The following is a 51,363-nucleotide window of genomic DNA, read 5'->3' as shown; positions in this document are numbered from 1 at the left end:
GAGCGGGTCTCACGGGACGCATCATTGAGCGTGGATTTGATTTCGAGTTGTGAGCGCTCAACAGCTCCCAGTTTGTCGTTAATCGAGGTAATTTCGACACGCATCTTTTCGTCCGATTGTTCGAGCAACGCAATGCGTTCCCCATGGTTCTGCACGGTCTGGATGATGGAATCCATGTTGTCGGCTCCTTCCAAGCGATGACCCCCTACTGCGTTTAGTCTGTGTCTGGATGTCGGTTCATGATGAAGCCCGTAGGCAAAAGAAAAACGCCCGGTCAGGGGCGTTAGGGTTTACTTCCGTAATCTGAATGTAGAGGATGCCACTTTCACGAACTCGATGACGACTTCGTTGTTGTTATTACTCGCTCCAACCACGAAAGAGCCCCCTGGCACGGTGATGTTCGTCCCAGTTGTGATAGTTAATTTTGCCGTATTTGAAAAGACTGCTACACCGAAGCGCGATCCATCAGGCAAACTTTGAACACCTGATAGTGTGGCATCTGAAGAACCGGATAGTACGTAAATTACTCCATCCTCTACCGCCAGGTTCGATTGCGTTAAACCGATTGTCGTAAAGTCTACACGTTTCCAACCAAAACGTGCGCCGAGATTCAGTTTTTCAGATAACTTTTTTAAACTCGGTTGCTTTGGCTTGAAATTATTCAATGCTTCGACAAACTCGAATTCGATCATCATGTCCCCTTCTCCGTACTTCGCATCCCACTTTGTATTATTCGGTACTCCAACGATAGTCGAACCACTCGCGATTGTAATGCTCGCATCCGAGTTTGAGCCGATGTGGAAATAAAAACGCTTCGCTTTCGATGGGTTTTTGAATCCCGAAATCGTCACTTGCTCGGAACCGCTGACGGTGTATACCACATTGTCTAAAACTTCTAATTCCGAAACGATGTTGTTCGTCGCAAGTGAAGATAATGGGATATACAAATCGTAGGTGTTCGGTGAGGAAATGGTATTCGCAGTTCTATATTTCATTAAAACTTGTTTTGCCTCTACCTGTGAAATAACGAATGCACTACCGTGGCGTATGCGTTCTTTCGCTTTCAACATCTTTCTTTCAGACCAGTTGATCAAATCAGTACTTGTAGTGAAGTAGGTAATTCCTCTATCGTTTTTATACCCGTCAGCATACAAATAAAATTTGCCGTTGAAACGAACTGCAGAAAGTCCCTCCGTTTCTTGTATCGGCGAAATGTTGTCGGATAATTTTGTATACACGCCATTCACAGAGGTACTTCGCCATTGTTCGATTTTTTTATCGTTTTCGTCTTTCACAAACACGTAGTAAAAATCATTATCGCGAATTAGACACGGATCAATCTTATTCGTGTCTTCTAACGTCATAGGTGTAGCATTTTCGAATATCATGCTTTCGGCGTTCAGCATTTTTGTTATATACGGACGGAACGAAGGAATGGTCGTTCCGGATATATCGACATCTGTACCTATTTGCTTAGATAGCAACACATAGAAATTATCTCCATCGACGAAAATTTCCGGTGCCCAAATCCTTGTCGAAGAAGAACCTCCTAGTCCAACACTCAGCGTCTTTGTTGTCCAGTTCACCAAATCCTCTGAATGAGATAATACGAAATCATGAGGGTTGTATCCTGTATGCGCCATGTAAAAGCGCCCTTTAAAAAACGCGATTGATGGATCGCGTTGGTTGTTAAACTTAGCGCTATTCGTATTTAAGCGAATGATGTTTTCGCCGTCACTCGATAGATATAATGAATTCGAAAAATCAGAAGTGCTTTTGAAAAATGAAAACAATAAAATTTCATTGTTGTTTTTTTCAAGTCGCGTCACTTCATTTTTTAATATCTCATCGATCGTTTCACCTAACCTTTTAAAGTCACGGTGTGCTTTAAAGCTATCACTTCCGTCCGGAACAGGAAATCCATAATTAAGCGTTAGCCCCATTGTCCATCTCCTCCATTTGTTTTAAGACATATGGTTGTAAACGAGCCGGCACTTCATTGATGGTCCGCATCCCCGCTTGGATGGATCGTACGTAAGCATTTACTGCCAATTGGTCGAGTCGTGATAATGGTGGTAGCTCTGTCATTTCTTCCATGTTCATTCGCCTCCTAAAATGATCTCATAGATGCTCAACAAAAATTCATTCGTCTCGATACTCGATTCCTGTAAAGCGAGGTTCGATTTGTATAATGCCAAGTTCATTTCCGATAGTTCTACGTTCTGATCCTGTAGCGCCTTGATCTGCTCGTCGCGTAACTCCTTCGCCGTCTTCGGCTTCGGTTTGTTCTCTTCTGCGAGTCCGTGCGTGAACAGGGCGTCGAAGTTCTCCTGCACGTACCCAATCAGGTTGTCGCGGTCGACGATCGTCACTTCGACCTCGTCCCATTCGTAATATTGCCGTTCGAGTTCGTTCTCGTCGTCTGCCTTGAGTACGACGTTCTGGCGAAGGCGCACGAACGCCTCACCTGTCGCATCGATGAAACGGATCCACACCGGTTCTGGTGACAATGTACTTCGGACCTTCATTCCGACACTTCCTTTCACTTAATACGCAAGTCGTGCGCTCACTCTCGGGTATTGCCCGACAGAGAACCATGTATTCGCGGTATTCATTCGGAATATACCGGCCGCGAAGTTGTCAGACCCGTCGCCTCCGACATGAATACTTGCACTCGCAGAATAGGTTCCGTAGTCATACAATCCTGAATTCGATGTCCCTTCGATCGATTTCGGCAAGAAACCAGCTTCTACTGAATCGAAGATATCTGAAATCTGACCTACAGTATCTCCGCCAAAACCCGTCTGTACTGTCGTCGTGTAGCCTTGTCCTGTGTTGTTAAATGCGCGATTACCAATTAAATAAGCGTTCCCTGAAGTAATAAATACTCCGTCGACGTAGCGGCTCATCGCCCCAAAGACATCTTCGATACCGCGATAGCTGACCACTGTATCGGCTCGCGTATACCGTTCTGCGACTGTCTTCCCGTAGGTACTGTTTCCATATGTCGCCGTCGCTCCGACGCGCAACACCGCCCCGTCGACGCCCCCGTAAGGATTATTAGTATCTCCGATTCCGATGGCTGCTTGCGAATTGAAATTCGCATACTCCACGAGGTAGAGCAATTGAACTGCACTGACGAGATGAAAATCTTCGATGCCCCACCCAGGACCATGAGATTGCGCCATTTCTCGGAACGTCCCGATATCGGTGTGATTGAGAGCAATGACGTTCGAATAAGAGAACAGCTTACTCCCTACTTTCGTACCTAAGAACGCACCGATATAACGTTTTTCAACCTCGTCTGCTTTACCCGTTCCGCGATCTCGGTAAAACGCGGGGTGAATGATGAAGCCCGCTGCCGGACCGTTCGCGATCCAGAATTCGAACCCTGTCGCAGTGGGTACCTTCTTGAACCAGAACTTTGGAATCTCGACCATGACGTTTCCTTTCGTCCCGTCATGCGCGAACGTTGGGTCCCCTTGGTAGGAAGTAACCGTTCCATCACTAACTAAGTTACAACGACGCATGCCTGCCCATGGGAGAACGTTCGAGAAATCGCTCGTTTTGATTCCTTCGTTCGTTGAGACGTTCCGTCCTATCGCATCACCCAAACGCAACACTTGACCGGTCGCTTTGTTCCAAGACAACCCGAATGTCATGACCGCTTGCGGAGTTGCTTTAACACGGTTATCGGGGTTCCCGTTCGAATTTTGTGATGTATCAATCGGGAAAAACTGATAATAGTACTGCGTGCCATTGACGAGTCCGTTATCGACGTAGCCATTCGTTTTATATTGATCCCTTACAGCGGAAGTCACGACTGTCGTTCCGTCGTTCGCGCTCGTTGGGTAACTTCCGATTTTTCGGACGACGCGTGTCACATACCAGTCACTGTCGGTGGGATCCGTCCATTTCAACGTCACGGACCCACTCGACGTGTCTGCTGCAATCCCTGAGACATTTCCGGGAGGTGTTCGGTCGATGTTCGATTGCACGTTGCGCCACTTATCAATCAACGCATCGAATTTTAAAGTGTCGTTGTCCTGCGGGTTGACCGACAATACTTCCTTGTCACCAATCTTATAGGCAGGTAACTGCGCGGTAGAAATCTTCCCATTAACATCCAGTCCCGGATATCCGTTCGGCTTATTTTTGTTGGTCTTCGGTTCCATCTTGGCGAGTTCGTCAGTCAACACTTTATCCGTTTCGTCCGCCAGTCGATTGATATCCCGCACGACGTCCGCTGGCATCGCGTCGTCAATTTTCGTTAGTTGATAATTGGATGTCTTCGTCATGTCTTGTCCTCCTTGTTCGATAGTTGTTGATATGTCAACCCTGTCGCTTCAAGCACATCATACGTGCTGTACATCGCTTCTGCTTCGTCGTACGTGTCGTAGTCGAGCTTACGGACGAGTAGTTGCTTGTAGGTGAGGTGAGTTGCTTTCAGTTCCGCATAGTCATCGAAGTAGTTCTTGACCGTGTGATACGTCGTGAACTTGAACTTGTAGACGATCGCGTAGTAGGCAGGGATGTTCTTCGCGAGGACGAGCTGGACGTCTTCAATCCGTTCCGGAATCCCGTAGGTGTCGCGGAACTCGATCGTATAGATGAATTGGTCATAGTCGATCGTGATGTCGACGAGACCACCCGTGAACACCCCTGCGAGTGCTTCTAAGTCCTCGATGGTCAATGCCTTCCCGCCTCGCATCGTCGCCCGTAAGCGCGAACGTCGTGCGTCGAGAGAACGGGCAATACCGTCTCGCAGTCCGTAGAAGTCTTCCTTGAGCGACAACCCCCAGTCCGTCGCCGTCTCGATGAGCAGTTCCGAATAGAGGTAGCGGTCGATTGTCTCCTGTTGCTTGCTGAGGGCATACGCCCCCGCGAGGAAGATGCTGTTCATGTCGAGGTGCTCGCGCCAGTAGTCCGCGCTCATGTCGAGGAACTCCTGCTGCATCTCGTAAGCCAGTGGCGTAATCGTCATGTCAGCGTCACCGCCCCGAGCGTCGCGATCTCCTTGACGCCTGGCGTGATGTTCGCCGTCCCGCCGTTGACGAGCAGGTTCTCGACGTCGATCATGCCCGGCTGGTCAATCAAGAGGTTGAACAGTTGCGCATAGCGGATGACCTCCCCGCTGAACGCGAGGGCGGCTAAGTAGTCTTGTAGTGCCTGTTCGAACGCGACCTTGACGTCGCTGAAAACGGCGTCCGCCTCGATCGTGATGTTCGCTTCGATCGAGATCGGTAACGGATTCGGGGCAAACACGAAGTTTTTCGCGATCAGGGCCCCTTTCGCGCTGACCTTTGCTTGCGCTTCTGCGACCTGTTCGAGCGTCGGCATGCCTTCTTTCGAGGCGACGAGCACCGTGACGCTACCCGGTGACGGATCCGCGCGGAAGACCTTCGCCTTCGTGATCCCGACCGCTTCAAGCGCCCATGCTTCATAATCATCGGTGTTACCTGCGCCTGAGCGGTTCCGGGCGACAAGACGCATGCGGCTTCTCAGGTCATCGTCGGATTCTTGGTCAACACCTTGCGTCGTTGCTTCTTCGTTCGTTACCTTGACGATGTCGCGGAAATCCCCGTCTACCGTATTGATGGCCCCACGCACCGGGTTATAGACAATCCCGACCTCGCTCGCCGTGGCGGTCGTCGTGACCTCACCGGGAATCAAGTAGTCGGGATCGGGTTGTACTTCCGGTGGTACGATCACAGCGTCCGCATCGAGTACGTACTGGAGTCCACCTTCCGTATATAAAAACGTCCCTTGTGGCACCGTCACCGCACTCATCGCGGATAGGGTCACAGGGACGATGGCTTTGACGCCGGGCTTCCGTCCGTCCGTCAGGACATCTTTTGCATGTTCATCGAGATAGGCACCGTAGGACAGTTGCGGGATTGCCGCGCGGATGCCGTAGCCGATGTCGTTCGAGAGTGCCGCTGCCGTCGTTGCTGCAGGACGGGTCGCGTCCCAAATCGGTTCCCCGATCTCGACGCTCGCTTGGGCATCGTTTTCCTTGACGACCTGCAACATCTCGTCGTGAATGTCGTCGACCGCCCGCATCGGGGTGACGAGCGACAAGTCAATATCAAATTCCGATTCCATCTATACTCACCTCTTCCGTCGTTCCGTTATTCGGCGTGATGTAAAAGCTGAATGCTACCTTGTCCCCGTCGAGGGTGACGTTGCCGACCGAGATCGACTCGACGTCCGGTAGTTCGGTCACCGCCAGTTCACAGTAGGCTTGGATCTCATTCTCGATGTCCTCGACGGACGGGAATGCCCGGTTGACGAGCGTGTAGAGGTACGAGCCGTAGAAGTCAGTCTCGATGTCGTCGAGCGTCGTGATCTTCGGATAGACGTCGACCTGTCCGCGTGCCGTCACCATGTATTTCGCTGTCCGGTGCACCGTCGCCATGTCGCCGTCGACCTTGCCACCGAAGCGTCCCGAGCGCCAGTCCATCGCCCATGTCGCGGTCCGGAGCTCACTACCGATGTCCTGATTCGCGACGACGTTGTTCTCATTGTTCTCGTCATCGATCCCGAGCAACAGCTCGTCGAAGACGTCATAGGTCTCTGCCATGTCACACCTCCTTAGAAGTCAAAGAATTTTTCAGGGTCTAGTTTGTTCGTCAAGCCTCGCGCCCATACGGGGTCACATACTTCGAAATGCAAGTGTGCTTGCGTTGATGTGCCTGTATTTCCGACAACGCCAATCTGTTCTCCAACTTTTACGTACGCACCTGCTTTGTGTGGTGATCTCGAATTCATGTGAGCGTAGACGAATTGTTTTTCTCCACCGCCTAAATTTCCTTGCGCGATGATCCACCAGCCATAACTTTCGGAATAATCATTCAACATGATTACCATGTTTGTGACCGCTTTGAGCGGCGTCCCAAGTGGTGCTAATAAATCGATACCTGCATGGGTAGGCTTGCCACCTGAATAAAAAGTAACCGACTTGAAGCGATACGCGCCGACTTTATATTTCCCTTTGTCAATCGGAAGGACGGCACCTTTGACACCGACGGGTTTCTCATCCCCGAACTCACTGTTCGCAGGTGGTGCATACTCTGGTTCCGGCGTCTCGTCGTACTTCGATAGCGTCAGGTTCATCTTGTGCCCGTACTGATCAATCGTGTGACGATGATCCTTGATGTACCACGTACCCTTTGCTGTTGCAATCGTCGTATCGAACTCGACCTTACGCCCAGCGATTCCGGCAACATGCCCCATCATCGAGACAGTGACGCTTCGCTCTTCGCTCAACAGCGTCTTCTGCAATTTTTCGATCTCCGCGTTCATTTCTTCGATGGAAGCGAATTTCCCGGACATTTCTTTGACGATGACACCGATTTTAGACCCGAGTCGGATGTTATCAACACTCGGAAACGTCGTTTTACTCTCGCTTTTCTTTGCTTTGCCACCAGACGGAATCTTGTCAGGGTTCGTGATGAGGGAATGGGGATCGCCACCGAAACCTGCATACAGTGTTTCCGCAAGCTTCTTATAGGCAAGCGCTTCTGCTGTTTGAAGGTACCCGAACCAGAAATGTGCCATCTCTCCGACACTCATCTTGACGCCTCTGTTTTTGGCAGCATTGCCTTTTTCGTTCAAGAAGATGTCCGCCGCCTTTTTCGTGTTGTATTCTGCCGTACGAAGTCGGTTCGCATCGACAGGTGTGTCGACTGCTCCTGGGATGATTTGAAACAACCCGATAGCTTGCCCGTAACGGGTAGGTGGACCGATTGCCAGTTCATTCCCGCCAGACTCGATCGTCATGATGACTTTTAGAAATAACGGATCGATGCCCTTCTCTTTTCCGACTTTTACCATCAAGTCATTCCATTTATCAGTTCCTGCAATGGAACTACCTAGACCTTCTCTACTTCCGATTGTGTCTGGTCCTTTGTAATCCGCGACCGTTCGCATCGTGCTGGACGTGTCTGACGTACCTGTCGCTTTCGCGCCCGATTCAATCTCTGCCGTGTAGTTGATGGCTGTATAGGCGTTCTGTGCATCCGTTGTCGTTCGCACCTCGCTTGCTGTCCCACGGGTTATGACAACGCCTTGCGTCGCACCTCGTTCCCGCAGTTCGAGCTTGCCGGCGTTCGCGCGGATATAGTACCGCTTTTTCGTCGCCGCTCGCTCCATGCCCATGACCGTCTGGAGGATGCTCTGACGCGTCTCTCCGACGAACTCCAAACCAAAGTATTTCTTCTTCGTCTTCGCGACGTAGCCGACCTTCTGACCCAGTTCCTCGACCATGCGCCGGAATAGCTTCTCGAGCGTGATCTCTTGCGAGACGACGGTCGCCTCACTCCGGTACAGGTAATAGGCGTTATCGTGACACGTCAGGGAAACACTGCTGTCGCCGTTACGTTCACACTTGAAGACGCGTCCCTCGAACAATAGCTTGCTCGAATCGGTATAGACGCGGATCCGCTCGCCCGTGTCGTATGGCACGCCTGCTGACGCGCTGATGACGAGCGTCGCCGTCTGGTAGAACTTATCGACGCCCCCCGCGATGTCGCACGAAACGACGTACGGGGTGATCGTGTAGCGTTTCTTATTCTTGCGATGGTAGTAGTAGACGCTCATGACAGTCGCACCACCACGTAATAGCGATTGATCGTGCGGTCATGCTGCATCAGCACCCGTTCGCCTTCCTTGACCTTTTTGACGATGTCCGCGTTCCAGCGCGCACCTTTGATGCTCTCGCTCGAACCGTCCGGTTTCACTTGGAGCGGACTAAGTCCCGTCACCGTGCCTTCGAGCAACCGCACGGGCGGCTTCGGCATCTGCTGTATCAACTGTTCCATGATATCCTCGACCCAACCCATTCGATCCCTCCTACTTCACTGTTTTCGTCTTGACCTTCGGCTTGCGTTCCTGATGGATCTGCATCGTGTAGACGATGTCGTGTGTCCCTGCCTCGTAGCCCCACTCGAAGTTCCGAATGTTGCCCCAGATGGCGCGTTTCATCGCCGGAATCTTGACGAGCAGACGACTTTCGTTCTCCTGCCGGTCCTCGAACCATTTCGCGAGCGTGACCGGGTTCTCGTACCCTGTCTGTGAGAACTCGTACTTGTGACCAGGGAAGAACGACTGGATCGGGAACGAAATCGAACTGAGTGCGCCCGTACGGGTATGCGTCCGGCGGTCGATCGTGCCGATGTCCTCGTAGTTACGGGAACGCGAAAAAGGCAACGACTCAGGAAGAATGGGAATCTTCTTCGTCATCACCTTGTTGACCTTGACCTTCTTGTTCTTGTAGACATAGACGGTGACGTACTTGCCGTTCACCTTCTTCTTCTCCGCGACCTTGACACGTTTCGTTTGCGTGCCGGTATAGTGGAGCTCGAAATAGATATCGATCGTGCTTTTGCTCATTGTTTCGCCCCCGCTAAGATGAATTCACGCGCGATTTGACGACCAATGGTGTCGATGTCTGACTCATTTCGGACGATGAACTCGTTGCCCGTGATCATTACCGATACCCCTTGATGTTGTACGGTGCTTGAGTTATTGACCGTGCTCGTGTTCTCACTACGCGTCATGATGCGCTCGCCTTCATGCAATGTGGCAAGATAGCCATCGTATGGGACGTAATCCAAACCATTTGCATGACTGCCGTCTGGTTTCTTCGGTTCACTCGGGAAGCCTTCGAGCATCCACGGGATCAACCCACGACCGCCCTTTGCGCCTTCCGGAAGCCACCAAGCGCCCTCGTCAATCTGCTTTTGAATGCCGCCTTCTTGACCGATGCCAGTCCACTTACTCATCTTGTCGCCCCACTTGTCAGTGTTCTCCATAAATTCGGTGATCTCGCGAATCTTATCAGCGACAACTGTTAGGACATCTCCGAAATTCTTAAATGTCTCTTGTGGTTTGGATAAATCCCCACCAGTTAGTATGGTCAACATCTCTGTAAATCCTTCTCCGGTAGCAGATAAAAGGTCAACAACTCCATCGAATGTATCTTCTGACCACTGCTGGATGTCTTTCCACGTGATGTCGACCCCTTCTCCGAGACCAAAAACATCTTTCAAGACGCCGCGGAACCGATCACTCATGGCTTGCGTAAAATTGTTCATCCCTGTCTGATCATCAAACAAACCGTTCATTTCTTTAGCAGCTGGGCGAAGCTCTTCGAGCATCCCTTTCCCCATCGTGGCGAAGACGCCTTGTGTATTCGATTTCAGCTTTTCCCATTGACCCGTCGTCGATTCATTGATCTTCTTGACGTATTCGTCCGTGAATCCTTGTTCGCCGAGCAACCGGTCGACGGCTTCAAGGTTCGCCAGCCAGTCATTTGTCGAACTGACGCCTGCGGCGGATAACGTCGCGCGGGACATATTGAAACGTTCCGCGATGGACGTCATATCGCCCGTCATGACCTCACTGATGGCGGTCTTCGCACCTTCCATACCCCCGCCCATCGCTTCAGACGGGTTCTTCGTCGCGAGACGTTCGGTGATGGCGACCCCTTTTGCGATTTGCTCCGGGTCCTTCGTGCTGTTGAGGAACATCTGCGCCGTGTCCATGAACGGTTGATCCGCGAACATCGATTCCATACCCGCCGCTTTTGTTTGGTCATAGATCTGTTTGCCGAGTTCAGGACTGCCACTCAAGCCTTCGATACTCATCTGCGTCATCTCTGCCGTCATCGCGGGTTTGATCATATGGTCGACGACACCTTTTGCTGCCATACCTGCAAGTGCAACACCTGCAAGTCCTGCCGCTGTCGTGATGCCACCTAAAACGCCGACGATACCACCGAGTCCTGTGGCGAGTCGCCCGACCGCGTTCGATCCTTCCGAACCGATTCGTGTTAATCCAGCACCCATGCGGGATAAAAAGCTACCTGAACGGTCAATCTCGCTGTTCGTGTCCCGGAGTGTATCCTTCGTCTTGAGGAAACGTCCATTGGCGTCACGTAATCGTCCGTTGATGTCGCGGTAAGCGCCTTCTAATTGTTTCGCTTCTTTAACAGCCTCGTCTGTCTCCTTCGTCAGCTCGCTCAAGCTACGGGAAGTGCTTTTTGCATGCTTTTCGATTTCACTCAAGCGGTTCGATGCCATGTCTTTTGCATCAAACACGACCGTGTACCGTTTTTCTGCCATCTACGTCACACTCCCCTCTCTTCTTCTAGTTGAACGGCTAACGAATTGTACGCATACCGCTTCTGTCCGTCTGTCCAATTGTATGTTTCATGTGGAGGGATGCCGTGCAGGCGGAACATGTGATGGACCCAGAAGTCTTCCGTCACCGGTTCCCCTGGTTTCCGTCGCATACCGTCTGGCCGCAACCCTCGCATTAGTTTTTTAGTTCTTCATCCTCTTGTTCAAGCTTTTGCTTCGAGATGAAGCCGAGACACTCCATTGCTGCTGTTTGAATCGCTTTTTCTTCCGCATAGGTGATGACCTGTTTCACCGCTTCGACTGGATCGAATGTCGTATCAAGGTCGAGCGCTTCGTAGAGTTCCCCGTTGAAGACGAGCTCCTCGTTATGGTCATGCAGACTTCGAACGACGACGAGGGCATCGATGCGGTCACTCCGTACCTTTGCCGACACAGGGATTTCTTTATCCCCACGTTTGATAGGGCGTGATGCCTCTTCGAGTAGATCCTTGTATTTTTCTGAGTTGAGTTTGACGTAGAACGGCGTATCCGCGAGACCTTTCAGTTCGACCTCAATCTTCGTCTCTTCTTCCTTGCGTTTCAGTAGCTTTGCGATCAATGCTTGGTTTGCCATATCGTTTCCTCCTCATGATTAAGTAAAAACAGAGAGCGGTCGCCCGCCCTCCGTCATCGGTTGTCGCCGTTCTTGATCTTCGCGGCTGTCGCGACGAAGGCGTATTCCTTCTTGACGGTCTCACCGACCTGCCAGTTCGCGAGGTCGCCCGTCGTCAGCTTGATGTTCTGGATGCTGTAGGAGAAGCGTTCACCAGATTCCCCGTCTTCGAGTTCCGCGAGAATGTCGAGACGATCCTGACCACGGAACTTCGAACCGCTAAGGAGCATCTTCTGGAGATACTGCGAGTACTCGAATGCACCGATCGTACCGGTGATCTTCGTCTCTTTATGTTTGTATTGCGTGATTTTCTTACGCGGTAAGCGGACGTCGTCGTAGACGTGCTCAATCTTGACGTTGAGTCGGTCGATGTACGTGACCGCCGTCCCGCTCGCCCAGTAGACCATCATGCCCGTGCCGGACATCGTTTTGTCGCCTGTTACTGCCATGCTTACGCACCTCCTGTAGCTGCTGTCGTCGGTACGCTACCGACTTGGAAGTCGATGTAGAAACGTTCCGCTGCGTCGATGAAATAGCCTCGGATCAACAAGAAGATTTGATCCCCGACCGATGGATAGTCTGGATGGAGCGTGACTGCCGTCCCTGGTGCGAGGACTCCCTCGTCGATGAGCGAGTCGATGAACGTATCGAGCGCTGACGTGAGGATTTCTTGACCTGGTAGGTCGTTGTTGATCTTGCCGATGAACTCGCTCTCGATGGCTTCGTTGATTGACGTCTGGAATACCGCTGCGTTGTAGGCAATACGGAGCTTCCCGTTCGCGTGGTGTGGTTTGCTCGGGTTTGTGCCTTCGATGACCTTGCTCGACGTGATAGCAGCGTCTAGGACGACCTCCTGCCCGTTGTGGATCGGTACCGCGATGCCTGCTTCAAACAAGTCTTCACGCTCTGCCTTCGTCAAGCGGCGTTCGACGTCCGAGAGGAAGCCGATGATTTTGCGCGTGAGCGATCCTTGCGCCATCCCTTTGCCACCTTGCGCCCCAGCGAGCCATGCCGCGAGTTCACCCGGTGAGATGACGTTTCCGTCTTGGTCGACGCCACCCATGCCAAGATACATCAGGTCGCCGTGTTTGCCTGCTGCATACGCGCTCTTGATGGCTGTGTTGTCTGCGAGTCCTGCTGGACCCCCGATGACCCCGACGTAGTTCTTGCCGTCGAGTTCGTTGCGGATGCGCCATGCTTTCAAATCTTCCGCGTCTCCTGCCGCTAAATCACGACCGAGCGTGAAGACATCGAAGTAATACGGGTCGAGCTTCGCAAGACCACTCTCGAGTTCTTCTGCGTCATTCAAGACGTAGGCGACGACTTGGCGTGCCCCACCTTCGAAAGCGCGTTTTGCGAACTTGTAGTTCGATACACCGAGGGCGACGAGTGCCTCCCCGACGTTGCGAAGCGTGAGCACCTTGCCCTTGCTCGCTGACAAGCCATTCGTGACCATGCCGATGACGCCGCGCTGTCCTGGACGGATGGCGGCTTCCTGCATCTTCTCGATGACCATGTACAGACCCGGTAAGACTTGATCCGGACCGTTTTTGTCCCAATATGCCATGTACGTGCTCCTTTCCTATTCCAAAAAAGTAGCGATCCGGTTGACCACCGGACCGCGTGAGATGATATGTGGCGTATCCTCCATCCACGACACCGTCAAGGTGACCGCCCCTACCGCATCGACCGGGTTCTCGATCGCGCGGATGTTCGCGTCCTGTAGCTCGAACTTGCCGATGATGGCGTTGTTCGCGGCATACAGTGGGATGTGGTTCCGTCGTTGCTCTAAGGCGAGCAGGACCTTCTCGGCGTCCGCAAGTGCCGTCGTCCGCTTCGGGGCGAAGAACGTCACCGTCGCTAGGACGAGGCGTCGTGAGATGCCTGTCGCATGCGGGAGAGCGCGCGAGATAGGCGGAGACAAGAACAGGCAACGCTCGGTGAACGTCGCCGGAACTTGGTCCGTGTAAAATTTCGTGATGCCCGATTCCGCGCGGCAGAAGGCGAGGAACGCGCTTTGTTTCTGAATCGCCATGTTCAGCCTCCTAACCGGCGTTTGATCGTGCCGTCGATGCGTTTCATGATGCCGACCGCCATGTATTGCTCGGCGATCGATTGGGCGATGTCGAAGAAGTGCGTCGGCTCGACGAACGATTTGCGTCCGACGGTCCAGTGCCCCTCGTTGACGAAAATCGCATACGGATTTCCGGTTCCGGCTTCGACCTCATAGCCACCCTTGCGTTTCTCGAAAATGTTGAAGCTGTTACCCAGTGAAAAGCTGTTCAACATGTCGCGGGTGTCGACGAGTTGTTGCCGGACGATTTCCTTACGGGTCTCCGCTAAGAGTTCCGCCCCGACCGCTTCCATGATCAGAGGGATTTCTTGGTCGAAGTCCTTGCGGATCCGGTCCATGTCCCGTGCAAAGTCGTCGAAGCCATTCATAGCGGCGCCTCCCGTTTGAGCGGGCACTCGATATGATGCTGCTTGACCTTGTACGGCTTGCCGGCGATGTAGACTGACCCATCGATCACGACCTTGTCCCCTTCCAGGAGGTCAGCCGTAATCTTGAAATGCGCGAGGTCATCCGAAGACGAGACCCGCATGCTGTCGGTCTGGATGAGCGTCCCGCGCCCTCTGACGAGGTAACAGGGTACGTTCACAGCGTCCGGTGTGCTCGGATATGAAAAAGCGTCCTCTGACGGGAGACCGTAGCCCCCGCCCGAAGACGTCTTGTCGAGATGATAGATGTTGGCGCGGTCGGAGAGTAACTTGTCGTAACTCATAGGTACCGCATCCTGACTTTCGGTGTTTCGGTGACGACCGCCTTGACGAACGGGTCGAGCAGGGCATTGATCTCCGGTTTCCCGCGCAAGCCTGCACTATCCGCCATCTGGTAGCTGTAGTCGCCGATCTTCTCGCTCTTGTACCCCTTGACCGCACTCTCATCAAGCGCCGACAGGGCGTAGTATTCCGCGAGCTTCTTTGCTGCTAACTTGACGCGCATCGGAACCGTCGGATACTGCACGGGCGGGAACTCATGCCCGACGTAGGAGAAGATATCCGCCTCCGCTTGGATGATGTCATCCTGTAGCTGGGCGTCACTCCGTGCCTTGACCGCATCGAAGCTGGTGTAGCTCTTTAGTTCTTGGACGGTGATGACGGGCATCAGACCCCTCCTTCCTGCGTCGCGAGGATGGCGTCGACGAGTTGCGCCTTCGTCATGCTCGAACGTCCGGAGATGTTCATGTCGGTTGCAATCGCATAGATTTCATCCCGTGTCATTGCCTCTAGCTGTTCACGATTGTAAACAGGCTCCTCACTCATGAGAGCGAAAGGAGCCGGGTCAGGGTGTGACGTCAGCGTCGATGTAAACGAGCGCTTTCGGTGTGCGGATAACGAAGTCCACGCTCGAGAGGACGAAGTGGTATGTCGCTTGCTTCGCCATCGCTTCAGGACCTTCGCCAGTACGTGAGTACTGCACGTCGAAACCAGTGACGACCGTCAAGTTTTCGAGTGGCGTGAAGAGGACTGTATCTTCGACGATGTGATCAACGACTTCGATGTCGTAACCGTGGATCTTCGCAAGGCGTCCTTCGACGAGGACGACGTCAGCAAGTGCTGTTTCGCGTGCGATGACTTCTGCTTGGAGTGCAGCGTGTGTCAGACGACCCATGATCCAGACGAAACGACCAGCACGAAGTTGTTCCGCTGCGACTTTCGTCGGTACTGCTTGGAGATCCGCGAGTTTGACCGCTCCTGTGACGTCGTGTTTGATCGTATCAGCGCTCGTACGTGCAAGTTTGAGGAATCCGTCATCTAACTTGATGAAAGCGTCTGTCGAAGACTTGTCACCGTTGAATGCGAGGTCTTGTAGGTCTGCACCGAACTGCTGCTGGATCATCGAAGCGATGATGTCCTCGACGTTCTGACCACGTGAGCGTGCTGTGTAGTAGACGTTGTCGTTCTCGAACCACGCGTCTGTGTAGACAGGAACGAGCGAGAACGGTACTGAACGTTCTTCTGCGTGATCTGTGCCGTCTGGTGTCGTAAGGATGCCTTTATGCTCTTTCAAGCGGCGTTTCTTGACGCCGAGCATCTCAATCGCACCGTTTGAAGATTTAGCAGCGTAATAGTTCAATTTTTTCAGCGTATCGCCTGAAGCGACGACGTCTTGCATGAAGGCACGTCCGTCATCCGCTGGGAGTGTGACGTTGTTCGACTTTTTGATATTGTCCATCTGTTTTTGGAGCATTTCAGTAGTGTTCAATGGGTTCATCCTCTCTCTTATCCAAAGTGACTTGCGTATGAAGCTTTATCTGGGACTTCTGCCTTCTCGACGGCTTCGTGAGAAGCTGGGAGCGGTCGGACAGATAGCTGTTTTTCGAGTTCTGCAATCTTCGCCTGCGCTTTCTCTAGTTCAGAGGCTTCTGATTCCGCTTGCTGTTGCGCTTCTTCACCTTCTGGCTCTGCCTCTGGTTCAGCTTTTGGCTCCGCTTCCGGTTCTGCTTGCTTCGTCAGAAGCGCCTCAACCGATTTGAGAAGGTTCGCGTTGTTCTCCGCGAGTAACTTTTCGATTTGTTCCTGTGTCATGTCTGTCACCTCCTCTCCCTGTTCGTCCGGTAGAATCCCCATATCCTTGAGGACTTCCGTGACGGAATCCTTGATCTTGGCGAGGAACGACTTGCCGTCCTCCGCCTTCTCGATGACCTCACCCATGCCCGCAAGGGAGAATCCAGTGAACTCCCCCTTCTGGATGCCGGACCAGACCTCGTCCGCGACCTTGACCGCCATGACCCATGTGCCTTTGGTGACGGTCTCGCCACCGAGCTCGAAGTCTGCCGGTGCGATGTAGGACTCGATGACATCCCCGACCTGCGAGGTGAAGTCGTGTTGCTTATCGATTTGGCGATAATCCTTGAGGAAAATGTGCGCCGCCTTCTCGATCTCTTCCGCCGTCATGTAGTCGTCGTGTGCGTCCTTGACGAGCGGTTCATAGACGATGCCGTAGGCAATCTGTTGCGACGCATCCTGCTTGAGGATGTTCATGTCGCGGGAAACGTTTGGCTGTTCCTCACTCTTGGTCAACAAAAAAGACCGCTTGTTCGCAGCCTTGTCGACGATGGAGACGTGAGAAACGACGAGATTCTTGATTTCACGTGGCATAGGAGCCCTCCTATTCAAATTGTGCGATGACGCCCTGACGGATCGCGTTCTTCTCTTCAGCCGATAAGCCGAGGATGTTCGGATCTACGACGGGCGTCGTCGTGCAGTGACAGTTGATGCGTTGTTTCGCGGATAAGGACGTGTCGCGCGGATAGCGTGCCAGTTCGCCCTCGACGTCGAAGAAGTCATTCAGCCCCTTCTGCGTGCCGCTGAGTGCGACGTGAGAAGCACGGGGCTTGTTCTTGCGCCCTCCGCTGTGTAACCACTCGACGCCCGTGACAGCGGGTGATTGCCGGTAGGCTTCGTCGTCCCCGACACTGGCAGCAGTGAGCGTCTCCGTGATGGCGATGCGGCGTGCCCGTGCGCGGTCGAAGTCCGGTTCATCCTTCAGCGCTTGAATGACGTCATGGACGCTTCCACGCTGTTCTAGGGTGCTCGCGATGACTTGCGTCACCTTGTTCGCCGTGTTCTGGTCGAGCACGCGCCCCAGCTCGTCGCTGTAGGCTTGCATGAAGCGGATGCGGCTCGGACTGATCGCTTGGAAGACGACGTCTTTATCGATGCGTGCCATCGTCGTGCTAGCGATGTGAGACGCGACCTCTTGCAGGTGTGGCATCAAGGCGAGCGAGACAGCGGGTGCCATCGTCGTACTCGCTAGGACGCCCGGCAGTCCCATCTGGAACGCAAAGCCCATCGTCTGACCGACTTCCTCGTAGAAGAGGTTGATCGCGGTGATGTAATCCTTCCGGTGCTCCCGCAGGAGCTTTGCCAAGACCGCTTCGAGTCCGTTGATCCGTTCGATGAGGTATTCGACTTCCGGGAAGTCCTTCAGCAGACCGCGCAGTTCATCGTCGTCCGCCTTCGTGATGAAGGAGATGTCACACATCGCCCTCACCCTTCCAACCACCGACGACATCGTTCAGCTCAGTGAGCTCGTCACGTACGTCTTTGAGCACGTCCTTGATGACACCGCCCTCTGCCTTGGCTAAGGCTTCTCCCGTCGCTTGTGCGAGTTCCTGTGTAGGAGAAGGGACAGCGTCACCCGAAGGGAGGTCGTATTTCTCGTCAGCTAGCGGTTCAAGTTCCTTGCCGAGCAATGGACCGATGACCGCACGCTTCTCGTTGACGGAGAGCGATGCCCCTGCCTTATCGAGCGTTGCGATGATCAGTGCGCCATCCGTGAGCTCTGGTGCCCCGAGTGCGACCTTGACATGTTTGAAGCCGTAGGACGGGAGCAACAAGCGATTGAATAGCATCTCGATCTCGACGCGTTCCGGTTGGAAGACCTGTTCCTCTGCGATGCGGCGCGCTTCCTCGACCGTGGCGCGGTTGTAGTCGCTCGATAAGCCGACATAGACTGGAGGCAAGCGGAAGACGGACAACAGCTTGTCCCGTGCCTTGTCGTCGTATTCGAGGAACAAGGCGTCCTTCTGGAGCATGTCGGTCATCGATTTGAGTTCGACCTTCGCCCCTTGCTTACTCTCCCCCGTCGGATCGTCGTCAATCCCGTCGACTTCGATGACGAGGAACTTGTGCTGGGCGTTCTCGTTGCCGATGTCGTTCGCATACTGCGTCAGTTGCGCTTCACTGGCTTCGGATAACTCCCCGCCCGAGATGATGAGCGCACCAGGTAGGTGACGCCCTTGCGTGAAGTAGCGGTAATTGAGTTCCTCTGCCTTGCGCGCCCCTGCGAGTGAAGGAACATGCCCAATCCAGCGCGGAACACCGTAATCGGCGTCTCCGAGCTTCCAGTGCACGATCTCCGTTGCCGTTCCCGGCTGTCCTTCAGATAAGTAGTCACCCGTCAGGCGGTCCATCGGTCGCGGGTCGTTGAATTGTTTGAAGAATTGCTTCTGCCCGCGTCGGAAACGTCGGAATGCCCGTTGAGCGGTCTTCTTGACGCCCATCCGTTCAATCGTCACCTCGACGGGAGCGCCCGGCTTGCTGACCTCCATGTCGTCGGGATTGACGCGGACCAGTTCGATGACTTCGCCCTTGTTGTCCCGCAACACTTCGATGAACGCCTCTCCGATGGTTTCGCGGTCGTTGACGAGCTGCTTGAAGATCTTCGTCAGTGGTTCGTCGAACCCCATCCAGTCGAGCGTCTCCTGCAACCTGTTCCATTCCGCTTCCTTCGCGGTATCGTTCGACGTCTCTTCGACGTATTCAGGCAAGAACCCGTACCCTGCGATGTTGTGGGCATAGGCGTCGATCGCTTGTCGTAGGATGGTCGATTGTTCCACCATCAAGCGGAGCGACTTGCGGTCATACGGTGCGCTCACCCACGCCCCGCTCTCTGACTCCGTGAGGAGTGACTTGACGACGGGCAGGGTCACGCTATCCGCGCTCTTGATCAAATGTGCTTTCATCTATCCACCTCCTAGAAACTCAATTTTCTTCCCTCACGCCGCTTCTTCGGCTTGACGTGGAGATACTCGACGGCATACCTAAGCGCATCCATCAAGTGGTTGTAATCGTCAATCGGTTTATTGATGGACTCGCCACTTAAGCGGTCCTTGTCCCAAACATAGTTATTGATCTCGATGATGAAGTTCGTACAGCGGGGATGGATGATGATCTCGTACTCCTGCAGGCGGGTGATCCCGTGCATGACGCTGTCCTTGCCCTTGCGTGCCCCTGTGACGCGGGTGATGCCGGAGCGACGTAATTCCTCAATCGTCTTCGGCTCCGCGCTGTCCGCGACGATATGGCGCTTGTGGACCTGCTTGTACTTGAGCATCGAGGCAATCTCGCTGTTGAGCATGCCCGTCTGGTAGTGCTCGTCACAGACGTATAGCTTCTTGTTCTCCTCATCAATCTGGATGTCGATGAACGCGGTCGGATCGGTCGCAAAACCGAAGTCGAGCCCGGCATAGTTCGGTAGGTCATCCCGTCGGTTGAATTCCTCGACGCGGAACCGTTCGAATACCAGTCCGTCGGCAATCCCCCACTCGCCATCGCAGACGATCTTCGCCCGACGCGGGTTCGTGTGGTACAAGTCCTCGTACCGCGCTCTATCCACCTCATCGAGCCATTCATTGACGCGGAACGTCGTCGTGGTGGCGAACGTGTTGCTCCGTCGTGTCTCCTCATCGAAGAACACCTTCTTGAGCCAGTGTCGCTCGCTCCACGGGTTGAACGTGATCGTGACCTGCTTGAAGAAGTCGTCCGCCTCATGACTACCCCGAATCGATTCGACGACCGTCGAGAACTTGTGCTCCGTCTCGATCTCGAACGCTTCCTCGAACCATGCCCAACACAGCATGCCGTGTTCGACGGTGATCGACGTGATCTTGAGCGGGTCGTCCAGTCCACGGAATAGAATCTTCTGCCCCGTCGGCTTATAGGTCAGTTCCGGCAAGGACTCGTTCGTCTTCCACAGGTGTTTGACGCCAAGCCGCGCGATCGCCCACTTCAAGTCGGTGTACGTCGATTGCTTCAGCGTGTTCGAGAAGCGACGCACGACGAGCAGGTTCGCCCACGGGTGTTTCATGATCCGTTCGACAAAGTTGATGGCAGCGGTCTTCGATTTCTTCGACCCCCGTGACCCCTTGACGACGCGGTAGAACGATTTATCATGCCAGAAGCGGTTGTACCCGCCTCCGATTAAATCTTTGATGCTGACGACTGGACCCTCAATCATCCTCGGGCACATCCTCGACGAACGTCGGTGTAGTGATTTCAAGTTCCTGCTTCTCAACAGGCTTGAAGCCAGTACGATCCAGAATGTCCGAAGCGGCGTTGTACCGTACCAGTTCACTTTTCGCGTTCAATAGTTCCTTCATCGTTCGTAGTGCCGGAGCCGCCAAATCACCTAAGTATTGACGTTCTTCTTGGAAGCGGACTTCGTCGAAATCGCTCTGGTTTTTCCACTTCGAGATGGTCGTTTCGTTAACGCCAATTTCTTTGGCGATTTCCTTCTGGCTCATGCTAGTGCGAACCATTAGCCTGACAGCCTTTATCATGTTTTCAGTAGCCAAAGTCATCACCTCCAAAATTGGCATTTATCTGCCTTCATTTCATTGCATATTGGCTCACTTCGTCCTCGCTGAATAAGTTCAACCGGAAGATTTCACGTTTGAATCGGTCCTTGAAACGAAGGAGCATTTTAGCCGCCTGCTTCTTGTCGCTCTCGTACTCCGGAATCAAATACAGATAGATGGCGTTGAGCATCGTCGCTCTGACCATCTGCATCGTATCCGTGACATCTAGCTCCTTCTGATTCTCCGCATCAACGAATCGCAAGAACTTGTTTTGCTTCTCTGTCAGTTCGATCTCCAACTTAGGCGTGACGATTACCCCTTCACCACCTAACGTCTGGTTATATCCTTTACCGAACGTTTCGAGCTTCTGAATCCACGCGATTTCCTTCTGCATCAAATCTTCTTTCGTTACGGCTGTATCGATTTTTTGAACAGTGAAATTCTCCACACCATTCTTCCGAATCGCTTTTCCGATGTAGGTATCTGCTTTACAGTGTTCCGCGAATCTCTTTTCAAGTGAACGCCCTGTAACTCCGACATATTGCTTGCCATTGACGTTGTTGGTGATGCAATAAACAATTCCTTGTAGCTCCATAGTGCGTTCCCCCTCTCTCTTATGCTCTGCATCCAACTGACAACATCCGCTCGATGCAAGGCACAAAAAAAGACGCCGGTTAGGGCGCCTTACGTTACTTTGTCATATTCTTTTACTAGAAACGCGGTAGATACTTCAAGGGTTCCTATTACGGTGTCTATTTTAGCCATTGTACCGTCTTTGGTAACAGCTATCACCTTAACGTTTAGAGCATGCTCGTATCCTTTTCGTTTATACTCTTCGCCTTCTTTCGGCAATGCTTTTAACCCTACGTTTTCTAACCATGTATCAAAATTCATGCTTCTTCCTCCCTTACCTCACTCCGGGCGGTTCGCCCCTGTCTAACGTCAACCGGTACAACATGTGACTCTCGTTCTTCGTACGCCCATCGCAATCCTCAATGCAGATAATCGCTGTCTCGCTGAACAGCGTCTTGATCACACCACTACGGTTCGGCAAGGATTTATACGTCGTCTTCACGCGGTCATGCAGTTTCAGTTTCGACAAGTGCCTTCTCTCCCTTCGTGTACTCCAAGCAACGGGCGGTACCCACTGGTTGCAGGACACGAAAAAACCGCCTGGCACCTCTGCAGACGGTTGCTATTTCCCTTACGCTAGGAAAGGTTGTTCGGACAAACGCTCGCAATCCATATAACTGCGGCAACAGTACTACTACATACATTGCTCTGGCTTATCCTGCAAACAACGCACGACCACTCCGCCCGACTGGATCGTCTTCCTTATGTGTGTGGCTGCGTCATGCGCTGTTGGCAAGAGGCGATGGTCGAATCACGCAAGGAGTGGATGATCCGGGTCTCGCCTGTTGGTGTGACGTCCTACATGAAAGGAGGGACATGTAAACTATCACAGTACAAGCATATCGCAGAAAAGCGTACCACTTGTACCCGTTTTAGTTCCCTTTTAGTACCCCTCAAAAAAGACGCCCCGAAGGACGCCTGCTTATTCTTTCTTTTTTAGGCACATTTCTATTTCGCTTAGTTCTTCCGCGGTGAAATCAAACTCCGTCTTCAACCGTTCTACATAGCTTCGTGTCAATGGTTGCACTCCACTTTCGATTGCCGACAGTTCCGATAGTCTGATTCCGATTCGGTCTGTCATATCCTTCATAATCATGTCTTTCCTAATCCGATACTTCCGCATGACACGCATGAAGTTTGTAATCATCGTCTACTCTCCCTGTCGTAACCTACACCGAAAAAATGTTCCATTCTTTCTTCTTTCATTTTCTTCACACGTTGTTCGTAATGTTCGTTCATTTCCTGGACCTTCTGATTAAATTCCTGCCGTCGTTCTTCCCACTCACGATCCGATTCTTCCACTGCTTTGTTGAAAGCCTTCCGTTGTAAAATAAATAAGGTAGCCACGAATGCCAGCATGACGATGAGGGCGATGCCGATGCCACATGCGATAATAAGCAAAGTATTCATTCTGTCTCACCTCGTTTCGTTGGCGTGCCCGTTAAAATGTCTATTAATCTCTTTTGTGATTCAATGATCTCGTCGTAACTTTTCTCCCACCTTGCTACACTCCGCCGTAATACTTCGTTTTCGTTTAACAAAATGCGAATATGTGCATTATCTAGATTGAGACGGTTAGGTGTATCACACAAAGGGCATTCGATGACGTGATCCTTTCGTGATGATTCATACTTGGATGCATTATCGATTTTTTGTTGCAATTCCTCTTTATTCATTTCCATTCTCCTCTTTTCTTGTATTCTTCCCGAACCATATTGTAGGATCTCGCACTTAGCAATCTACCTGCCTTACGACTGCGTTTGCGGCATTTGTAGAAGCGCTGCCGTTTCGCTTGGTCTACCATTTTCCAATACATGACCCATTGCAGAGACATGAAATCACTCAAAAATCCTTCTGGCAACATGTTCCGCTTGTTTCCTCTTTGCTTCTTGAACCTCATTCTTTCCCCTCCTCGAAAAACACATCCACCTCTGCAGGTGTATACGGACCTCATTTCACCGTGTAGCCTTTGACTTTAATCAATTCCAATCTCCCTTTATCAACCTTGGCTTTGATGTGGATTTCCATTTCTGGATTTAATCTTTGTAATTGTCGTATCATACTTTTTTCTTGTTTCGGACACGTTACTGGCACTCGGGCATTATCGTCGATGATGTAAATAAGATTGTTGTAGTCATAGTCTTGATCCTCTTTGTAGCGGATACTCATAACTTGATACGTTTCGTACTTCGTCGTAACACCTCGGAAACGTTCTTTGAAGTGATGGAAAGGATTCAGTCTATCCGACATAATTAATTCTGCTATTTCATTGGCAATCATCCAAACGATCCCGATACCCATACAAGCAGTGATTGCAATTAAAATAAACCCGATTACAATTTCAAACCATTCTGTCATTCTGCTTCCTCCATTCCAATAAATCCATGTCGTTTCATGGCATTTTGCACCTTGCGTATCGAGCACCCGAAGTCTTTCGCGATCCGTTCATACGACCAGCCCCAGTTGTAGCGAAGATGATAGAGGTAGAAGAACGGGATCTCGTCCCGGTTCCCTCTATTCGGTTTGCTCACCGTTCCACTGATTGCCTTCCGCCATGCCCCGTATAGCCCGTGATGCTTCATGTAGCGGATGACGGTTGCCTCTCCGACGTGCAAGTGCCGTGCGATCTGCTCGACGTGTACGCCCTTCTGACGCATCTGGATCGCTTCCGTGCATTCGGTATGGGTCAAGGTCATGCGTTGCTTCCATGTACTCATGCCACCCCTCCTAGTAATTCGCGATCATCTTAAACACCGGATAGATCTGTTGCGGGACCACCGCGTTCCCTAACGCGATCAATCGATCTCGGTCCACCCCTTTGGCAATCCCATCATCCACTCGACAAATTCCGGGTTCGGGTACTGACCAATGTAGTTCGGAAAATTCTCGCCAATGCTTCCAGGTAACACTTTGCCATGTTTCCCGTTCGCTTCCGATGGGGCGAGTGGTCGAATCTTCTTGTACGACTGGCTGGCAGTCGGGGTGGCGAGCAACCACGAAGACCCGTTCACGCTTGTGGGGCGCGCCGACGTCTGCAGCTGGTAGAACGATTGCCCGGACCTCGTAACCTTCTTCTTCCAAGTCATTGACGACGACGGATAGACCATTGTTAACGTGTCCGTATACGTTTTCGCCAACGACCCAAGTAGGTCGAATCTCTTGGACGAGTCGGAAGAACTCGCCCCATAGGTAGCGCTCGTCCGCTTCGCCTCGTTGCTTTCCAGCAAGGGAAAAGGGCTGACAAGGGTATCCACCGGAAATAATGTCAATTGTTCCATCGTGTGTGATCACCCCATCCTTGATTAAAGTTTCTTTTGTTAACGTACAGACATCATCGTAGATCGGCTTATCCGGGAAATTCTTCGCGAGGACTTTTTGACAGAAGGTGTTCTGTTCGCAAAAGGCAACCGTCTCGATCCCTGCCCATTCGGTCGCCAGTGCAATGCCACCAATGCCAGCAAATAACTCAATGCTTTTCATCGCTCATTCTCCTTGTCGATCAAAATAACTTCTCCTGGTAATCCCCTTGCGCGATCTCCCGTTCGAGGTTGCGCTTGATTGCCGCGAAACGCGCCTCCTGTGCCTCGTCCCACTTGCCGTGTACCTCGACATCCCCTTGCATCACCCAGACGCGTGAACGGCTGATGACGCGCCCTCGTTGCGGATATTCGCTGTGTTTGTAGTGCTTGACCCACGACGTGAAGTGAAGCGCATCCCCCTCGACGTCGAGCTGTCCGAAATGCCGTCCCTGATCGTTCGTATAGGTCGCGGCGTAGATCCCGTCCTGCATCATTGGTTGTCCCAATTATCGATTTCAACTGCGAATCCTCGTTCTTGAAGAATTTGTGTTGTTCCTTTGTGACAAGAACCGTAAAAAGAATGAGTTGAGAGATAGAGACGATCTTCTGCATTCGTTTTGCTTTTCACCCAACCACAGCCCATATCCAAGTCAATCTTTAGATAGTGAGTGTCTGACTTGCACTGGTCGAGTTCTTCCCATGATTTAATCAATGTTCTATTGTTCATCTCGTCATCTCCCTTTTGCTACCGACATTGATGTCGGCACCTGATTAGATTTACTTTTATCCCGAACCACCGAGAGGCGCATGCCCCTCAGTATTCCTCTCCGAAGTGCTCATGGATCCGGACGAGTAGCTTGTGCTTGATGCGGTAATACTGTTTGCGTGTCCCGATGTGCATGTCTCGCATGACGCCTTCATCACTCCGATAATAGCGCGGATCGTAGAGCAGGTCCCAGAGCTCCCGCTGTTGTTCGTCGATTTGCGTGCTGTAGATCGTATGCAAGAGGGCGTACCGCTTCTCGAGGTAGGCGACTTCGCTCATGACCATCGTGTACCGTTCAATCTTGCTCGATGGCGCTTGATTCGTCTGGACCTCGCTCGGATGATATCCTGGTGTCATCTTCGTCGCCGCTGCTTCTGCCATCGCCTTCTTCGACTCGATCCGACTCGGCAAGGTGAAGTATTCCTTCAAATGCTTCGCTGCGGCTTTTCGCTGTGCCTTTGACAATCGGAGCTCGACTAGTTTCTCCTGCATCAGTATCCCTCCGCGATTCTTTCGTAATTCCGACCGTTTTTCCGCTCGTACATGTTCAGGATGTCCTCTTCCGTGTAGCCGAGTCGCTCCAGGATCAGCGACCACGCGGCGAGCATCTTCGACGTGTCATTCGCCTGCAAGAGGTTGATGTAGAGGTAATCAAACGTCTCGTTCTGCAAGACGAACGTCTGGCGGTCGAACTGGGCACGGTCATACTCGATCGCACGCGGCGTCTTCTTCGGGTAGTCCGTCATCAGTAGCGAGCAGTAGAAGTGGAGCCAGTCGATTGCTTCTTCGAGCAGTTTCGTCGGATCCATGCGCTTGTTGCTCCAGTACTTGAACGTCTTCGTCTCGTTGATCATCTCGCCTGCTTCGACGAGCAGGGCGACGTAGCGCTTGCTGTGCAGATCATAGGCGAACTCATCCGGCGTGATGCCACGGGATTCGCAGATGCTGTGGTCGAGCAAGACCTGCTTCTCGCAGATCGCTTCGAGTGTCGACTGGCTGATGATGAGCGGTTGCGGTTCGTGTGTCATATGTGGTAGCTCCTTCTATGTGTGGGATATGTGTTGCTTGAAGCGGATCGTCTCGACCCGTTTGAACCAATCGCTCACCGTATGCTCGCTGACGCCCCATTCCTGTGCGAGGCGTCGTTTGCGTTGCATGCGGTCGCGTCTGTCCGGCTCGCTGTTGAACCGGTCGTAGAGGGCTTCCAGTTCCTCGTCAGAGGGGCGGAGTTTCCACCGCCCGTAATGCACAATCTCGAAGAAATGGACCCACGTGTCGATCGTCGTCTTGGTGACGCCGTAATGAACGGCGAGTTCCTTGCGTGTCAAGCCGACGTCTAGCATCAGGTATCGAAATTCTTGTTCCGTTGGGCGTCGTGACGGGCTAGGCATTGCCTTCTCCTTTCTAGTCGTCTAGCTAAGTGATGGGGCGATTATTGACGTTTTAACGCTTGATGCAGTGATTCGATGATTTCAATCGGTACGAAACCATGCACCGATCCGTCGTAATACCGTTCGAGACTAGCGACCACTTCTTCATCACTCGTGACATCTTTCGCAGATACGAATTGACTGCCAATCTTGATAGCTAATTCCATCGAGCGGTAGTCTTCCTTATCCGTATCAATTCGAGGGTGACAATAGTAAGCCCAACCCGCTTGAATCGATAAAGAAATACCGTTTCCGTAACGAAGATGTTCAAAAGATTGGAACGATTCGTCTGTTTTCGTGAGTAATCGTAAGAATTCCATAACTTCACCCCTCTCCCTTAATCGCGTCCATCCAGTCCACCGCGCACCCCTGCGACGCCGTGATCTCCGTCCCGCATGCCTCGAACGTCGCGAGCGGGATCGATGCCCGGTTGCTGTATTTCGTCCAGCCGTCCCACGCCTTCAGGAACGCGTCTGGCGGTAAGAGGTACATCTTGCCTACGTCGCTGAATCGGACGAGCAGGAAGGTGGTCGTATGGAGCTTGTCGAGCGTGCGGATCGTCTCCGCCTGATGCGCCTTAATGTTTTTCAGCGGGAAGCTCTTGCCCTTCGTCTGCTTGGCTTCGAAGAACACGCCCCGTCCGCCCTGTAGCGTCCCGAAGTAGTCGAGTCCGTTCGCCTCGGCGTAGATGGTCTTGACGATCTTGCCTGCGTTGCCCCGGATCGTCTTGACGCCCGGCTCGCTCTTGAAGATGAGCGCCTTGCCTTGTAGCTTGTAGACCTGATTCGCCTGATTGATCATCGTTTCGAATTCTTTCCCTGCCCGTTGTGATGCTCTTGCCATCTCGTCCAGCCGTCCTTTCGTAATGTGTCGTATTCGTGTGCGATGAAATCCCCGTATTGCCAGACACGTTGCGTCGCACCCGTCTCCTTCTCGATCTTGTACAGCGTCACGCCCCGCAAGAGATGCGTCCGCTTCACACCCGGTGCAGTCCACGCCATCCGCGCACCTCCTGCTCCTTTCCGGCGTAGCGTCGTGTCTGCGTCTCCCGTGCCTCTAAGGTCGTCACGTAAGGTTTCCAGCCTTCCTTGCGATAGAGACGGAGTGCTTCACCGAACGAGAGCTGGCGATGCGTCCCTTTCTTGATGTCGTAGAGGTCATGCTTCGAAGCGAGAGACAACTGCTGGTCTCCTTTGATGAGCACGATCCGCCCATCGTATTTGTACAGGTAATCCGTCAACTGCTTGAACTGCTTGATTTTCGTCATCTTCATCTATGTCAGCCCCCTGTGTATTCGAATATGAGCGAGTAAAGCGTCGTCTTCGGCAATTCCTGATCATATATCGCGATGAGTTTCCAGCCGCGTCCAGTGAAGTCCTTGAGGATGGCGTCACGTCGGGTTTCGCCCGTTGCTCGTCGGAAGGTCCGTTCCCCGATCGGCGGCGTCAGCTTGGAGCTAGGTTTCGGTTTGCGACGCATTCGAGGCGAAGATGTAGCCGCTTGTTCTCGCTTTGCAGCCGCAAGTTCTCGACGAGCAACTCCTCGTACGTCTTCTGCTTTTTTGGCATCATCGGTGCCTCCAGGAGCGGATCCTTGATGCCGGTGCCTTCAATCTGAATCTCGACGACGCCCTCTTGTTCGAGCAAGCCGTACACTTCCGAGACGGTCATGCCGAGTGCCTTGCCGATATAGGCGAGCGAACGACCATCTGTGTAGAGCGTAAGGGCGGTGCGTCGTCTGCGTTTGATCTCGCGAGCGTCCGGATTCATAGCGTCTGCACCCGTGTGAACGTCACCTTCTCGACCTTCACCAGTTGTCCGTTGCGATCCTCGACGTCGAGCGTGCTCGTGATGACCGCGTTCTGCATCTGACTCGCGATGAAGTGGATCCATTTCGCGTTTTCCTTGCGCTGGGCTTCTTCGAGCAACTCCCATGTGCTGACGCCTTCCGTCGTCTCGACCGGTGCTGGTACGGCTTCCTGTACGTCCTTCTTCACTTCTGCGATGGTTTCTGTCATCTCTGGTTCCTCCTTCGATAGTTGTTCGACCGTGTAACGTTCCGAGAAGCCGTCTACTTCCGTCGTGACAGCAGATTCTCTCTTGGCTGCATGGCGTTCTACCATAGTGTGAGATTTCGTTTTGTTCGATGCCTCTAGCGCCAACTGTCTTAATTTCGGGTTATCATCGATACGCATCCGTAAGGTGGGATACTTTACTCCGATTGCTTCCGCAACTTTCGGTAACGTCATTCCTTCCTTGAGCAGGCGTTCTACTTCTTCGAAGTCGATATTGATGCGAGGACTTCTCCACTTTTTCTCTTTCTTCGGTGTGTATTGCTCCCCGATGGTCCGTTCGACGCTTACATCCTTTGTAATGTCTTCCACCTGTTTGACGTCCAATCCATGCAGGGTGGCGATCTGTTCGACCGTCATGCCCCGCTTGAATTGTTTGGTGATGATCTCTGGCGTCATCGTTGTTCCTCCTTTGGTTTTTCGCCCCACCGGGCACGGTTCTGTTCGATCCGGTAGCGGAGCGCGTCATTCGTCCGCTCGTTCGCTGCCGGGTTCGTCTTCAGTCGTTCGTGTAGCTCCTGAATCTTCTGCGTGTCGTCGTTCCAGTTCAGGTAATGCCGTGCCCGTAGTTCATCGATGAGCGCGATCAGGGCGTCCGCTTGTTGCAGCAAGGTCATGTCGTTCAACCGTTTCGCCCGTCCCCGTTCGAGCAGGGCTTCCGTGTACAGCTCCTTGACCGTCATACATATGCCGGGTCCTCGTAGGAGAGGATTTTGCCGAACTCTTTCTGGAAGAGGAGTTTCACCGTCCCGGTCGCCCCCTCTCGTTGTTTGGTGACAATGATGTCGACCGTGTTGCGGTCTTCCGTCTCCGGATGGTAATACTCGTCGCGGTAGAGCATCATGACGACGTCTGCGTCCTGTTCGACGGCGCCGGAGTCCCGTAGGTCACTCATGACCGGTCGCTTGTCCTGACGCTGTTCGACGCCTCGTGAGAGCTGGGAGAGCAGGATGATCGGTACGTCGAGCTGTTGCGCCATGACCTTGAGGTCGCGGGAGATTTGGGCGACGCGTTGATTGTCACTGTTCGTCTGGATCGCGCTCGTGATCAGTTGTAGGTAATCGATCAGGACGATGTGCTCGGTCGTGCCGTATTCCCGTTCGAAGCGTTTGCGGTCCTGGATGATGGCTTGTCGGATCATGCGGGTCGTCATCCCCGTCGCCTTGTGGATGTTCATCGGGAGGGCGGCGGCTTGGCTGGCGTGTGCTGCGAATTTGTCCCAGTGTTCCGGACTCATGCGGGATCCGTTCGACAGGTTCTTCGTCTGGATGTTCGAGATCGAGGCGAACAGGCGACGTCCGACTTGCAGGGTGCCCATCTCGTAGTTGAAGAGCGAGACCCCGACGGTACGTTCTGCGATGTTCTTGCCGAAGTTCAGTGTGACGGCAGTTTTTCCCATCGCAGGGCGCGCCCCGATGACGATCAGCTCACCCGGTTTGAAACCATCGAGCATGAGGTCGAGTTCGTTGAAGCCGGTCTGGATGCCGGTGACGAGTCCCTTCTCGGTGCTGAGGTCGCGGAACATGTCGGTCATGATGTCCTTCATCGTCTGGCTCTCCCCGACTTGCTTGCCCAGTTCGAGTACCGTCAGTTGGTGCAGCAGTTCATCGATCGTCAACTCGTCGTGCGTGAAGGCGGTCGCGAGGCGTCGGGCTTCCCTCTCCTTCGAGAGTTCGCGGACCTTGTCGACGTAGAAGCCAAAGCTCCCGGTCGTCAGGACCGATTCGATCGCGTCCGTCAGGTAGTCGAAGCCGATCAGGTCGAGTGACTTGTCGAGCGCCATGATGAGTGACGGCAGTTCAATCGGTTCCTGCGCTTCCTCCATCTGGCGGAGGGCTTCGAAGATCGTCTTGTTGCGCGGATCCATGAAGTCGTTCGGCTCTAAGATGCAGGTCGAGAGGAGATCGCCGTCTTGCAGGATGCTCCCGATGACGATCGCTTCCGCCTCCGTCGCTTGGTTAGTTTTCAGAAAGGCTACGTTCGATGTCTCGTTTGACACGCTTAATCTCCTCCTTCTCTTGTGCCGTCAATCGGGATGCAACGCCACTGTCATGGCGGATCGTGTTCAGATGGGCGAGGGTCTTCTCGCGGTCGTGCTCGGGTCGGTACGGTGCTTTCTGGATGTAAAGGTCTGCAGTGGTCGGTGGGAAGCGGTTCCCCGCCTTGACGTAGGCGAGGAGCTTGTCTTCCACTTGCTTGGCGTCACAGTCGTCCATGACCTTGTGCCACGCGTTCACCGTCTGCCGGGTCTGCTCGAGACGGGCGTTCGGGTAGTAGGTGACGATGGCATGGAGCAGGATCGCCGTCTCTTCGAAGGTCATGTCTTTACCCTCCGTTCGCCAGCGACAGGAAGCCTCCGGTTTCCTTTGGAGCAGGCTTCGTCTTCGCATGGTAGTCGGCGAGGGTCGTGATGCCTTCGGTTTCCCAGTTGCTGAGGATCTTCTTGATGTAGTTGAGCTTGCGGGCGTTGTTCTCGATGCTGATCTTGATTGCTTGCTCGATGAGGTCTGGTGCATGGTCTTTCATGAGGTGTTGAAGTTCTTCGATGACGTAAGGTGTGACCAGTCCGTATCCGTTTTGTTCCATGAATTTGATGATCGACATCAACGGGTCTTCTTGTTCTTTTTCTACTTCTTTTTCTTCTTCTTTCTTCTTCTTCTTGGGGTACGATTCGTCTAACGATTCGTGGTACGATTCGTCAAGATTGGCTTCACTGTGCGGTTTCACCCGATTGTAGTGTTGCTCGAACGCCTGTCTCACCCCTTCGACCCGGATATACCGAGCCGCTTTCGGGATGAACTCGATCGTCTTCACTTCTGCCAGTTCCTTCATGACGAGATCGACGACCGGCTTGCCACCTTTCTTGTAGCTGTTCTTGCCCCACTTGATGATGAGAAGCTCACGGTTCGCCTCGTTGTATTCGATCATCTTGTGCTGCTCGATAAAGCGACGCATGAGAGAGTTGATCGTCTCGGGGCTGTATCCGAGTTCGTATGCCATCTGTTTGCGGGTGATGCGATAGATACCGATCTGCGTCGTCGCCGGGTTGGTGAGGAGATACAGGAAGAACAGCTTGTCTTCCGGTGTGAACTCCTCCACCACGACCGGGTCACGCCAGAAGTCGGTGTGGACCATGCGGAACGTGCTCATTGTCAGTCATCCTTTCGTGTCAAAATGGGAGATCGTCATCCGATAGGTCGATGCCAGCTTGATTCGAGAATGGATCAGCTCCGAATCCCGACGCTGGCGCTGGTGCTTCCTGTTTCGGTGCGCTCGTCTGTGGTGCCGATGCGCCGTCCTTCTTCGATTCGAGGAACCGGACGCTGTCTGCGACGACCTCTGCGCGGTATCGGCGTTGTCCGTCCTTGTCCTCGTAGCTGCTGATTTGCAAGCGCCCTTCGACGCCAGCAAGGGAACCTTTCTTCAGATACTGGGCGACGTTCTCGGCTTGTTTGCGCCATACTGTGCAATCAATGAAGTCTGTCTCGCGTTTGCCGTCTTGCGTAAATTGGCGGTCGCATGCAAGGGTGAAACGTGTGACGGCGATGCCTGACTGGGTGTACTTCATCTCTGGATCTCGTGTAAGGCGTCCTACTAATACAACTCGGTTAATCATGGTTTATCTCCTCCCAAGCGCCCTTAACGGACGCTCTTTTCGTAGTCTTGGTGGTGCAGGGCGTTCTCGCGTTCTTCCTCTAAGCAGACGTCACAGACGAGCTGGTCGAAGACGTCGCGATCCCCGCCGAACGGGATCATCTGCTGGCAGCGGGAACATTCTTCGAGTTCCTCGTATTCGTCCATCATCTTCATGCCGATTCCTCCTTGTTCGCTTCAGCCGCTTTCTTCTTCGCCGCATCGATCCAACTTTCGAGACCGCTTTTCATCTTGACCGCGAAGTCACGTTCGAGTGCTCCCTGTCCGTCCCAGTTGACGCTTTCGAGGACTTTCTCACGGGAGACGCTCCGTAACCCTGCGAAGAGGTCAACGAGCTTGTTCAGCGTGTCGAGCTCTGTCTTCGTCGCCATGACTGCTTTTGGTGTCGGGTTCTTCGAGGCGTTGTCGCTTGCTCCGTTCGCGTCGTCGTCCACCTCACTCGCTAGTCCGAAGACCGAGGAGAGAGAGTAGCGTCGAGCGTAGGTGATGGCGGAACCAACCGCTTGCGGGGTCGCCTTCTGTCCGATCGGGAGCAGGAGCGGTTCGAACTCGATCCATTCGCCGGATTCGTGCATGAGGAGCGTCTGGACGCCCGCTTTGTCGTTCTCGGTCACTGTGGTCTGGATGTAGCTTAGACCGTGCTTAGGCGCCGTCTCTGCGATGCTGTCGACCACGTTGTCGAGTGGGACGTACGTCGATTTGAAATGTGGGTTCTTCGCCGACTTCTTCGGCTGGGTCACGTCTTGCTGGAAGGCAGCGAGTGCCTTCGCGATGCTTGCGATGGAGTCTGATCGTTTCATGTCCGTTCCTCCTTATTTGATTTGTAGGTTCATCTTGTCGACCAGCCGGGCGCCGTCGATGGCTTCCCCTGCCTTGAGCGCTTTGCTGATCGCTGTCTTGTCCGGCTCCTGCACCGTCTTCGTCCGTAGGAGACCAACTGGCAGGGCGTCCGCGTTCGTGATCTCGACGTTCGTGCTCTTGCGGTAGGACACCGTGAAGAGCGCCGTTTCGAGCTTCTTGACGTCCGCGATGCTCAGGCACTCGTCGACGTATTCGGTCAGGCGTTTCGCCTTCGCCTCGCGCAACTTGCGGCGTTCAGCGAGCCGTTGTTCCTCTGCCTTGAGCGCGGCGGCTTCGTTCAGGAGATGCTGGCGGAAGTGGAGCACGCTCTCAACCTTGCCTTCGAGTGCTTCGTCGAGCGATTCGAGGGTGTCGGCGATGACGTCCGATGCCTGCATATCTTCGAGGTCGAAGGCGGCGATGGCGTTCAGGAGTTCCTGCTTCTGGGCGGAGAGTGCGTATAGGGTTGTCATGTGAGTTCCTCCTCTGGGACGTCTTCGAACGGGATGCATTTTTTGAGTTCGCCGAGCGTAGCCATATCACAACGATCGTCATTCCAATTTGGTTTAATTTCTTCAAACCTAGTTTCGACAGCGACCATATATTTTGAATCCAGTCCAATTTTGTGCCATACATTTTTGGAGTCACGGAATGCCCCGACCCACTCATTCGGTCGTGCTAGCATCTCAGCGCGGACGTCGAATGGCTTTTTGACGTACCAGTTTGTATCCACTTCTTTCAAAAAGCTCTGAACCGTCGCATATGAATATCCGCTAGGTGAAGTTGTGACTAACAGTTGATTGTCAGAGATTTCGTAATGCTGAACTTCGTCTTGTGCTTTAAAATAGACGCGTTTTCCTTCGAGTAACTTCCCGAGCGCTTCACGCCCTGTGATTGGTTCGTATCGTTTCAAATCCATCATCGTTTCCTCCTTAGCGTCCGAGATCCCGGAGAATCTCCATCGCTTGATTGGTATAGTCTTGCAGTTCGGCACTTTGCTCGTCGTTCAATCCGAAACGATTGTGAGCATCGATGATGAGTTCAATCAGTTCGATCAATTTCGGCTGGGCTTCTGCGACTTCCGTTGCCCGTTCTGCGAGAGTTTGGAGTGTCATAACGTTGACACCACCTTCGCGTCGATCGATTCCTCTGCGCCGAGGAACAGGTTGTTCTGTTCGTCGAGGGCGTTCTCGATCGTGTACAGCTCTTCGTGGATCTTCTTCAGGAAGGCGTGCACTGGGTGGTCCTTATGAAGCAGGTGTGACGCGTCTGCCATGTGCTTGTACGATTGTTCGAGTGCCGCGTGGATTGCGTCGATCTTGACCGGACCCTTCGCGACAAGTGCCATGATCTCGGGCGTCGTCTGGACGATCGCGGGAAGCTGGCGGTTAATCTTGTGTGTCGTGACCATATCGTTTCCTCCTTGTGAGGGTGCATGCTACAATGAATATGACTAGTAATCAGAGAGCATGACGCCTTGTGTGTCGTGCTTTTTTATTTGCCGTAAATCCGTTTGACCTCGCTCCAGTTGAACAAGAGGACAATGATGAAGATGCCGATGCCAATTAGGAGAACCATGGCTGTTTACGCTCCACGTAGAGGGTAGCGAGCGTGACCGGGACGAGAAGTAGGTTGATCATGCCGAGGTAGTAGAAGTAGCCGATCATCAGCCGACCTCCTCGATCGTGAGTTGTTGGTTCGCGTGTTTGATCAACAGACGGAGTTCCGTGTCCGGTGCCCATTCCGTGATGAACTCGAACGCGTCATCGAGCTTGCGTTTCGCGAGGTCGCCGTATCGTGCCATCTTGAAGTGACGCTTGAACTCGCTCCAGAACTGGGCGTAGGCTTTCGAACGGATCGATTTGTCGCGGTAGGCGTTCGAGTCAGTGCCGCCAAGTGCCTTGATGACTTGCGTGCTGCCGGACTTCTTGACTTGATACTCTTCCGTCGTGTTGATCCGCATCGAGTTCTTCAAGTAGCTGACGTCTTCCGTGAGTTCTGACAATTGTTGTTCCTGCTCCGCTTGTTGCATCGCGATGCGTGCCGTCAGTTGCGTTTGCGTGAGGGCGAGCGGTTCTTCTTGTTCCATCTGGTGGAATCGATCCACGTAAGTTGCGGTGAAGAGAATGCCTTTATCACCTGTCATCTTGTTCGCGATCATGTCGCAACCTTTGCGAGTGACGAGATAATGTTTATATTTCTTGCCAGTGCCAGCTTGATATTCCGATTCGATGAAGAAATCATCAGAACGCAGATTTGCGTTTTGACTCATGACTTCCGTGTAGCGTTCGACGTCACGAATGAGATCCGCATGACGCTTACCTGTCATGTCTGCGATTTCTCGACTATCGATTGTTTGGATTGATTGCTTACGCTTGGCATCGATGCCAGCGAGCATTTGGAATGTTGTTGTGACCATTTGTGTTTCCTCCTTATTTTTGTTTGCTGCGCATCCACGCATCGAGATCGTCGCGGTGATACCGCACCAGTCGATTGCATTTCGTCGCCTTGAGTTCACCGTCTGCCCGTGCATTGTGTAGCGTGTAATGGGAGAAACCGGTGTATGCGCGTGCTTCCTTCTCGCTCATCCAGACCTTCGCGGTGTGTTGGTCGAGCGCTTCCTGAATCCGTTCATCGATGAGTGCCGTGAGCGATTCTGGGGTAAAGGTCAACATGACCACTTCTTGCATGATGTCACCACCTTTGATATCCTGTAAAACGGGTATTAAATTAAATATTTACCCGTAAATCGGGTATTTTTCTGCAAAAAAAAGTTCTTCAACGGAAGCCTCAAGGATTTCCGCGATCGCTAACGCCAGTCCGACTTGTAGACCGCGTCTCCCTCGCTCGATATCGCTGTACATCTGTGGGCGAATTCCCAAGCACTTGGCGATGTGAATCTGAGTCATCCCGATCGAAAGACGTTTCATCCGAAGCGCCTGACGTACTTCTTCTGGCATGTTTGTCACCTCTTTTCTTCGTTGTGTCTGTCTTACACTTATTACTATATAACTGTAAAACGGGTAAGTCAACCCGTAAAACGGGATTATTTTACTTTGTTTTGCGGAAATACCTGTAAATCGGGTACAATTGACCTCGAAACAGTCATATCGTGGTCATTTTGTAGTACATTCATTTTGTGAGGAATTCGGCGCATTATATAGAAGGAGAGACGATATGATGGAGACTATAGTAAAGGGTGTGCAGTTCATGACGGAGGAAGAACGGCTTGCGAAGATGGCGAGTCGAATAAGAGAACTTCGATCTAAAAAAGGAATCACGCAACTGGAAATGGCAAAACGATTAGGGAGATCGCAGTCTGCTTATGGCGCTTGGGAATCGGGTGAACGGTTTCCGCCGGCTGATGTCATGCCGGAACTAGTAGAAAAATTAGATACAAGTTTTGATTACCTATATTCTAGAAGCAACGATCCTCATCCGAAGTCTGAGCAAGAATTAATATTGAAGGCAGAAGAGAAGACCTTATTGAAATTATTGAATATATCCGAATCGGAAGCCGATATTTTAGGTAGAGAACGATTGAATACGTTATTTAATTTTTATAGATTCCAATTGAACGAAGCATTGAATGAATATAATAATAGTGAAAAAAAGAAGGACGAGCAGTGAGGATTCTCACTCTTTGTCCTTTTTCTCATGGGCTAACGCCTCTATCATCATGTCATTTAAGGTGTAGGGAACTTTCTCTAGCTTTCCAGTTTGCGGATTCAGTACGTGCTTGATCCGCTGCGTGTTCAGAATGGACTCAATTGACGGATTCGATTCAACTACCTTCTTCACTGCTAACACAAGACCGCCTCGTTTCGAAATAAAATACGAACATTTATTCTACATTTGCTTCTTTTCTCATAGTAAATAATCTTGGAAAATAATGCAATAGACCCATTACATTATTTTGACACGTTTGGTATACAATCGTTCGACACGAAACGTCAGACCTTGTCGAATGATATTTCCTTGATCGCAAAAAATCGCCTCATATCGGGAACCAGTTTGAGTTAGAATGAGTATGGATATACATAACATAACTGGAACGCAACGGAATTAGCAAGGTTCTTGCTAAAGGAGGATATAAATTGGAAGAGAGAGAACGTTCGGATAGACGACGATCGAAACGGCGCCTCGTCGGGATTGTCAGCGTGTTCGCGATCTTGTTGCTCGTAGTGGGTGCTTACCAGTGGTTCAATCAGGAGGGCCCCGTCGTTGCGAGTAAACCGAAGCAAGAGACAGCGCAGAAGAAAGCCATCGAACAAAAGAAGGTCGTTGAGGAGAAACCAGAAGCGAAGGAAACGGAAGATCCGGTGCAAGAAGAAACCGCCGAACCGATCGTCGAAGAAGCAGAACCAGCAGAACCCGAGATGACCGATGTCGAGAAGTATCCAGAAGCGATCGAAAGTGTCGTACGGATCGGTGAGAACATGAACGCGATCTATGTCGCAGCAGACGAGCTGGAACAACGTTTCACACCGTATGTAAAAGATGGTGACATTGCCAGATTTGAATTTGCCGGAAGAGACGAATTAAAAGATCTCTTTGTATATGATACCAATCTCTCAATCGAGATCACGTCGAGCACACATTTCGATGCACCGGACTATACGCAAGAAGGTTTTCGTCAGACACGGGAAGCGCATTTGATCATCGCTAAGGAACTGGAACAACTGGACGCACTCCTTGAAGTGTATCGCGGACAGTTCCGCCAAGACCCAGAAGGAACGCTCGCACAAGCCAAGGGCCATTTCGAACGAATCAAAGCGGCCGCACAGATGGAGTTGCCTGGGTTCGAACAATTCTTCAAAACTGCTAAAACCGAAGGCTCCTAAAAAGGTGTACACTGAAGGCACTCAGGTGCCTTTTCTTACAGACAGGAATAGAACGTATGTACGTAAAAGGAGGAGCATCATGCATTACACGATCAAGAAGCTCGACAACGGCAAGTACTGGACCCGCCTCTCGCTGACCGACAAGGACGGTGTTCGGCACCAGCCGAGCAAGACGAAGGACACGCAACGGGAACTGAAGAAGTGGGCGCAGGACATGATCCGCAAGAACGAGGACGGATTGCTCGGGAAGAAGAGTGGCAACATCGAGAGCGTCGCAGCGGAATATCTCGAGGTACAGGTCGGAGTCCTCAAGGAACGGACGCTTTTCAACCGTCATTACGCCTTCAAGATTTTCGCAGGTTCTTTTGCACGACGGAAGTTCGACACATTGACGCGACAAGAGCTGACAGCATGGGCAGACCGTTTCGCTCGCGAGAAAGGACTCAAGACGAGTAGTCGCAATGCCCTTGCCCGTAACATCAATGCTTTGCTCAAGTATGCTTACGAGCATGGATATATCCATGACAAGGAAGCTCGCATCCAGATCAGACGCGAGCACAAGGAGCATGAGAAGACGCTCTGGACCATCGAAGACATCCGGCACTTCGAGACGGTTTACAAGGACGATCCACTCGCTAAGATGTATATCATTGTAGCCCATACCGGGATGCGGAGCAACGAGGTCCGGTCGCTCGGGTGGGAACACATCGACTTCAAGAAAGGCGTGATCCGCATCGAGCGCCAAGCGACACAATCGATGAAGGCAGGACACAAGTCGTGGACGACGCTCAAGTCCGGGCATAGTCGCGTCATCCCGATGAGTGGGCACCTCCGCAAGATGCTCGAACGGTGGCGTTTCGAACAACGGGCGTGGCTTCATGGACACGGTGCGGAGAACTTACAGGATCTCGTCGTCACGCGAGAGGATGGGCGATTCATCTACGATTGTCATTCGGTTCTGCCTTTCCAAGCGATGGCACGCCAAGCGGACCTACCAGTGATCACGCTCCATACACTCCGCCATACGTATGCGACGCTCCTGATCCAGCAAGGACTCCCGCTCACCGGCATCCAGGACTTGCTCGGACATCGGAGTCTCGCGACGACGGTCAAGCATTATCTCCATGTCACGGACGAGATGCGCGACCGCGCGCGGCACCTGCTCGACGACATGTACACGGACAAAAACGCCTGATTTTTCGACGGAATGTGCAGATTGAGTGCAATGACTCTTTTTGTGCGTTCCGTTAATCGGCTGAAAACGTTGGTATGTAAGGGTTTCTATCAACCTATTCCTTTCCCCTTTATTCTCTTTGGCATAGTAAAGGTTTACTTCTGACCGAATGACTCGAATGTTCGCCTCACAACTTACACCTTTCGCCTGATCCTTTCCACTTGTCATCGTAGGAATCAAAACGAGCAGTAATAACGAAATGATCAATAAGACGGCTGCCATCTCCAGTAAGGTGAATCCGTCCTGTCTTTTTAAGAATTGTTTCATCGTATCGTCTCCTCTGTTTAAAATGGAAGCTGCTGTATCGCTAGCTGAATCGGATAATATAAGATGAGAAACAATGTTCCTGTCATGATCGTCAATCCGCCGTACAAAATCGGCTCGATCCATAACAACTTTTTCTCTAACTCCTCTTCCATCGACTCATGCAAGAGCGTCGCTTGTTCAAGCAACAACGGACCAAGATCTCCACTTTCTCGCGCTAAATGGACGATTCCAATCGTCTCGGCTTCGATGATCTCATCTTCGCCAAGCGCTTCTGCAAGTGGTTCCCCCGCCTGTTGTTTAGCATGCAAACGAGCGTACAAATGACCTTTTTTATTCGCTTGTCCTTGCTCTAGATGACGAAAGGTCTCTTCGAGCGAAAAGCCAGCATCGATAAATGATCCTACTTCGATCGTGAATAAATAGCTGTAGTAGAGACGAATCAAACGCTGTAGCGGTTTTAGTCGTAAAATACGGTTTAATGGAAAGAAGCGAAAGAAGAGGTAACCGGAGGTTAACAAAATAACGGGAATACTTGCGAGCATATATTTCGCAGAGGGGTGAAGAAGAAGATGAAGAAATGAGGGGAGAGTTTTCGGGTCCGACATCTCGAGGAGAGATGGAAATACGTAGAGGGCGTAAAAGAAGAACAGCAGGAATAGACTGGTCGCTAGAACAAGCGGATATCGGATCATCTTCCAAAACTTCGATCGCATTTCTGTTTCGAGGTCGAGCAGTTTCACGATTTGGAGAAGAACAAGCAACGGTCGCTCTGTCCTTTCTCCAACAAAAAGAAGTCGTTTTAAGGTATTCGTTAACGCAAGCGGTTCAAGGGATGCTGCAAAGGAGTCTCCTTTTTCAAGACGTTGCTCCATTTCTCCGACCACTTCCGAGAACGGATGACGCTCGAATCGTTTTAAAATGAGTAGTGTCTCTTTCGCGGAAATTCCTTTTGATAACAAGCGATGATATCGTTTTAAGAACCGACTTTGATCGCGGCTTGTAAGTTTCTGACGGTACAGCGGACATCCTCTCCTTTTCGCTCGAGATGAATGATGCGTTGACAGACAGCTAGCTCTGACTCTTCGATACCTAAACTGCGCAATCGTAATCGCGCTTCATCAATACTACCAGCGTGTAGCGTGAACAACACGACGTGACCACTAAGGGCGGCATTCATCGTCAAACGTGCTGCCTCCCTTGTCCGCACCTCACCAAAAGCAATCCAATCTGGATCCGCTCGCAGTATTTCCTCAAAACATCGCGTAGCAGTGAAGCCTGCTTTTTCATTTAGTTCCAGTTGTAAGACGTTTGGTACCGTACATTCCACCGGATCTTCAATCGAGATGATTCGTTTTTCTTCCATTGCACTCATCAAGGAATATAACATCGTCGTCTTTCCTGCACCTGTGGATCCGGAAATGACGATACACCCATGTCGTTGTTCAGCTAACCATGCGAAGTCCAATTGATCATGTAACGTTTGCAAAGCCGTTTCTCGAGAGACCGTCGAACGATAAAAACGCCACGACATCGCATCCCCTTGCCGACTCGGTAACAACGAGACACGCATTCCCTTTTTCCCATGTGGATACAAGCCACTTTGCGGAATTCGTTCATTTTGTTCCTTTAAGTTCGCCTCATAGCGAATATGGCTGACAAGCGTCCGGTAACGTGTCAGTTCTACGTCATCTTGTTCACACAGCCCAGCGCTCGTTCGACAAACGATTCGGACGCGAGTCTCGTTCGGAACGAAATGAACATCTGTTGCACCGAGTGCTTCGAATCGTTCCATGAGTTGTGTCGTCCACTCCTTCATTTCTACTCACCTCCCTACAGCAAACAATACACAAAAAAAAGAAGCCGACCAAACCGGCTTCTTTACGATACGTGTGCCATTGTCCGATGTTTACGCTTCGCTAATGTCTCAAGACCCGGTTTATCATACCCAATAACGAGTTGTTTTCCATCAGTGATGATTGGGCGGCGTAACAATTTCGGGTTATCACTCATGAGGCGTAATAACTCACTGAGTTTCATGTCTTCAATATCAATGCCGAGATCTTTGAAGGCTTGACTGCGTGTTGCGAGCAAACTTTCAATCCCGTCTGTCGATAATTTTAACAGTTCCATGAGTTCATCAACTGTTGGAGCATTTCTGAACAGATGACGTTCCTCTACATCAACATGTTCCTCTTTTAACCATGATTTCGTTTTACGACATGATGTACAGCTTGGATATGTGAAAAAGACTAACTCATTCGCCATTTTTGCTCCTCCTCTCAAAGTGTGGGGTTTCATTACAGTTACTATAGCACGACATTTTGACTTTGTACACCTTTTGTACAACTATTGTACAACTTTTTTTGAAACTTCATCTTTTGTTCACAGTTATTCCTTAACAATCACTAGAACAGGATAGACGAATGATTGTTTGCTTGGTAAAATAAGTACGTATATTGACTATCTGTCGGATTTAGGGGGTTATAGGAATGGGGAGAATGTACCGCGTACTCGGTTTCTGGACTGGTATCATCGCAGTCATGGCATTTATCGGCGCATTGGGTGGCGATGCAAGCTCAAGTGAGCATACGGATTCATTTTTAGTCATGGGCTTCGTCTTCTTGGCACAAACTGTCTTTTTTGCAGCGCTTGGTTACTTGCGTTTAACTGAAAAAACGTATGTCTATATCTTTGGAGCTTACTTAACTGTATTTTTCATCGTCTTTACGTACTGGTCGAACTTCCAGATGTAATGAAAAAAACTCGTCATCCTCTTGGATGGCGAGTTTTTTTGCTTACAGAAACGGATTGGTTTTCATCTCTTGTCGAATCGTCGTATTTGGACCGTGACCCGGATAGACTGTCGTGTCTGCTGGTAGTTCCGCAATGAGTCGATCAAGCGAACGCATCAATACGTCTTGATTCCCACCATAAAGATCCGTTCGTCCGACGCCTTGTTGGAATAGGAGATCCCCACCGAATGCGATTCGTTCTCCCTTGAAATAGAACGTCACACTTCCTGGTGAGTGTCCTGGCGTCTCAAGTACATGCATTGAAAAGTTACCGATTGCCAATCGTCCTGGTTGTAACAGATGATCGGCTGGCTTCATGCGCATCGGCGGCATGCCGAATTTTGCCGAACCATTCCATTCTGGATTACCAAGCCAGCCTGCCTCTTCCGCATGAACGTAGACAGGAGCTTCCGTGAAGCGTCGTAACATATCCACACCACCAATGTGGTCAAAGTGAGCATGGGTCAAAAGGATTCCTTTTAAGGTTGCTCCTCGACTTTCAATTTCATCGAAAAAACGCATATCTTCTGTTCCTGGATCAATGACGAGACACTCCTTGTCCTTAAATAACAAGTAGCCATTCTCAGATGCCATACCAGAAGTGATCATGACGATTTCCATTCTATAAAACCCCTTTTCAATAGACTCTTCCCCTACTATACACGAAATTGTCGAAAGTTCCTGCAACGCCCTCTCGACTTTATCCCGAGAGTCGGATAAACTAAAAAGTGAGATTTAAGTGAAATCTTCGTGAAATTCATAATGTGATTGTTTAAGGGGGAGTACGTCATGCATTTGGATCAACCAATCGGTTGGCTTTTCTTCTTCGTCGCACTCGTCGGTGTTTGGGCCGTCGTTCGTTCACTTAAGAAACGCCAAATGTTTCCACTCGTATTCGCGGCCCTAACTGTCGTCTTATTCGGCTGGTTTGGGATTGCGACATTGATTTACGGCGGTATTCCATCGTAATCAGAGTACGCTAAAAGAGAGGTGCCCCGAGCATCTCTCTTTTTTGTTATTTTATAAAAAGAGTAGACCTACTAGAACGTAGACCTACTCTCAGTATTATCTTACTTATTTTGAAGTTTGAAGGAAACGTAGCAAGTCGCCATAGATGACTTTATCTGAGAGTCCTAATTCTTTCTCAGATTGTTTCGTAGATTGTTTACACATTTCCGCTTGTTCCCCGTCCTTCACTTCTTCTCCTGTCTTACGGTCATAACATGTTTCTTGCGTGTAGACCGTCTTATCTGTTACGACAGAACCGTCACGGAACAACGCATAGTCTTTATGTTGTTTTGAGAAGAGATCGGTACCGAACAAGATCTCATTCTTGAAATCATGACCTAACAGGTGAAGCAATGTTGGTTTGATATCGATTTGACTCGCAACATTTTCGTGTTTGACACCTTTCGTTTGACCCGGTAAATGAATGACGAACGGTACACGTTGCAGTTGCGCAACATCATACGGAGTCAACTCATCTTTGTTCATGAGTTCTGCCATCGCAGCATTATGGTTTGTTGAAATACCGTAATGGTCACCGTATACCATGAAGATCGTATCATCCCACGTACCATCTTTTTTGAGACCTTCGATGAACTTACCGAGTGCCATATCTTGATACGCTAGCGCCTGAACGTAGTGGTTCAGTGTCGTAGAACTCGTTTCTAGCGGTGGTACGAGTTCATCTTCTGGTTTTGGCATCTCAAATGGATAGTGGTTCGTTAACGTAATGAATTTCGAATAAAACGGACGTGGTAAATCTTTTAACATCGGAAGTGACTGTTCAAAGAACTTGTCATCGAGTAAGCCCCACTCCGTCAAATCTGCCGGATCCCCTAAATCATAATCCGTCTCCGAGAAGAAACGATCTACGCCGAAACTGTTGTAGACGATGTCCCGGTTCCAGAATGACTTGTTATTCGCATGGAAAACAGCTGAGTAATAGCCATCTTCTTTCAACATCTCAGGTGTTGCACGGAATTCGTTCTCTCCGTTCGTAAAGAATGCAGATCCACGACCAAGTGGATAGATCGAATTCTCAAGAATGAACTCAGCATCTGACGTTTTCCCTTGTCCTGTGTTGTGATAGAAGTTATCCCATGAATGGGATTCCTTGATCAATTTATTCAAGTTCGGTGTAATTTCTTGACCGTTTGGTGCTTTTAAACCAACGGCAAATGATTGAGCTGACTCAAACGAGATGACGATGACGTTCTTACCTTTATACTTGCCGAACATCGCCGGATTGGCTGCAGCATGCTTCGAATCGATGAAGTTTTGGACTTCTGATAACTCAGAGCTATCCGCAAGTGCTTTTTGCGCAGATGTCTTCGACTGGATGAGTGCGTCATACATATGGAAGTTAAATGTTCCGATGTTCTTAACGAGTAATTCCCGGTCAAAGGCACGTGTCAATAATTCTGGACGTTCTGTCTCAGCAAGCGTCAAGTTTCCAAGGAAGACGACGACTGCTGCGACGAATGCAAGAATCGCGCGTCCACGTGACGCGACGTTTTTAGACATATCCATTTTCCGTAAGAAAAATGGTAAGATGATCAAATCGCCGACGATCAGTAAATCAGCCCAACTTAAAAGCGATGCGAGTGAAGCTGAAACCGTCTCCGCATTCGAAGTTTGGAACAATACTGGCAACGTCAAGTAATCATTAAAGAAGCGGAAAAAAATGATGTCCGCATATAAAATGATGGTTGCGACGAACAGTGTACCGTAAATGAACCATTTTTGAACATTTCCTCGGAAGAAGAAGCTAAATCCAAACATGAAGAGCGCTGAACTAATAGGATTAATTAGTAGAATGAATGCTTGCGCGGAGTTCGTTACGGGAACGTTGAAGAAAAGTGTATACGCTAAATACGTTTTTAACCAAATCAATAAGGTCGCAATCCAAAAAAGCTTATGCTCTTTATAAGTACTGCGAACGCCTTGACCCATCTTTAGGCGCATTCGCGACCAGATGTTTGCGTCTTGCTGCATAAAAACCTGCCTCCTAATTTACATGTGCTTTCTGCTTTCAGTTCACACAACTTACATCATAATGTACATATACCCATATCACGTGAAAATTTTACGCTTAGTTTTACAAAAATGCAACCGGAATCCGGAAGATACTTAACAATCACACAATTACTATACGTTTGTAAACAAAAAAAAGATTCGCCGGAGCGAACCTTTCATTGAAATTGAATATTATCATTTTTTCAAGAACATTTGCTTAGCAAGCCATGCACAGCCGATGACTCCAGCATCGTTTCCGAGTTCAGCGATCTTGAACGTCGTTGATCCAAAGACACGGGGTAACGCAAACCGTTCAAATTGCTGACGTAGTGGTGCAAGCAGTGTTTCACCTGCTTTCGAGACACCACCACCGATGACGATGATTTCCGGATTGATACTATTTGCTAGATTCGAAATCGCAAGTCCGAGGTGGAACGTCACTTCCTCTACGACATCCGTTGCGATACGATCGCCTTTCTCATATGCTTCAAATACATCTTTCGCTGTCACTGCTTTAATGTCATTCAGTAGTGTTTCTTGTCCTTTACGTTTCTCAAGACCAAGACGGGCGATACCCGTTGCTGAAGCAATCGTCTCAAGGCATCCTTTACGTCCACATCCACATAGGACGCCACCTTCAGGCAACATCGTGATATGACCGATTTCTCCTGCCATTCCGACCGTACCGTGAACGATTTGTCCGTTCGTGATTAGACCACCACCAACACCCGTACCAAGTGTGACAGCGAGTAATTCTGTTGCGCCACTACCGGCACCTTTCCACATCTCACCGATCGCTGCTGCATTTGCATCATTTTCAAGTACTGCCGGTAAACCTGTCAAACGTTCGAATTCACCGACGAGTTCAAAATTATGCCAACCGATGTTGACCGCCTTTTCGACGACACCTGTATTGAAGTCGATGAATCCCGGCGCGCCGATTCCCGCTCCGACGAAATCCTCTGGTCGTTTATCGCTTTCTTGACACTTCTCAAAGAATGATTTTGCAATATCTCCTGGAATTTGTGCCCCATCATTCAGGATCACCGTCTCAATCTCCCATTTTTCCACGATGATGCCTTGCAAATCCAAAATTGCCATCTTCACTGTCGTTCCACCGATATCAATGCCGAGTAACCATTTCATTGCTCTGTCTCCCCTATGCTCATATAATGTCTACTTGTTCATTTTAACGGACACACTCGTATTGCGCAAAGGGTTGCGCAACCTTAAACATTATCGGATTGTGAACGTTTTAACTCATGTCGTAAGATGAGTTTTGCTGAATCATACTGACGTTGCTCTAAAACGCCTGCTTCTTGCAATTCATCAAGTTCGAGCATCATCATCGCAATATCTGATGCTCGATCTCCTAGATAGATGAATGTTCCGTACGTCTTAAGTAACTGTTGTACATCATACAGTGTCTTCATCGACCATCGGCTCCTTTACATACGCATGTAGCAAATCATAGGTCGCTTGTAATGACGTCTCATGTGTTCGCTCGTAAGAATGGCTCGATTCAATCCCCGGACCAAATAGTCCGTGTCGAACATCATGGCCCGCACGCACTGCTGCCGAAGCGTCCGAACTATAGAACGGATAAATATCAACTTTATATGGGATACTATTGCGTTGTGCTAGACGTGTTAGCTGATGACGTAACTCTAAGTCATACGGACCGGAACCGTCTTTTGCACAAATCGAGACCGTGAATTCGTCAGAGTGCTGACCATCTCCTAACGCACCCATGTCGACCGCGATATATTCTGCGACTTCTTCCGTGAATCCAGCATTTCCACCGAACCCAACCTCTTCGTAATTTGAAATCAGGATCTGGACCGTGTGTGGCAGGTCGATGGTTTTCCATGCTTTAATCAATTCGAGCAACAAAGCAACCGATGCTTTATCATCGAGATGGCGCGATTTCACAAACCCAGTTTCCGTATAGAGGAAACGCGGATCAAACGTCACGACGTCTCCTACTTCAATCCCCGCGACCCGCGTCTCTTCTGCTGTCGTCGAACGAATATCAAGTCGGACTTCGATATTATCAGCGGACCGTTCCGTTTTATTCGTCTCGCGTGACGTATGGACACTCGAATGATGGAAAACAATCGTACCGGAAATCGTTTGACCGTCCATCTTATGAATGAGACAGTTCTCTCCTTCGATCGCTGTCCAAGCATACCCACCTAACTGTGATAAACTGAGTCGCCCCGTTGGCAAAATCTCTTTTACCATTGCACCTAACGTATCGACGTGTGCCGTCAGCAATCGTGTACGGTTTGAAGCGCCAGGCAAAGTCGCTAAGATCGCTCCCTTTTCAAGTTTGCGATACGTGATCCCGTCTGCAACCAAACGCTTTTCTACATATGTAATCGCTTCTTTCGTCGAACCTGTCGGACTTGGAATCGAGACCAGCTCTTCAATCGTACGTATGACTTCTTTCATGTTCATTCGCTCCCTTTCAATCGGACTACACCGTACTATCCGCTTTGTTTTCATGATAACAAATATTCATTCTTTGTCGGTACTGATATCCTATATGCACTACGCGAAAAAGCTGTAGCACTTTTTTGCTACAGCTTTTTGTCCACACCATATAATGAACTTAGACGTATTTTTTCATCCAAATATCATCGCGGTATGTGCCGTCTTCTAATTTTACAGAGTCTGGATCTTCGGCATATACTTCAAAGCCGAGCGATTCGTAAAGACTTTGCGCTGCTTCATTTCCTGATAATACGGCAAGAATGACTTGCTCAACGTCTGGTAACTTCTTCGCCTCGTCGATCAAGGCCTCCATTAGAGCACGACCGGTCCCTCCACGATATTCAGGCGAAACATATACTCCGGAAATCATCGCTTTGTGCGACTCACGTGACAGTTCGTATGGCTTGACCTGACCAAACCCAAACAATACATCGCCGTCGAACATACCTAGCCAAATCTCATCGGAGTCGGGTTCTCCTTCTAGACCTTCTCGTACTTCGCGGAGCGGGGTTTGCTGTTCATCGTCAAACGAATGACCGAAAGCATCTGGATGATTCTTTAATCCCTCAAGGCGTAGATTCCAGTATTGTTCTGCATCCTCTTTAGTTAATTTTCGAAAAGTATACATGACTGTCGATTCTCTCCTTTTTTGGGTTTCATGACGTACAAAAAATAACGGAAAAACGCTTCTATCTCTTACTTAACCTTTTTCTAGTAAAATAAAACCTAGATTTTTTCTCTTTAATTTCACTTAAATACAGTAGTGATGTTTGCCTCTTCTTTTTTCTCATAACAAAAACTCAAAGGTGGACACTAAGATACAGGATCACCATTTGAGTTTTTAAGCTCTCTATTTATGAGGTTTTCGTCATGCTTCGCGCCGTTAACCTTGCAAGACAGGTTCGAGCGTCTGACGCAATACATCAGCAGAATGATGAAACTTCTTCATTTCTTCTTCCGTCAACGCGACTTCAATGATTTCCCGCACACCTTGACGATTGATGATCGCCGGTACTCCGATGTGAATGCCGGAAATCCCGTACTGCCCATCTACATATGCCCCGACCGTCAACAAACAGTTCTCGTTCCCAAGGATGGCACGCACGATTCGAACAAGTCCAAGTCCAATCGCATAATAAGTTGCTCCTTTACGTTCGATGATATGGTAGGCAGCATCCCGAACGTTGATATAGATTTGATCAAGGTCTGCTTGAGAATAACGATTGTCCTCAGCAAGCAGTTCATCAATCGTTTTTCCGTAAATACGGCTATTACTCCAGGCAGCGAATTCCGTATCTCCATGTTCTCCAAGAATGTAGGCATGGGCATTGCGAGAATCGATGTGAAAGTATTCTCCAAGCATTTGACGCAGACGTGCTGTGTCGAGTACCGTTCCTGATCCAAATACGCGTGATTTTGGAAGACCGGAATACTTCCAAGCCAGATGTGCCATGATATCGACAGGATTGGAAGCAACGACGATGATACCGTCAAAACCGGAATCCATAATCTGACGAATCATTTCTTTCATGATCAATGCATTCTTTGCGACGAGATCAAGTCTCGTCTCACCTGGTTTTTGAGGAGCTCCCGCCGTGATGACGACGACCTCCGCCTCTCGGCAGTCCATATACTCTCCAGCCCAGATTCGCATCGGTGAAGAGCTAAATGGTGTTCCGTGGTTTAAGTCCATTGCCTCGCCTTCTGCTTTGGCTTTGTTGACATCAATGATGACAAGTTCTTCACAAAGTCCAGCTGTTGACATCTGATAAGCAAAGCTTGAACCAACTGCACCAGCTCCAATGAGGGCTACCCGTGTCACTTTCGCATGTAATTCCATATCGTTATGTCCACCCTTTCATTCGTCCTAAGAGTTTGTTAACTATCTCACAAATAAATTGTAACATCTTTCACATTCTTTGTACCATGTGAAATTAATCACATTTGTCCATTTTGTGTCATTAATATCCTAACATAAGGAATTACACACTCATATACTTTCCAGTTACCAGAATCGAATGATGATAAACCCGATTCCACTCGCTAAACCACTTGTTAAGACATTGACAGCATCATTCCCTAAAAGTCGAATGCCTGAAACGTAAACGGTCGGTTGACCATGGTGTTCTCGCTTTTCCGTGTATTCCCCACAAACCGAACATCGGTAAACGCGTTGCCCTACTGCTCCAAATAGTGTATCCAGTAGGCTCCCGAGTACACCGATGCTTGTTACGAGTAAGACGTCTCTTAAAGAAAGAGAAAATATCCAATGCGCTGCTACCGCAATGAATGCAGCTCCTGCAATCGTACCGACCGTTCCAATTAGCGACATCGCTCCACTCGTCCCTGCTGGTACCCGCCGTAACGTTTTGAGCGACCACGGATCACGTCTTGAGAGCGGCCCGATTTCGGATGCCCACGTATCAGCATTCGATGCTGCGATGACGAATAGAAATAACAAGAGATACGCAAAATCCATCGTCATGGCATACGCTAAGGCAGCAACGAACGCTACCCCTCCATTCGCAAGAACCTGCCATCCGTCACGCGCGCCATCTTTCTCAACGATGGAGTCGACCGATTGTTTTCTGGATCGTCCAACCTTCGATAACAAGCTCGAGCTACCAAAGAATAGTAAGAGTACTACTAATCCTTGCCATCCAAATCCAAATGAGACACCACTACCGACGAGCAGGGTCATGATCGCACCACTTGTCGTCAATAAATGAAAAGATCGTCCGGTCCAAGCAAGCAATAGACAAAACAAAATGGTCGCGCTCAGCATCGGATGACCTCTAAATCAGTGACGATCAGATCAACGGGGATATCAAAGGCTTCTACTTCAAAATCGGAAAGAAGTTGTTCGGAAAAGGCAATCGATACTTTACATCCTGCATAGGTCACGAGTGCACGATCGTAATAGCCTCCTCCCCACCCTAAACGATATCCGTCCCGTCGATAGGCACGACCCGGAACGAGACAAAGCTCTGCTTGAGCAAGTGAAGCCCGACGTGCTGAAGCGGTCGGTTCAGCAATTCCCATCTGATTTGCTTGAAGTTGATCTTCTGGTCCAT

The 51,363-nt window shown here is 50.7% G+C and carries 76 protein-coding genes and 1 pseudogene (2 of these 77 running past the window's edge); 6 read left to right on the top strand and 71 right to left on the bottom strand.

The annotated features are described in order from the left end of the window. The 39 genes from HZS85_RS08480 to HZS85_RS08290 all read right to left on the bottom strand — a co-directional run. Positions 1-176 carry the beginning of a hypothetical protein gene (locus HZS85_RS08480; RefSeq protein WP_214855030.1) on the bottom strand. The gene continues 241 nt to the left of window position 1, outside the view, so 176 of the gene's 417 nt are visible here — the first part of the coding sequence; the start codon lies at positions 174-176; its stop codon lies off the left edge, out of view. Between the two features lie 114 nt (positions 177-290). Further along, complete coding sequence (locus HZS85_RS08475; RefSeq protein WP_214855027.1) at positions 291-1,943, bottom strand: family 43 glycosylhydrolase; 1,653 nt, start codon at positions 1,941-1,943, stop codon at positions 291-293. Then, entirely contained in the window at positions 1,927-2,097 is a 171-nt protein-coding gene (locus HZS85_RS08470) for a hypothetical protein (RefSeq protein WP_214855023.1), read from the bottom strand. The genes HZS85_RS08475 and HZS85_RS08470 overlap by 17 nt, the downstream gene beginning before the upstream one ends. Positions 2,098-2,099: 2 nt before the next feature. Beyond that, the gene (locus HZS85_RS08465; RefSeq protein ID WP_214855020.1) at positions 2,100-2,528 is read right to left on the bottom strand and encodes a hypothetical protein; all 429 of its coding nucleotides are present in this window, start codon (positions 2,526-2,528) and stop codon (positions 2,100-2,102) included. Positions 2,529-2,546: 18 nt separating this feature from the next. After that, positions 2,547-4,298 carry a fibronectin type III domain-containing protein gene (locus tag HZS85_RS08460; protein WP_214855017.1) on the bottom strand — a complete coding sequence of 584 codons (1,752 nt, stop codon included), beginning with the start codon at positions 4,296-4,298 and terminating at the stop codon, positions 2,547-2,549. Then, positions 4,295-4,984: a putative phage tail protein gene (locus HZS85_RS08455; RefSeq protein ID WP_214855014.1), complete on the bottom strand. Its 690-nt coding sequence runs from the start codon at positions 4,982-4,984 to the stop codon at positions 4,295-4,297. Before HZS85_RS08455 ends, HZS85_RS08460 begins: the two co-directional genes overlap by 4 nt. Then, positions 4,981-6,105: a baseplate J/gp47 family protein gene (locus HZS85_RS08450; protein WP_214855011.1), complete on the bottom strand. Its 1,125-nt coding sequence runs from the start codon at positions 6,103-6,105 to the stop codon at positions 4,981-4,983. Before HZS85_RS08450 ends, HZS85_RS08455 begins: the two co-directional genes overlap by 4 nt. Next, positions 6,089-6,583, bottom strand: a complete 495-nt coding sequence (locus HZS85_RS08445; protein WP_214855008.1) for a GPW/gp25 family protein — start codon at positions 6,581-6,583, stop codon at positions 6,089-6,091. Before HZS85_RS08445 ends, HZS85_RS08450 begins: the two co-directional genes overlap by 17 nt. A gap of 11 nt (positions 6,584-6,594) precedes the next feature. After that, a complete protein-coding gene (locus HZS85_RS08440; protein WP_214855005.1) occupies positions 6,595-8,601 on the bottom strand; it encodes an XkdQ/YqbQ family protein in 2,007 nt (668 codons plus the stop codon). Further along, positions 8,598-8,843, bottom strand: coding sequence for a hypothetical protein (locus tag HZS85_RS08435; protein WP_214855002.1), 246 nt, complete (start codon positions 8,841-8,843; stop codon positions 8,598-8,600). Before HZS85_RS08435 ends, HZS85_RS08440 begins: the two co-directional genes overlap by 4 nt. A gap of 10 nt (positions 8,844-8,853) precedes the next feature. Beyond that, positions 8,854-9,393 carry a hypothetical protein gene (locus HZS85_RS08430; RefSeq protein WP_214855000.1) on the bottom strand — a complete coding sequence of 180 codons (540 nt, stop codon included), beginning with the start codon at positions 9,391-9,393 and terminating at the stop codon, positions 8,854-8,856. After that, positions 9,390-11,126 carry a hypothetical protein gene (locus tag HZS85_RS08425; RefSeq protein ID WP_214854999.1) on the bottom strand — a complete coding sequence of 579 codons (1,737 nt, stop codon included), beginning with the start codon at positions 11,124-11,126 and terminating at the stop codon, positions 9,390-9,392. Before HZS85_RS08425 ends, HZS85_RS08430 begins: the two co-directional genes overlap by 4 nt. A gap of 5 nt (positions 11,127-11,131) precedes the next feature. Then, positions 11,132-11,320, bottom strand: coding sequence for a hypothetical protein (locus HZS85_RS08420; protein WP_214854998.1), 189 nt, complete (start codon positions 11,318-11,320; stop codon positions 11,132-11,134). Further along, positions 11,320-11,757, bottom strand: coding sequence for a hypothetical protein (locus HZS85_RS08415; protein WP_214854997.1), 438 nt, complete (start codon positions 11,755-11,757; stop codon positions 11,320-11,322). Before HZS85_RS08415 ends, HZS85_RS08420 begins: the two co-directional genes overlap by 1 nt. Before the next feature lie 53 nt (positions 11,758-11,810). After that, positions 11,811-12,245 carry a phage tail tube protein gene (locus HZS85_RS08410; protein ID WP_214854996.1) on the bottom strand — a complete coding sequence of 145 codons (435 nt, stop codon included), beginning with the start codon at positions 12,243-12,245 and terminating at the stop codon, positions 11,811-11,813. 2 nt (positions 12,246-12,247) lie between these two features. Then, entirely contained in the window at positions 12,248-13,363 is a 1,116-nt protein-coding gene (locus HZS85_RS08405; protein WP_214854995.1) for a phage tail sheath subtilisin-like domain-containing protein, read from the bottom strand. A 15-nt stretch (positions 13,364-13,378) separates the two neighbouring features. Continuing rightward, positions 13,379-13,720, bottom strand: coding sequence for a hypothetical protein (locus tag HZS85_RS08400; protein WP_214854994.1), 342 nt, complete (start codon positions 13,718-13,720; stop codon positions 13,379-13,381). 113 nt (positions 13,721-13,833) lie between these two features. Next, positions 13,834-14,238 carry an HK97 gp10 family phage protein gene (locus tag HZS85_RS08395; protein ID WP_285801412.1) on the bottom strand — a complete coding sequence of 135 codons (405 nt, stop codon included), beginning with the start codon at positions 14,236-14,238 and terminating at the stop codon, positions 13,834-13,836. Beyond that, positions 14,235-14,579 carry a DUF3599 family protein gene (locus tag HZS85_RS08390; RefSeq protein ID WP_214854991.1) on the bottom strand — a complete coding sequence of 115 codons (345 nt, stop codon included), beginning with the start codon at positions 14,577-14,579 and terminating at the stop codon, positions 14,235-14,237. Before HZS85_RS08390 ends, HZS85_RS08395 begins: the two co-directional genes overlap by 4 nt. After that, positions 14,576-14,962 (bottom strand): protein YqbG, encoded by a 387-nt coding sequence (gene yqbG / locus HZS85_RS08385; protein WP_214854990.1) that lies wholly within the window; start codon positions 14,960-14,962, stop codon positions 14,576-14,578. The genes HZS85_RS08390 and yqbG overlap by 4 nt, the downstream gene beginning before the upstream one ends. After that, positions 14,962-15,078: a Rho termination factor N-terminal domain-containing protein gene (locus tag HZS85_RS08380; RefSeq protein WP_214854989.1), complete on the bottom strand. Its 117-nt coding sequence runs from the start codon at positions 15,076-15,078 to the stop codon at positions 14,962-14,964. The genes yqbG and HZS85_RS08380 overlap by 1 nt, the downstream gene beginning before the upstream one ends. Before the next feature lie 61 nt (positions 15,079-15,139). Next, positions 15,140-16,063 (bottom strand): phage major capsid family protein, encoded by a 924-nt coding sequence (locus tag HZS85_RS08375; protein WP_214854988.1) that lies wholly within the window; start codon positions 16,061-16,063, stop codon positions 15,140-15,142. Positions 16,064-16,080: 17 nt separating this feature from the next. After that, the gene (locus HZS85_RS08370; protein ID WP_214854987.1) at positions 16,081-16,959 is read right to left on the bottom strand and encodes an XkdF-like putative serine protease domain-containing protein; all 879 of its coding nucleotides are present in this window, start codon (positions 16,957-16,959) and stop codon (positions 16,081-16,083) included. Between the two features lie 10 nt (positions 16,960-16,969). Next, on the bottom strand, positions 16,970-17,845 hold the full coding sequence (locus HZS85_RS08365; RefSeq protein ID WP_214854985.1) for a phage minor head protein: 876 nt from the start codon (positions 17,843-17,845) through the stop codon (positions 16,970-16,972). Next, positions 17,838-19,328 carry a phage portal protein gene (locus HZS85_RS08360; RefSeq protein ID WP_214854982.1) on the bottom strand — a complete coding sequence of 497 codons (1,491 nt, stop codon included), beginning with the start codon at positions 19,326-19,328 and terminating at the stop codon, positions 17,838-17,840. Before HZS85_RS08360 ends, HZS85_RS08365 begins: the two co-directional genes overlap by 8 nt. Positions 19,329-19,339: 11 nt before the next feature. After that, on the bottom strand, positions 19,340-20,602 hold the full coding sequence (locus HZS85_RS08355) for a PBSX family phage terminase large subunit (RefSeq protein ID WP_214854980.1): 1,263 nt from the start codon (positions 20,600-20,602) through the stop codon (positions 19,340-19,342). Further along, on the bottom strand, positions 20,595-20,924 hold the full coding sequence (locus tag HZS85_RS08350) for a phBC6A51 family helix-turn-helix protein (protein ID WP_214855950.1): 330 nt from the start codon (positions 20,922-20,924) through the stop codon (positions 20,595-20,597). The genes HZS85_RS08355 and HZS85_RS08350 overlap by 8 nt, the downstream gene beginning before the upstream one ends. A 49-nt stretch (positions 20,925-20,973) precedes the next feature. Continuing rightward, positions 20,974-21,537, bottom strand: coding sequence for a GIY-YIG nuclease family protein (locus tag HZS85_RS08345; protein ID WP_214854979.1), 564 nt, complete (start codon positions 21,535-21,537; stop codon positions 20,974-20,976). 89 nt (positions 21,538-21,626) lie between these two features. Beyond that, positions 21,627-21,836, bottom strand: coding sequence for a hypothetical protein (locus tag HZS85_RS08340; RefSeq protein ID WP_214854977.1), 210 nt, complete (start codon positions 21,834-21,836; stop codon positions 21,627-21,629). Between the two features lie 661 nt (positions 21,837-22,497). Further along, positions 22,498-22,722, bottom strand: coding sequence for a helix-turn-helix domain-containing protein (locus HZS85_RS08335; RefSeq protein ID WP_214854975.1), 225 nt, complete (start codon positions 22,720-22,722; stop codon positions 22,498-22,500). Beyond that, positions 22,719-22,985, bottom strand: coding sequence for a hypothetical protein (locus HZS85_RS08330; protein WP_214854973.1), 267 nt, complete (start codon positions 22,983-22,985; stop codon positions 22,719-22,721). Before HZS85_RS08330 ends, HZS85_RS08335 begins: the two co-directional genes overlap by 4 nt. Beyond that, the gene (locus HZS85_RS08325) at positions 22,982-23,251 is read right to left on the bottom strand and encodes a hypothetical protein (protein ID WP_214854971.1); all 270 of its coding nucleotides are present in this window, start codon (positions 23,249-23,251) and stop codon (positions 22,982-22,984) included. The genes HZS85_RS08330 and HZS85_RS08325 overlap by 4 nt, the downstream gene beginning before the upstream one ends. A 274-nt stretch (positions 23,252-23,525) precedes the next feature. After that, the gene (locus HZS85_RS08320) at positions 23,526-23,933 is read right to left on the bottom strand and encodes a hypothetical protein (RefSeq protein ID WP_214854968.1); all 408 of its coding nucleotides are present in this window, start codon (positions 23,931-23,933) and stop codon (positions 23,526-23,528) included. Then, positions 23,930-24,292, bottom strand: a complete 363-nt coding sequence (locus HZS85_RS08315) for a helix-turn-helix domain-containing protein (protein WP_214854965.1) — start codon at positions 24,290-24,292, stop codon at positions 23,930-23,932. The genes HZS85_RS08320 and HZS85_RS08315 overlap by 4 nt, the downstream gene beginning before the upstream one ends. A 10-nt stretch (positions 24,293-24,302) precedes the next feature. Further along, positions 24,303-25,055 carry a DNA cytosine methyltransferase gene (locus HZS85_RS08310; protein ID WP_214854962.1) on the bottom strand — a complete coding sequence of 251 codons (753 nt, stop codon included), beginning with the start codon at positions 25,053-25,055 and terminating at the stop codon, positions 24,303-24,305. A 19-nt stretch (positions 25,056-25,074) separates the two neighbouring features. After that, positions 25,075-25,365 (bottom strand): hypothetical protein, encoded by a 291-nt coding sequence (locus tag HZS85_RS08305; RefSeq protein ID WP_214854960.1) that lies wholly within the window; start codon positions 25,363-25,365, stop codon positions 25,075-25,077. Then, a complete protein-coding gene (locus HZS85_RS08300; protein WP_214854958.1) occupies positions 25,365-25,601 on the bottom strand; it encodes a hypothetical protein in 237 nt (78 codons plus the stop codon). The genes HZS85_RS08305 and HZS85_RS08300 overlap by 1 nt, the downstream gene beginning before the upstream one ends. Before the next feature lie 87 nt (positions 25,602-25,688). Then, a complete protein-coding gene (locus tag HZS85_RS08295) occupies positions 25,689-26,132 on the bottom strand; it encodes an ArpU family phage packaging/lysis transcriptional regulator (protein ID WP_214854955.1) in 444 nt (147 codons plus the stop codon). Continuing rightward, on the bottom strand, positions 26,132-26,668 hold the full coding sequence (locus HZS85_RS08290; RefSeq protein ID WP_214854952.1) for a dUTP diphosphatase: 537 nt from the start codon (positions 26,666-26,668) through the stop codon (positions 26,132-26,134). Before HZS85_RS08290 ends, HZS85_RS08295 begins: the two co-directional genes overlap by 1 nt. A gap of 21 nt (positions 26,669-26,689) precedes the next feature. On the opposite strand from HZS85_RS08290, the gene HZS85_RS08285 reads away from it, so the two are divergent. Then, positions 26,690-26,980 carry a hypothetical protein gene (locus HZS85_RS08285; protein ID WP_214854949.1) on the top strand — a complete coding sequence of 97 codons (291 nt, stop codon included), beginning with the start codon at positions 26,690-26,692 and terminating at the stop codon, positions 26,978-26,980. Between the two features lie 92 nt (positions 26,981-27,072). On the opposite strand, the gene HZS85_RS08280 is transcribed toward HZS85_RS08285, so the two are convergent. From HZS85_RS08280 to HZS85_RS08190, 19 genes are all read right to left on the bottom strand, one after another. Further along, a complete protein-coding gene (locus HZS85_RS08280) occupies positions 27,073-27,390 on the bottom strand; it encodes a Rossmann-fold NAD(P)-binding domain-containing protein (protein ID WP_214854946.1) in 318 nt (105 codons plus the stop codon). A 4-nt stretch (positions 27,391-27,394) separates the two neighbouring features. Continuing rightward, positions 27,395-27,913 carry a Holliday junction resolvase RecU gene (locus tag HZS85_RS08275; protein ID WP_214854944.1) on the bottom strand — a complete coding sequence of 173 codons (519 nt, stop codon included), beginning with the start codon at positions 27,911-27,913 and terminating at the stop codon, positions 27,395-27,397. Then, on the bottom strand, positions 27,868-28,071 hold the full coding sequence (locus HZS85_RS08270; protein ID WP_214854942.1) for a hypothetical protein: 204 nt from the start codon (positions 28,069-28,071) through the stop codon (positions 27,868-27,870). The genes HZS85_RS08275 and HZS85_RS08270 overlap by 46 nt, the downstream gene beginning before the upstream one ends. Then, positions 28,047-28,343, bottom strand: coding sequence for a hypothetical protein (locus HZS85_RS08265; RefSeq protein WP_214854940.1), 297 nt, complete (start codon positions 28,341-28,343; stop codon positions 28,047-28,049). Before HZS85_RS08265 ends, HZS85_RS08270 begins: the two co-directional genes overlap by 25 nt. A 492-nt stretch (positions 28,344-28,835) precedes the next feature. Continuing rightward, positions 28,836-29,540, bottom strand: coding sequence for a hypothetical protein (locus HZS85_RS08260; RefSeq protein ID WP_214854939.1), 705 nt, complete (start codon positions 29,538-29,540; stop codon positions 28,836-28,838). Next, positions 29,537-29,824, bottom strand: coding sequence for a hypothetical protein (locus HZS85_RS08255; protein WP_214854938.1), 288 nt, complete (start codon positions 29,822-29,824; stop codon positions 29,537-29,539). The genes HZS85_RS08260 and HZS85_RS08255 overlap by 4 nt, the downstream gene beginning before the upstream one ends. After that, on the bottom strand, positions 29,821-31,140 hold the full coding sequence (locus tag HZS85_RS08250; RefSeq protein ID WP_214854937.1) for a replicative DNA helicase: 1,320 nt from the start codon (positions 31,138-31,140) through the stop codon (positions 29,821-29,823). The genes HZS85_RS08255 and HZS85_RS08250 overlap by 4 nt, the downstream gene beginning before the upstream one ends. Next, the gene (locus HZS85_RS08245; protein WP_214854936.1) at positions 31,100-31,462 is read right to left on the bottom strand and encodes a replicative helicase loader/inhibitor; all 363 of its coding nucleotides are present in this window, start codon (positions 31,460-31,462) and stop codon (positions 31,100-31,102) included. Before HZS85_RS08245 ends, HZS85_RS08250 begins: the two co-directional genes overlap by 41 nt. A 4-nt stretch (positions 31,463-31,466) precedes the next feature. Next, positions 31,467-32,291: a DnaD domain protein gene (locus HZS85_RS08240; protein ID WP_214854933.1), complete on the bottom strand. Its 825-nt coding sequence runs from the start codon at positions 32,289-32,291 to the stop codon at positions 31,467-31,469. 19 nt (positions 32,292-32,310) lie between these two features. Then, entirely contained in the window at positions 32,311-32,757 is a 447-nt protein-coding gene (locus HZS85_RS08235; RefSeq protein WP_214854931.1) for a single-stranded DNA-binding protein, read from the bottom strand. Between the two features lie 23 nt (positions 32,758-32,780). Further along, positions 32,781-32,951: a hypothetical protein gene (locus HZS85_RS08230; protein ID WP_214854930.1), complete on the bottom strand. Its 171-nt coding sequence runs from the start codon at positions 32,949-32,951 to the stop codon at positions 32,781-32,783. Next, positions 32,948-33,595, bottom strand: coding sequence for an ERF family protein (locus tag HZS85_RS08225; RefSeq protein ID WP_214854929.1), 648 nt, complete (start codon positions 33,593-33,595; stop codon positions 32,948-32,950). The genes HZS85_RS08230 and HZS85_RS08225 overlap by 4 nt, the downstream gene beginning before the upstream one ends. A gap of 12 nt (positions 33,596-33,607) precedes the next feature. Then, positions 33,608-34,108 carry a siphovirus Gp157 family protein gene (locus HZS85_RS08220; RefSeq protein ID WP_214854928.1) on the bottom strand — a complete coding sequence of 167 codons (501 nt, stop codon included), beginning with the start codon at positions 34,106-34,108 and terminating at the stop codon, positions 33,608-33,610. Further along, positions 34,105-34,554, bottom strand: coding sequence for a hypothetical protein (locus HZS85_RS08215; RefSeq protein WP_214854927.1), 450 nt, complete (start codon positions 34,552-34,554; stop codon positions 34,105-34,107). Before HZS85_RS08215 ends, HZS85_RS08220 begins: the two co-directional genes overlap by 4 nt. Positions 34,555-34,567: 13 nt before the next feature. Next, positions 34,568-34,750, bottom strand: coding sequence for a hypothetical protein (locus tag HZS85_RS08210; protein WP_214854926.1), 183 nt, complete (start codon positions 34,748-34,750; stop codon positions 34,568-34,570). Next, entirely contained in the window at positions 34,747-35,046 is a 300-nt protein-coding gene (locus HZS85_RS08205) for a hypothetical protein (RefSeq protein ID WP_214854924.1), read from the bottom strand. Before HZS85_RS08205 ends, HZS85_RS08210 begins: the two co-directional genes overlap by 4 nt. A 255-nt stretch (positions 35,047-35,301) precedes the next feature. After that, positions 35,302-36,054 carry a Rha family transcriptional regulator gene (locus HZS85_RS08200; protein ID WP_214854922.1) on the bottom strand — a complete coding sequence of 251 codons (753 nt, stop codon included), beginning with the start codon at positions 36,052-36,054 and terminating at the stop codon, positions 35,302-35,304. A 13-nt stretch (positions 36,055-36,067) separates the two neighbouring features. After that, a complete protein-coding gene (locus tag HZS85_RS08195) occupies positions 36,068-36,310 on the bottom strand; it encodes a helix-turn-helix domain-containing protein (protein WP_214854919.1) in 243 nt (80 codons plus the stop codon). A gap of 63 nt (positions 36,311-36,373) precedes the next feature. Continuing rightward, positions 36,374-36,595, bottom strand: coding sequence for a helix-turn-helix transcriptional regulator (locus HZS85_RS08190; protein ID WP_214854916.1), 222 nt, complete (start codon positions 36,593-36,595; stop codon positions 36,374-36,376). Between the two features lie 217 nt (positions 36,596-36,812). Here HZS85_RS08190 and HZS85_RS08185 point away from each other — a divergent pair, with 217 nt between their 5' ends. The 3 genes from HZS85_RS08185 to HZS85_RS08175 all read left to right on the top strand — a co-directional run bounded on the left by HZS85_RS08185 (position 36,813) and on the right by HZS85_RS08175 (position 39,674). Then, positions 36,813-37,265 carry a helix-turn-helix domain-containing protein gene (locus tag HZS85_RS08185; protein ID WP_214854914.1) on the top strand — a complete coding sequence of 151 codons (453 nt, stop codon included), beginning with the start codon at positions 36,813-36,815 and terminating at the stop codon, positions 37,263-37,265. Positions 37,266-37,732: 467 nt separating this feature from the next. Further along, positions 37,733-38,479 carry a hypothetical protein gene (locus HZS85_RS08180; RefSeq protein ID WP_214854912.1) on the top strand — a complete coding sequence of 249 codons (747 nt, stop codon included), beginning with the start codon at positions 37,733-37,735 and terminating at the stop codon, positions 38,477-38,479. A gap of 79 nt (positions 38,480-38,558) precedes the next feature. Continuing rightward, positions 38,559-39,674, top strand: coding sequence for a tyrosine-type recombinase/integrase (locus HZS85_RS08175; protein WP_214854909.1), 1,116 nt, complete (start codon positions 38,559-38,561; stop codon positions 39,672-39,674). Positions 39,675-39,896: 222 nt separating this feature from the next. On the opposite strand, the pseudogene HZS85_RS16880 reads toward HZS85_RS08175, so the two are convergent. The 4 genes and pseudogenes from HZS85_RS16880 to HZS85_RS08155 form a co-directional block, all read right to left on the bottom strand. Further along, positions 39,897-39,980: pseudogene (locus HZS85_RS16880) on the bottom strand (prepilin-type N-terminal cleavage/methylation domain-containing protein); the annotation flags it as partial. A 17-nt stretch (positions 39,981-39,997) separates the two neighbouring features. Next, entirely contained in the window at positions 39,998-40,939 is a 942-nt protein-coding gene (locus HZS85_RS08165) for a type II secretion system F family protein (protein ID WP_251137902.1), read from the bottom strand. 14 nt (positions 40,940-40,953) lie between these two features. Next, a complete protein-coding gene (locus HZS85_RS08160; RefSeq protein ID WP_214854907.1) occupies positions 40,954-41,796 on the bottom strand; it encodes an ATPase, T2SS/T4P/T4SS family in 843 nt (280 codons plus the stop codon). A gap of 62 nt (positions 41,797-41,858) precedes the next feature. Then, the gene (locus HZS85_RS08155; protein WP_214854906.1) at positions 41,859-42,245 is read right to left on the bottom strand and encodes a Spx/MgsR family RNA polymerase-binding regulatory protein; all 387 of its coding nucleotides are present in this window, start codon (positions 42,243-42,245) and stop codon (positions 41,859-41,861) included. Positions 42,246-42,469: 224 nt separating this feature from the next. Here HZS85_RS08155 and HZS85_RS08150 point away from each other — a divergent pair, with 224 nt between their 5' ends. Further along, the gene (locus tag HZS85_RS08150) at positions 42,470-42,733 is read left to right on the top strand and encodes a DUF2626 family protein (RefSeq protein WP_023467555.1); all 264 of its coding nucleotides are present in this window, start codon (positions 42,470-42,472) and stop codon (positions 42,731-42,733) included. Between the two features lie 42 nt (positions 42,734-42,775). Here the strand turns inward: HZS85_RS08150 and HZS85_RS08145 are convergent, their stop codons facing one another. Then, positions 42,776-43,393 carry an MBL fold metallo-hydrolase gene (locus tag HZS85_RS08145; RefSeq protein ID WP_214854904.1) on the bottom strand — a complete coding sequence of 206 codons (618 nt, stop codon included), beginning with the start codon at positions 43,391-43,393 and terminating at the stop codon, positions 42,776-42,778. A gap of 168 nt (positions 43,394-43,561) precedes the next feature. On the opposite strand from HZS85_RS08145, the gene HZS85_RS08140 reads away from it, so the two are divergent. Continuing rightward, on the top strand, positions 43,562-43,741 hold the full coding sequence (locus HZS85_RS08140) for a DUF2759 domain-containing protein (RefSeq protein WP_035409134.1): 180 nt from the start codon (positions 43,562-43,564) through the stop codon (positions 43,739-43,741). A gap of 105 nt (positions 43,742-43,846) precedes the next feature. On the opposite strand, the gene HZS85_RS08135 is transcribed toward HZS85_RS08140, so the two are convergent. The 8 genes from HZS85_RS08135 to HZS85_RS08100 all read right to left on the bottom strand — a co-directional run. Continuing rightward, positions 43,847-45,772 carry an LTA synthase family protein gene (locus HZS85_RS08135; RefSeq protein ID WP_035409136.1) on the bottom strand — a complete coding sequence of 642 codons (1,926 nt, stop codon included), beginning with the start codon at positions 45,770-45,772 and terminating at the stop codon, positions 43,847-43,849. A 216-nt stretch (positions 45,773-45,988) separates the two neighbouring features. Next, complete coding sequence (locus HZS85_RS08130; RefSeq protein WP_214854902.1) at positions 45,989-46,939, bottom strand: ROK family glucokinase; 951 nt, start codon at positions 46,937-46,939, stop codon at positions 45,989-45,991. 83 nt (positions 46,940-47,022) lie between these two features. Continuing rightward, on the bottom strand, positions 47,023-47,226 hold the full coding sequence (locus HZS85_RS08125) for a YqgQ family protein (protein ID WP_035409139.1): 204 nt from the start codon (positions 47,224-47,226) through the stop codon (positions 47,023-47,025). Next, positions 47,210-48,247 (bottom strand): M42 family metallopeptidase, encoded by a 1,038-nt coding sequence (locus tag HZS85_RS08120; RefSeq protein WP_214854900.1) that lies wholly within the window; start codon positions 48,245-48,247, stop codon positions 47,210-47,212. The genes HZS85_RS08125 and HZS85_RS08120 overlap by 17 nt, the downstream gene beginning before the upstream one ends. 160 nt (positions 48,248-48,407) lie before the next feature. Next, complete coding sequence (locus HZS85_RS08115) at positions 48,408-48,917, bottom strand: GNAT family N-acetyltransferase (protein ID WP_214854898.1); 510 nt, start codon at positions 48,915-48,917, stop codon at positions 48,408-48,410. Positions 48,918-49,172: 255 nt separating this feature from the next. Beyond that, positions 49,173-50,129, bottom strand: coding sequence for an L-lactate dehydrogenase (locus tag HZS85_RS08110; RefSeq protein WP_214854896.1), 957 nt, complete (start codon positions 50,127-50,129; stop codon positions 49,173-49,175). 165 nt (positions 50,130-50,294) lie between these two features. Further along, on the bottom strand, positions 50,295-51,074 hold the full coding sequence (locus HZS85_RS08105) for a DUF92 domain-containing protein (protein ID WP_214854894.1): 780 nt from the start codon (positions 51,072-51,074) through the stop codon (positions 50,295-50,297). Further along, a protein-coding gene (locus HZS85_RS08100) for a 5-formyltetrahydrofolate cyclo-ligase (protein WP_214854892.1) crosses the window boundary here: on the bottom strand, positions 51,068-51,363 show its 3' portion. Its footprint extends 250 nt past the window's final position; 296 of the gene's 546 nt are visible here — the last part of the coding sequence; its start codon lies off the right edge, out of view — the gene reads right to left on this strand; its stop codon occupies positions 51,068-51,070. Before HZS85_RS08100 ends, HZS85_RS08105 begins: the two co-directional genes overlap by 7 nt.

This window comes from Exiguobacterium sp. s130 (genome assembly GCF_018619055.1).
Taxonomy (GTDB): Bacteria; Bacillota; Bacilli; order Exiguobacteriales; family Exiguobacteriaceae; genus Exiguobacterium_A.
Note: the sequence above shows the minus strand (reverse complement) of the source record. Positions and strands in the feature narration are given on the sequence as shown.

Excerpts from the sequence above, each read along its gene's own strand:
- HZS85_RS08305 (WP_214854960.1), bottom strand. The coding sequence starts at position 25,365 with ATGCAGGACGGGATCTACGCCGCGACCTATACGAACGATCAGGGACGG.
- HZS85_RS08345 (WP_214854979.1), bottom strand. The coding sequence starts at position 21,537 with ATGGAGCTACAAGGAATTGTTTATTGCATCACCAACAACGTCAATGGC.
- HZS85_RS08160 (WP_214854907.1), bottom strand. The coding sequence starts at position 41,796 with ATGAAGGAGTGGACGACACAACTCATGGAACGATTCGAAGCACTCGGT.
- HZS85_RS08265 (WP_214854940.1), bottom strand. The coding sequence starts at position 28,343 with ATGAAGATGACGAAAATCAAGCAGTTCAAGCAGTTGACGGATTACCTG.
- HZS85_RS08295 (WP_214854955.1), bottom strand. The coding sequence starts at position 26,132 with ATGCAGGAGAAACTAGTCGAGCTCCGATTGTCAAAGGCACAGCGAAAA.
- HZS85_RS08340 (WP_214854977.1), bottom strand. The coding sequence starts at position 21,836 with ATGAATTTTGATACATGGTTAGAAAACGTAGGGTTAAAAGCATTGCCG.
- HZS85_RS08440 (WP_214855005.1), bottom strand. The coding sequence starts at position 8,601 with ATGAGCGTCTACTACTACCATCGCAAGAATAAGAAACGCTACACGATC.
- HZS85_RS08380 (WP_214854989.1), bottom strand. The coding sequence starts at position 15,078 with ATGACACGGGATGAAATCTATGCGATTGCAACCGACATGAACATCTCC.
- HZS85_RS08330 (WP_214854973.1), bottom strand. The coding sequence starts at position 22,985 with ATGAATACTTTGCTTATTATCGCATGTGGCATCGGCATCGCCCTCATC.
- yqbG (WP_214854990.1), bottom strand. The coding sequence starts at position 14,962 with ATGCCCGTCATCACCGTCCAAGAACTAAAGAGCTACACCAGCTTCGAT.
- HZS85_RS08290 (WP_214854952.1), bottom strand. The coding sequence starts at position 26,668 with ATGACACACGAACCGCAACCGCTCATCATCAGCCAGTCGACACTCGAA.
- HZS85_RS08280 (WP_214854946.1), bottom strand. The coding sequence starts at position 27,390 with ATGGAATTCTTACGATTACTCACGAAAACAGACGAATCGTTCCAATCT.
- HZS85_RS08455 (WP_214855014.1), bottom strand. The coding sequence starts at position 4,984 with ATGACGATTACGCCACTGGCTTACGAGATGCAGCAGGAGTTCCTCGAC.
- HZS85_RS08220 (WP_214854928.1), bottom strand. The coding sequence starts at position 34,108 with ATGACAACCCTATACGCACTCTCCGCCCAGAAGCAGGAACTCCTGAAC.
- HZS85_RS08120 (WP_214854900.1), bottom strand. The coding sequence starts at position 48,247 with ATGAAAGAAGTCATACGTACGATTGAAGAGCTGGTCTCGATTCCAAGT.
- HZS85_RS08435 (WP_214855002.1), bottom strand. The coding sequence starts at position 8,843 with ATGGGTTGGGTCGAGGATATCATGGAACAGTTGATACAGCAGATGCCG.
- HZS85_RS08210 (WP_214854926.1), bottom strand. The coding sequence starts at position 34,750 with ATGACACTCCAAACTCTCGCAGAACGGGCAACGGAAGTCGCAGAAGCC.
- HZS85_RS08215 (WP_214854927.1), bottom strand. The coding sequence starts at position 34,554 with ATGGATTTGAAACGATACGAACCAATCACAGGGCGTGAAGCGCTCGGG.
- HZS85_RS08460 (WP_214855017.1), bottom strand. The coding sequence starts at position 4,298 with ATGACGAAGACATCCAATTATCAACTAACGAAAATTGACGACGCGATG.
- HZS85_RS08465 (WP_214855020.1), bottom strand. The coding sequence starts at position 2,528 with ATGAAGGTCCGAAGTACATTGTCACCAGAACCGGTGTGGATCCGTTTC.
- HZS85_RS08390 (WP_214854991.1), bottom strand. The coding sequence starts at position 14,579 with ATGAGTTACGACAAGTTACTCTCCGACCGCGCCAACATCTATCATCTC.
- HZS85_RS08335 (WP_214854975.1), bottom strand. The coding sequence starts at position 22,722 with ATGATTACAAACTTCATGCGTGTCATGCGGAAGTATCGGATTAGGAAA.
- HZS85_RS08255 (WP_214854938.1), bottom strand. The coding sequence starts at position 29,824 with ATGACGGTCAAGGAGCTGTACACGGAAGCCCTGCTCGAACGGGGACGG.
- HZS85_RS08140 (WP_035409134.1), top strand. The coding sequence starts at position 43,562 with ATGCATTTGGATCAACCAATCGGTTGGCTTTTCTTCTTCGTCGCACTC.
- HZS85_RS08395 (WP_285801412.1), bottom strand. The coding sequence starts at position 14,238 with ATGAATGGCTTCGACGACTTTGCACGGGACATGGACCGGATCCGCAAG.
- HZS85_RS08230 (WP_214854930.1), bottom strand. The coding sequence starts at position 32,951 with ATGAAGATGATGGACGAATACGAGGAACTCGAAGAATGTTCCCGCTGC.
- HZS85_RS08270 (WP_214854942.1), bottom strand. The coding sequence starts at position 28,071 with ATGGCGTGGACTGCACCGGGTGTGAAGCGGACGCATCTCTTGCGGGGC.
- HZS85_RS08240 (WP_214854933.1), bottom strand. The coding sequence starts at position 32,291 with ATGAGCACGTTCCGCATGGTCCACACCGACTTCTGGCGTGACCCGGTC.
- HZS85_RS08425 (WP_214854999.1), bottom strand. The coding sequence starts at position 11,126 with ATGGCAGAAAAACGGTACACGGTCGTGTTTGATGCAAAAGACATGGCA.
- HZS85_RS08325 (WP_214854971.1), bottom strand. The coding sequence starts at position 23,251 with ATGAATAAAGAGGAATTGCAACAAAAAATCGATAATGCATCCAAGTAT.
- HZS85_RS08155 (WP_214854906.1), bottom strand. The coding sequence starts at position 42,245 with ATGGCGAATGAGTTAGTCTTTTTCACATATCCAAGCTGTACATCATGT.
- HZS85_RS08410 (WP_214854996.1), bottom strand. The coding sequence starts at position 12,245 with ATGGCAGTAACAGGCGACAAAACGATGTCCGGCACGGGCATGATGGTC.
- HZS85_RS08445 (WP_214855008.1), bottom strand. The coding sequence starts at position 6,583 with ATGGCAGAGACCTATGACGTCTTCGACGAGCTGTTGCTCGGGATCGAT.
- HZS85_RS08185 (WP_214854914.1), top strand. The coding sequence starts at position 36,813 with ATGATGGAGACTATAGTAAAGGGTGTGCAGTTCATGACGGAGGAAGAA.
- HZS85_RS08115 (WP_214854898.1), bottom strand. The coding sequence starts at position 48,917 with ATGTATACTTTTCGAAAATTAACTAAAGAGGATGCAGAACAATACTGG.
- HZS85_RS08365 (WP_214854985.1), bottom strand. The coding sequence starts at position 17,845 with ATGTGTGACATCTCCTTCATCACGAAGGCGGACGACGATGAACTGCGC.
- HZS85_RS08275 (WP_214854944.1), bottom strand. The coding sequence starts at position 27,913 with ATGGCAAGAGCATCACAACGGGCAGGGAAAGAATTCGAAACGATGATC.
- HZS85_RS08320 (WP_214854968.1), bottom strand. The coding sequence starts at position 23,933 with ATGACAGAATGGTTTGAAATTGTAATCGGGTTTATTTTAATTGCAATC.
- HZS85_RS08235 (WP_214854931.1), bottom strand. The coding sequence starts at position 32,757 with ATGATTAACCGAGTTGTATTAGTAGGACGCCTTACACGAGATCCAGAG.
- HZS85_RS08195 (WP_214854919.1), bottom strand. The coding sequence starts at position 36,310 with ATGTTGACCTTTACCCCAGAATCGCTCACGGCACTCATCGATGAACGG.
- HZS85_RS08190 (WP_214854916.1), bottom strand. The coding sequence starts at position 36,595 with ATGCCAGAAGAAGTACGTCAGGCGCTTCGGATGAAACGTCTTTCGATC.
- HZS85_RS08310 (WP_214854962.1), bottom strand. The coding sequence starts at position 25,055 with ATGAAAAGCATTGAGTTATTTGCTGGCATTGGTGGCATTGCACTGGCG.
- HZS85_RS08350 (WP_214855950.1), bottom strand. The coding sequence starts at position 20,924 with ATGATAAAGGCTGTCAGGCTAATGGTTCGCACTAGCATGAGCCAGAAG.
- HZS85_RS08315 (WP_214854965.1), bottom strand. The coding sequence starts at position 24,292 with ATGAGTACATGGAAGCAACGCATGACCTTGACCCATACCGAATGCACG.
- HZS85_RS08105 (WP_214854894.1), bottom strand. The coding sequence starts at position 51,074 with ATGCTGAGCGCGACCATTTTGTTTTGTCTATTGCTTGCTTGGACCGGA.
- HZS85_RS08245 (WP_214854936.1), bottom strand. The coding sequence starts at position 31,462 with ATGACCTTCGAAGAGACGGCGATCCTGCTCCATGCCATCGTCACCTAC.
- HZS85_RS08450 (WP_214855011.1), bottom strand. The coding sequence starts at position 6,105 with ATGGAATCGGAATTTGATATTGACTTGTCGCTCGTCACCCCGATGCGG.
- HZS85_RS08260 (WP_214854939.1), bottom strand. The coding sequence starts at position 29,540 with ATGACGCCAGAGATCATCACCAAACAATTCAAGCGGGGCATGACGGTC.
- HZS85_RS08415 (WP_214854997.1), bottom strand. The coding sequence starts at position 11,757 with ATGGCAAACCAAGCATTGATCGCAAAGCTACTGAAACGCAAGGAAGAA.
- HZS85_RS08130 (WP_214854902.1), bottom strand. The coding sequence starts at position 46,939 with ATGAAATGGTTACTCGGCATTGATATCGGTGGAACGACAGTGAAGATG.
- HZS85_RS08205 (WP_214854924.1), bottom strand. The coding sequence starts at position 35,046 with ATGGTCACGACACACAAGATTAACCGCCAGCTTCCCGCGATCGTCCAG.
- HZS85_RS08225 (WP_214854929.1), bottom strand. The coding sequence starts at position 33,595 with ATGAAACGATCAGACTCCATCGCAAGCATCGCGAAGGCACTCGCTGCC.
- HZS85_RS08370 (WP_214854987.1), bottom strand. The coding sequence starts at position 16,959 with ATGCCACGTGAAATCAAGAATCTCGTCGTTTCTCACGTCTCCATCGTC.
- HZS85_RS08135 (WP_035409136.1), bottom strand. The coding sequence starts at position 45,772 with ATGCAGCAAGACGCAAACATCTGGTCGCGAATGCGCCTAAAGATGGGT.
- HZS85_RS08470 (WP_214855023.1), bottom strand. The coding sequence starts at position 2,097 with ATGGAAGAAATGACAGAGCTACCACCATTATCACGACTCGACCAATTG.
- HZS85_RS08300 (WP_214854958.1), bottom strand. The coding sequence starts at position 25,601 with ATGAACAATAGAACATTGATTAAATCATGGGAAGAACTCGACCAGTGC.
- HZS85_RS08360 (WP_214854982.1), bottom strand. The coding sequence starts at position 19,328 with ATGAAAGCACATTTGATCAAGAGCGCGGATAGCGTGACCCTGCCCGTC.
- HZS85_RS08420 (WP_214854998.1), bottom strand. The coding sequence starts at position 11,320 with ATGCGAGGGTTGCGGCCAGACGGTATGCGACGGAAACCAGGGGAACCG.
- HZS85_RS08145 (WP_214854904.1), bottom strand. The coding sequence starts at position 43,393 with ATGGAAATCGTCATGATCACTTCTGGTATGGCATCTGAGAATGGCTAC.
- HZS85_RS08175 (WP_214854909.1), top strand. The coding sequence starts at position 38,559 with ATGCATTACACGATCAAGAAGCTCGACAACGGCAAGTACTGGACCCGC.
- HZS85_RS08150 (WP_023467555.1), top strand. The coding sequence starts at position 42,470 with ATGGGGAGAATGTACCGCGTACTCGGTTTCTGGACTGGTATCATCGCA.
- HZS85_RS08355 (WP_214854980.1), bottom strand. The coding sequence starts at position 20,602 with ATGATTGAGGGTCCAGTCGTCAGCATCAAAGATTTAATCGGAGGCGGG.
- HZS85_RS08110 (WP_214854896.1), bottom strand. The coding sequence starts at position 50,129 with ATGGAATTACATGCGAAAGTGACACGGGTAGCCCTCATTGGAGCTGGT.
- HZS85_RS08125 (WP_035409139.1), bottom strand. The coding sequence starts at position 47,226 with ATGAAGACACTGTATGATGTACAACAGTTACTTAAGACGTACGGAACA.
- HZS85_RS08475 (WP_214855027.1), bottom strand. The coding sequence starts at position 1,943 with ATGGGGCTAACGCTTAATTATGGATTTCCTGTTCCGGACGGAAGTGAT.
- HZS85_RS08200 (WP_214854922.1), bottom strand. The coding sequence starts at position 36,054 with ATGGTCACAACAACATTCCAAATGCTCGCTGGCATCGATGCCAAGCGT.
- HZS85_RS08405 (WP_214854995.1), bottom strand. The coding sequence starts at position 13,363 with ATGGCATATTGGGACAAAAACGGTCCGGATCAAGTCTTACCGGGTCTG.
- HZS85_RS08430 (WP_214855000.1), bottom strand. The coding sequence starts at position 9,393 with ATGAGCAAAAGCACGATCGATATCTATTTCGAGCTCCACTATACCGGC.